The sequence below is a fragment of the uncultured Amaricoccus sp. genome, assembly GCF_937891315.1.
Classification (GTDB): domain Bacteria; phylum Pseudomonadota; class Alphaproteobacteria; order Rhodobacterales; family Rhodobacteraceae; genus Amaricoccus.
In genome coordinates this window covers 1-48,395 of the sequence record NZ_CALAGI010000046.1, presented here as the reverse complement: position 1 = coordinate 48,395, position 48,395 = coordinate 1, and the positions used below count along the sequence as shown (strand labels likewise).

50 protein-coding genes and 1 tRNA gene are annotated in these 48,395 nt (G+C 67.7%); 30 read left to right on the top strand and 21 right to left on the bottom strand.

The window, feature by feature from the left end:
• The 8 genes from Q0480_RS04025 to Q0480_RS03990 all read left to right on the top strand — a co-directional run.
• On the top strand, window positions 1–202 hold a 202-nt coding region (locus Q0480_RS04025; RefSeq protein ID WP_299130995.1), incomplete at its 5' end, for a hypothetical protein.
• A gap of 74 nt (window positions 203–276) precedes the next feature.
• Window positions 277–1,146, top strand: coding sequence for a carbohydrate ABC transporter permease (locus Q0480_RS04020; RefSeq protein ID WP_299130992.1), 870 nt, complete (start codon window positions 277–279; stop codon window positions 1,144–1,146).
• Window positions 1,147–1,156: 10 nt separating this feature from the next.
• The gene (locus Q0480_RS04015) at window positions 1,157–1,981 is read left to right on the top strand and encodes a carbohydrate ABC transporter permease (protein WP_299130989.1); all 825 of its coding nucleotides are present in this window, start codon (window positions 1,157–1,159) and stop codon (window positions 1,979–1,981) included.
• Between the two features lie 20 nt (window positions 1,982–2,001).
• Window positions 2,002–3,006, top strand: a complete 1,005-nt coding sequence (locus Q0480_RS04010; protein ID WP_299130987.1) for an ABC transporter ATP-binding protein — start codon at window positions 2,002–2,004, stop codon at window positions 3,004–3,006.
• A gap of 1 nt (window position 3,007) precedes the next feature.
• The gene (locus Q0480_RS04005) at window positions 3,008–3,778 is read left to right on the top strand and encodes an L-iditol 2-dehydrogenase (RefSeq protein ID WP_299130985.1); all 771 of its coding nucleotides are present in this window, start codon (window positions 3,008–3,010) and stop codon (window positions 3,776–3,778) included.
• A gap of 122 nt (window positions 3,779–3,900) precedes the next feature.
• A complete protein-coding gene (locus Q0480_RS04000; protein ID WP_299130983.1) occupies window positions 3,901–5,394 on the top strand; it encodes a mannitol dehydrogenase family protein in 1,494 nt (497 codons plus the stop codon).
• The gene (locus Q0480_RS03995) at window positions 5,391–6,062 is read left to right on the top strand and encodes an HAD family hydrolase (protein ID WP_299130981.1); all 672 of its coding nucleotides are present in this window, start codon (window positions 5,391–5,393) and stop codon (window positions 6,060–6,062) included. The genes Q0480_RS04000 and Q0480_RS03995 overlap by 4 nt, the downstream gene beginning before the upstream one ends.
• A gap of 3 nt (window positions 6,063–6,065) precedes the next feature.
• Window positions 6,066–7,658: an FGGY-family carbohydrate kinase gene (locus tag Q0480_RS03990; RefSeq protein WP_299130979.1), complete on the top strand. Its 1,593-nt coding sequence runs from the start codon at window positions 6,066–6,068 to the stop codon at window positions 7,656–7,658.
• A 92-nt stretch (window positions 7,659–7,750) separates the two neighbouring features.
• Here Q0480_RS03990 and Q0480_RS03985 read toward each other — a convergent pair whose 3' ends face one another.
• The 5 genes from Q0480_RS03985 to Q0480_RS03965 all read right to left on the bottom strand — a co-directional run bounded on the left by Q0480_RS03985 (window position 7,751) and on the right by Q0480_RS03965 (window position 13,034).
• Complete coding sequence (locus Q0480_RS03985) at window positions 7,751–8,266, bottom strand: CarD family transcriptional regulator (protein ID WP_299130977.1); 516 nt, start codon at window positions 8,264–8,266, stop codon at window positions 7,751–7,753.
• 311 nt (window positions 8,267–8,577) lie between these two features.
• A complete protein-coding gene (fdxA, locus tag Q0480_RS03980) occupies window positions 8,578–8,916 on the bottom strand; it encodes a ferredoxin FdxA (protein WP_299130975.1) in 339 nt (112 codons plus the stop codon).
• A 129-nt stretch (window positions 8,917–9,045) separates the two neighbouring features.
• Window positions 9,046–9,339 (bottom strand): RNA-binding S4 domain-containing protein, encoded by a 294-nt coding sequence (locus tag Q0480_RS03975; RefSeq protein ID WP_299130972.1) that lies wholly within the window; start codon window positions 9,337–9,339, stop codon window positions 9,046–9,048.
• 10 nt (window positions 9,340–9,349) lie between these two features.
• Window positions 9,350–12,388 carry a helicase-related protein gene (locus Q0480_RS03970; protein WP_299130970.1) on the bottom strand — a complete coding sequence of 1,013 codons (3,039 nt, stop codon included), beginning with the start codon at window positions 12,386–12,388 and terminating at the stop codon, window positions 9,350–9,352.
• A gap of 16 nt (window positions 12,389–12,404) precedes the next feature.
• Window positions 12,405–13,034: a hypothetical protein gene (locus Q0480_RS03965; RefSeq protein ID WP_299130968.1), complete on the bottom strand. Its 630-nt coding sequence runs from the start codon at window positions 13,032–13,034 to the stop codon at window positions 12,405–12,407.
• A 64-nt stretch (window positions 13,035–13,098) separates the two neighbouring features.
• On the opposite strand from Q0480_RS03965, the gene Q0480_RS03960 reads away from it, so the two are divergent.
• The 3 genes from Q0480_RS03960 (at window position 13,099) to Q0480_RS03950 (ending at window position 16,410) form a co-directional block, all read left to right on the top strand.
• Window positions 13,099–13,389, top strand: a complete 291-nt coding sequence (locus Q0480_RS03960; RefSeq protein ID WP_299130966.1) for an SCP2 sterol-binding domain-containing protein — start codon at window positions 13,099–13,101, stop codon at window positions 13,387–13,389.
• Window positions 13,386–14,348: an alpha/beta hydrolase gene (locus Q0480_RS03955; RefSeq protein WP_299130963.1), complete on the top strand. Its 963-nt coding sequence runs from the start codon at window positions 13,386–13,388 to the stop codon at window positions 14,346–14,348. Before Q0480_RS03960 ends, Q0480_RS03955 begins: the two co-directional genes overlap by 4 nt.
• Before the next feature lie 1,225 nt (window positions 14,349–15,573).
• On the top strand, window positions 15,574–16,410 hold the full coding sequence (locus Q0480_RS03950) for an EAL domain-containing protein (RefSeq protein ID WP_299130960.1): 837 nt from the start codon (window positions 15,574–15,576) through the stop codon (window positions 16,408–16,410).
• A gap of 5 nt (window positions 16,411–16,415) precedes the next feature.
• Here the strand turns inward: Q0480_RS03950 and Q0480_RS03945 are convergent, their stop codons facing one another.
• The gene (locus Q0480_RS03945) at window positions 16,416–18,944 is read right to left on the bottom strand and encodes an FtsX-like permease family protein (RefSeq protein ID WP_299130958.1); all 2,529 of its coding nucleotides are present in this window, start codon (window positions 18,942–18,944) and stop codon (window positions 16,416–16,418) included.
• Between the two features lie 11 nt (window positions 18,945–18,955).
• A complete protein-coding gene (locus Q0480_RS03940) occupies window positions 18,956–19,645 on the bottom strand; it encodes an ATP-binding cassette domain-containing protein (RefSeq protein WP_299130956.1) in 690 nt (229 codons plus the stop codon).
• Between the two features lie 22 nt (window positions 19,646–19,667).
• On the opposite strand from Q0480_RS03940, the gene Q0480_RS03935 reads away from it, so the two are divergent.
• Window positions 19,668–20,342, top strand: coding sequence for an arylesterase (locus Q0480_RS03935; protein ID WP_299130954.1), 675 nt, complete (start codon window positions 19,668–19,670; stop codon window positions 20,340–20,342).
• A 104-nt stretch (window positions 20,343–20,446) separates the two neighbouring features.
• Here the strand turns inward: Q0480_RS03935 and Q0480_RS03930 are convergent, their stop codons facing one another.
• Window positions 20,447–20,653: a DUF1127 domain-containing protein gene (locus Q0480_RS03930; RefSeq protein WP_299130952.1), complete on the bottom strand. Its 207-nt coding sequence runs from the start codon at window positions 20,651–20,653 to the stop codon at window positions 20,447–20,449.
• A 123-nt stretch (window positions 20,654–20,776) separates the two neighbouring features.
• On the opposite strand from Q0480_RS03930, the gene Q0480_RS03925 reads away from it, so the two are divergent.
• Entirely contained in the window at window positions 20,777–21,649 is an 873-nt protein-coding gene (locus Q0480_RS03925; RefSeq protein ID WP_299130950.1) for a LysR family transcriptional regulator, read from the top strand.
• A 199-nt stretch (window positions 21,650–21,848) separates the two neighbouring features.
• On the opposite strand, the gene Q0480_RS03920 is transcribed toward Q0480_RS03925, so the two are convergent.
• A complete protein-coding gene (locus tag Q0480_RS03920; protein ID WP_299130948.1) occupies window positions 21,849–22,808 on the bottom strand; it encodes an NADPH:quinone oxidoreductase family protein in 960 nt (319 codons plus the stop codon).
• Between the two features lie 177 nt (window positions 22,809–22,985).
• On the opposite strand from Q0480_RS03920, the gene Q0480_RS03915 reads away from it, so the two are divergent.
• The 4 genes from Q0480_RS03915 (at window position 22,986) to Q0480_RS03900 (ending at window position 27,513) form a co-directional block, all read left to right on the top strand.
• Window positions 22,986–23,996 carry a magnesium and cobalt transport protein CorA gene (locus Q0480_RS03915; protein ID WP_299130946.1) on the top strand — a complete coding sequence of 337 codons (1,011 nt, stop codon included), beginning with the start codon at window positions 22,986–22,988 and terminating at the stop codon, window positions 23,994–23,996.
• Window positions 23,997–24,182: 186 nt separating this feature from the next.
• On the top strand, window positions 24,183–26,003 hold the full coding sequence (gene typA, locus Q0480_RS03910) for a translational GTPase TypA (protein ID WP_299130944.1): 1,821 nt from the start codon (window positions 24,183–24,185) through the stop codon (window positions 26,001–26,003).
• A 234-nt stretch (window positions 26,004–26,237) separates the two neighbouring features.
• On the top strand, window positions 26,238–26,621 hold the full coding sequence (locus Q0480_RS03905; RefSeq protein ID WP_299130942.1) for a helix-turn-helix domain-containing protein: 384 nt from the start codon (window positions 26,238–26,240) through the stop codon (window positions 26,619–26,621).
• An 85-nt stretch (window positions 26,622–26,706) separates the two neighbouring features.
• Complete coding sequence (locus Q0480_RS03900) at window positions 26,707–27,513, top strand: inositol monophosphatase family protein (protein WP_299130940.1); 807 nt, start codon at window positions 26,707–26,709, stop codon at window positions 27,511–27,513.
• A 50-nt stretch (window positions 27,514–27,563) separates the two neighbouring features.
• Here the strand turns inward: Q0480_RS03900 and Q0480_RS03895 are convergent.
• The 4 genes from Q0480_RS03895 to Q0480_RS03880 all read right to left on the bottom strand — a co-directional run bounded on the left by Q0480_RS03895 (window position 27,564) and on the right by Q0480_RS03880 (window position 29,279).
• Window positions 27,564–27,640: transfer RNA gene (locus tag Q0480_RS03895), tRNA-Pro, on the bottom strand.
• Window positions 27,641–27,687: 47 nt separating this feature from the next.
• Entirely contained in the window at window positions 27,688–28,167 is a 480-nt protein-coding gene (locus Q0480_RS03890; protein ID WP_299130938.1) for a DUF192 domain-containing protein, read from the bottom strand.
• A complete protein-coding gene (locus Q0480_RS03885; RefSeq protein WP_366940817.1) occupies window positions 28,154–28,657 on the bottom strand; it encodes a cold shock domain-containing protein in 504 nt (167 codons plus the stop codon). Before Q0480_RS03885 ends, Q0480_RS03890 begins: the two co-directional genes overlap by 14 nt.
• 295 nt (window positions 28,658–28,952) lie before the next feature.
• The gene (locus tag Q0480_RS03880) at window positions 28,953–29,279 is read right to left on the bottom strand and encodes a hypothetical protein (RefSeq protein ID WP_299130934.1); all 327 of its coding nucleotides are present in this window, start codon (window positions 29,277–29,279) and stop codon (window positions 28,953–28,955) included.
• Between the two features lie 121 nt (window positions 29,280–29,400).
• Between Q0480_RS03880 and Q0480_RS03875 the strand changes: the two genes are divergently transcribed.
• The 3 genes from Q0480_RS03875 to Q0480_RS03865 all read left to right on the top strand — a co-directional run bounded on the left by Q0480_RS03875 (window position 29,401) and on the right by Q0480_RS03865 (window position 32,167).
• The gene (locus Q0480_RS03875) at window positions 29,401–30,339 is read left to right on the top strand and encodes a glutaminase (protein WP_299130932.1); all 939 of its coding nucleotides are present in this window, start codon (window positions 29,401–29,403) and stop codon (window positions 30,337–30,339) included.
• Between the two features lie 37 nt (window positions 30,340–30,376).
• Window positions 30,377–30,985, top strand: coding sequence for a TetR/AcrR family transcriptional regulator (locus Q0480_RS03870; protein ID WP_299130930.1), 609 nt, complete (start codon window positions 30,377–30,379; stop codon window positions 30,983–30,985).
• A gap of 69 nt (window positions 30,986–31,054) precedes the next feature.
• Window positions 31,055–32,167: an alkene reductase gene (locus Q0480_RS03865; protein ID WP_299130928.1), complete on the top strand. Its 1,113-nt coding sequence runs from the start codon at window positions 31,055–31,057 to the stop codon at window positions 32,165–32,167.
• 143 nt (window positions 32,168–32,310) lie between these two features.
• Here Q0480_RS03865 and Q0480_RS03860 read toward each other — a convergent pair whose 3' ends face one another.
• From Q0480_RS03860 to Q0480_RS03845, 4 genes are all read right to left on the bottom strand, one after another.
• Window positions 32,311–33,435 carry a calcium-binding protein gene (locus tag Q0480_RS03860; protein ID WP_299130926.1) on the bottom strand — a complete coding sequence of 375 codons (1,125 nt, stop codon included), beginning with the start codon at window positions 33,433–33,435 and terminating at the stop codon, window positions 32,311–32,313.
• 90 nt (window positions 33,436–33,525) lie between these two features.
• Window positions 33,526–34,137, bottom strand: coding sequence for a pyridoxamine 5'-phosphate oxidase (pdxH, locus tag Q0480_RS03855; RefSeq protein ID WP_299130924.1), 612 nt, complete (start codon window positions 34,135–34,137; stop codon window positions 33,526–33,528).
• A complete protein-coding gene (locus tag Q0480_RS03850; RefSeq protein ID WP_299130920.1) occupies window positions 34,137–34,745 on the bottom strand; it encodes a phospholipid-binding protein MlaC in 609 nt (202 codons plus the stop codon). The genes pdxH and Q0480_RS03850 overlap by 1 nt, the downstream gene beginning before the upstream one ends.
• Entirely contained in the window at window positions 34,735–35,448 is a 714-nt protein-coding gene (locus Q0480_RS03845; RefSeq protein WP_299130918.1) for a VacJ family lipoprotein, read from the bottom strand. The genes Q0480_RS03850 and Q0480_RS03845 overlap by 11 nt, the downstream gene beginning before the upstream one ends.
• Window positions 35,449–35,606: 158 nt before the next feature.
• On the opposite strand from Q0480_RS03845, the gene Q0480_RS03840 reads away from it, so the two are divergent.
• The 4 genes from Q0480_RS03840 (at window position 35,607) to Q0480_RS03825 (ending at window position 38,529) form a co-directional block, all read left to right on the top strand.
• Window positions 35,607–36,071, top strand: coding sequence for a RidA family protein (locus tag Q0480_RS03840; protein ID WP_299130916.1), 465 nt, complete (start codon window positions 35,607–35,609; stop codon window positions 36,069–36,071).
• Window positions 36,072–36,078: 7 nt separating this feature from the next.
• Entirely contained in the window at window positions 36,079–36,843 is a 765-nt protein-coding gene (locus Q0480_RS03835) for a glycerophosphodiester phosphodiesterase family protein (RefSeq protein ID WP_299130915.1), read from the top strand.
• 62 nt (window positions 36,844–36,905) lie between these two features.
• Window positions 36,906–38,099 (top strand): GNAT family N-acetyltransferase, encoded by a 1,194-nt coding sequence (locus Q0480_RS03830; RefSeq protein ID WP_299130998.1) that lies wholly within the window; start codon window positions 36,906–36,908, stop codon window positions 38,097–38,099.
• A 67-nt stretch (window positions 38,100–38,166) separates the two neighbouring features.
• Window positions 38,167–38,529, top strand: coding sequence for a 4a-hydroxytetrahydrobiopterin dehydratase (locus Q0480_RS03825; RefSeq protein WP_366940816.1), 363 nt, complete (start codon window positions 38,167–38,169; stop codon window positions 38,527–38,529).
• Window positions 38,530–38,556: 27 nt separating this feature from the next.
• Here the strand turns inward: Q0480_RS03825 and Q0480_RS03820 are convergent, their stop codons facing one another.
• A complete protein-coding gene (locus tag Q0480_RS03820; RefSeq protein ID WP_299130913.1) occupies window positions 38,557–39,045 on the bottom strand; it encodes a peroxiredoxin in 489 nt (162 codons plus the stop codon).
• A gap of 93 nt (window positions 39,046–39,138) precedes the next feature.
• Here Q0480_RS03820 and Q0480_RS03815 point away from each other — a divergent pair, with 93 nt between their 5' ends.
• From Q0480_RS03815 to recQ, 3 genes are read left to right on the top strand one after another with little or no spacing between them, the layout of a single operon-like run.
• A complete protein-coding gene (locus Q0480_RS03815) occupies window positions 39,139–39,312 on the top strand; it encodes a hypothetical protein (protein WP_299130911.1) in 174 nt (57 codons plus the stop codon).
• Window positions 39,312–39,875, top strand: coding sequence for a 16S rRNA (guanine(966)-N(2))-methyltransferase RsmD (gene rsmD / locus Q0480_RS03810; protein WP_299130909.1), 564 nt, complete (start codon window positions 39,312–39,314; stop codon window positions 39,873–39,875). The genes Q0480_RS03815 and rsmD overlap by 1 nt, the downstream gene beginning before the upstream one ends.
• Window positions 39,872–41,965, top strand: a complete 2,094-nt coding sequence (gene recQ, locus Q0480_RS03805) for a DNA helicase RecQ (RefSeq protein ID WP_299130907.1) — start codon at window positions 39,872–39,874, stop codon at window positions 41,963–41,965. Before rsmD ends, recQ begins: the two co-directional genes overlap by 4 nt.
• 14 nt (window positions 41,966–41,979) lie before the next feature.
• Here the strand turns inward: recQ and Q0480_RS03800 are convergent, their stop codons facing one another.
• Complete coding sequence (locus Q0480_RS03800; protein WP_299130905.1) at window positions 41,980–42,942, bottom strand: acetyl-CoA carboxylase carboxyltransferase subunit alpha; 963 nt, start codon at window positions 42,940–42,942, stop codon at window positions 41,980–41,982.
• Between the two features lie 206 nt (window positions 42,943–43,148).
• Here Q0480_RS03800 and Q0480_RS03795 point away from each other — a divergent pair, with 206 nt between their 5' ends.
• Window positions 43,149–44,054, top strand: coding sequence for a class I SAM-dependent methyltransferase (locus tag Q0480_RS03795; RefSeq protein WP_299130903.1), 906 nt, complete (start codon window positions 43,149–43,151; stop codon window positions 44,052–44,054).
• 404 nt (window positions 44,055–44,458) lie between these two features.
• Here the strand turns inward: Q0480_RS03795 and Q0480_RS03790 are convergent, their stop codons facing one another.
• Both Q0480_RS03790 and Q0480_RS03785 read right to left on the bottom strand, forming a co-directional pair.
• Window positions 44,459–45,433 carry a CoA ester lyase gene (locus Q0480_RS03790; protein ID WP_299130901.1) on the bottom strand — a complete coding sequence of 325 codons (975 nt, stop codon included), beginning with the start codon at window positions 45,431–45,433 and terminating at the stop codon, window positions 44,459–44,461.
• A 124-nt stretch (window positions 45,434–45,557) separates the two neighbouring features.
• Window positions 45,558–46,733, bottom strand: a complete 1,176-nt coding sequence (locus Q0480_RS03785; protein ID WP_299130899.1) for a MalY/PatB family protein — start codon at window positions 46,731–46,733, stop codon at window positions 45,558–45,560.
• A 143-nt stretch (window positions 46,734–46,876) separates the two neighbouring features.
• Between Q0480_RS03785 and acpS the strand changes: the two genes are divergently transcribed.
• Window positions 46,877–47,341 carry a holo-ACP synthase gene (acpS, locus tag Q0480_RS03780; RefSeq protein ID WP_299130897.1) on the top strand — a complete coding sequence of 155 codons (465 nt, stop codon included), beginning with the start codon at window positions 46,877–46,879 and terminating at the stop codon, window positions 47,339–47,341.
• A 96-nt stretch (window positions 47,342–47,437) separates the two neighbouring features.
• A partial coding sequence (locus Q0480_RS03775; RefSeq protein WP_299130895.1) for a hypothetical protein occupies window positions 47,438–48,395 on the top strand: 958 nt, incomplete at its 3' end.

The window sequence follows — 48,395 nt, the reverse complement described above, 5'->3', positions numbered from 1 at the left end:
CTTCGCGTGTCTACTTCGCGTCGACGGCGACGGCCTTTTCGAGCACCAAGAACCCGTGTTTTTTGAACACGTCCCGGGCCCGATCCGCGGCGAGGAACTCCGCGAATCGTTCCGCTTCGGCTCGCGCCGGTCGGCCGTCGATGACGCGCTCGCCCAGGCCCAGTCGGCGACCGAGCGCGAAATGCGCCGCGGCGGCTACTGAGGATCGTCTCTCCCCAGATCTGACCGCCCGGCTTTCCCCGGGCGGTCCCTTCCCGTCGCGCGAGGAGTCCAGCCATGGCCACCCGTCAGACCGCGACCATCGCCCGCTTCATGCGGCTGCCCGCGATCGTCCTGTTGTTCATCTGGATGATCGTGCCGCTGGCGATGACGGTCTATTTCTCGTTCCGCTACTACAACCTGCTCAACCCCGCCGCCGGCGGTTGGGCCGGATTCGAGAATTACACCTATTTCCTCACCGATCCGGCCTTCTTCCAGGCGATCCGGAACACGCTCGCCATCGTGCTCGGCGTGCTCGCCATCACCGTCGTCCTCGGCACCGGCGTCGCACTGCTGATCGACCAGCCGATCTTCGGCCAGGGCATCGTGCGCATCCTGGTGATCTCGCCTTTCTTCGTCATGCCCCCCGTGGCGGCGCTGATCTGGAAGAACATGATCCTGCATCCGGGCTATGGTGTCTTCGCCGACATCGCCAAGTTCTTCGGCGGAACGCCGGTCGACTGGTTCGCGACCTACCCGCTCCTCTCGATCATCGTCATCGTCGCCTGGCAATGGCTGCCCTTCGCCACGCTGATCTTCCTTACCTCGCTGCAATCGCTCGACAGCGAGCAGAAGGAGGCGGCCGAGATGGACGGCGCCGGCTTCCTCAGCCGCTTCTGGCACCTGACGCTGCCGCACATGGCCCGCGCCATCACCATCGTCATCCTGATCCAGACGATCTTCCTGCTCGGGGTCTACGCGGAGATCCTTGTCACGACCAACGGCGGCCCGGGCTATGCCTCGACCAACCTGCCGTTCCTGATCTACCGCGCCGCGCTCCTCAACCAGGACGTCGGCGGAGCGGCCGCGGGCGGCGTCGTCGCCGTCATCCTCGCCAATATCGTCGCGGTCTTCCTGATGCGCGCCGTCGGCAAGAACCTGGATTGAGGAGGCACCCATGGCCCGCGCCGTCCCCACCCGCACCCGTGTCGGCTATACCATCGCCGCCTGGGTCGTCGCTCTCGTGATCTTCTTTCCCATCCTCTACACGATCATCACCAGCCTCAAGACGGAGCCCGAGGCGATCGCCGGCTTCAACCTGATCCCGTCCTTCACGCTGGAGAGCTATTTCGCGGTCCAGAACCAGCAGAACTACCTGAAGCCGTTCATGAATTCGGTGATCCTCGCCGTCGGTTCCACCATTCTCGCCCTCGTCGTCGCGATCCCCTGCGCCTGGGCCATGGCCTTCTCGCCGACCAAGCGCACCAAGGACGTTCTGATGTGGATGCTCTCCACCAAGATGATGCCGGCGGCGGCGGTCCTCGTGCCGATCTATCTCATCTTCCTCCGCGCCGGGCTGATGGACAGCCGGATCGGGCTTACCCTTCTGCTGATGCTCATCAACCTGCCGATCGTCGTCTGGATGCTCTACACCTATTTCCGCGAGATCCCGGGCGAGATCCTCGAGGCGGCGCGGATGGATGGCGCCAGCCTCTGGGGCGAGATCTGGCACATCCTGACGCCGATGGCGGTGCCCGGCATCGCCTCCACCCTGCTCCTCAACATCATCCTCGCCTGGAACGAGGCCTTTTGGACGATCCGGCTGACCACGACGAACGCGGCACCGCTGACCGCTTTCATCGCCAGCTTCTCGTCGCCGCAAGGCCTGTTCTGGGCCAAGCTGTCGGCGGCCTCGGTCATGGCCATCGCACCGATCCTCATCATGGGCTGGTTCAGCCAGAAGCAACTCGTCCGCGGCCTGACCTTCGGCGCCGTGAAATAGGAACCCCGGAGGAAACGAAAATGGGCACCTTCCAGCTGCGCAACGTCCACAAGGCCTTCGGCGCGACCAACATCATCCCGAACCTCGACCTCGACATCGAGGACGGCGAGTTCGTGGTCTTCGTCGGCCCCTCGGGCTGCGGCAAGTCCACGCTGCTCCGCCTCATCGCCGGCCTCGAGGACACGACCTCCGGCAAGATCATGATCGATGGCCGGGATGTGACGAACGAGGCCCCGGCCAAGCGCAAGCTCGCCATGGTCTTCCAGTCCTATGCGCTCTATCCGCACATGACCGTCGGCAAGAACATCGCCTTCCCGCTCAAGATGGCGGGCGAGGACCAGGCCTCGATCGACAAGAAGGTGGCGAACGCCGCCCGCATCCTCAACCTGACCAACTATCTCGAGCGCCGCCCGGGCCAGCTCTCCGGCGGCCAGCGCCAGCGCGTGGCGATCGGCCGCGCCATCGTCCGCCAGCCCTCGGCGTTCCTCTTCGACGAGCCGCTTTCGAACCTCGACGCCGCCCTGCGCGGTACCATGCGGCTGGAAATCTCCGAACTGCACCAGCAGCTTGGCAAGACGATGATCTACGTCACCCATGATCAGGTCGAGGCGATGACCATGGCCGACAAGATCGTCGTGCTGCAGGCCGGCAACGTCGAACAGGTCGGCTCGCCGCTCGACCTCTACCGCGCGCCGAAGAACCGCTTCGTCGCCGGCTTCATCGGCAGTCCGACGATGAACTTCATCGAAGGTCCGGAGGCGGCGAAGCACGGCGCCCATGCGATCGGTGTCCGGCCGGAACATTTTCTCACCTCGACCACCCCGGTCGAAGGCGCCTGGAAGGGTCAGGTCGGCGTCGCCGAGCATCTCGGGGCGGACACCTTCATTCATGTCAACGCCGGCGATCTCGGCACCATCAATGTCCGTGCCTCCGGCGACGTTCCGGTCGGCCATGGCGATACCGTCTGGCTGACACCGAAGCCCGACCGGATCCATCGCTTTGGCCCCGACGGCCTGGCGCTCTGACATGCGGCTCTCAGGCAAGTCCGCGCTCATCACCGGCGCCGCCCGCGGGATCGGCGCCACCTTCGCCAAGGCCTACGCCGGCGAAGGTGCGCGGGTCGCGATCGGCGACATAGACATCGCCCGCGCCGAGGAAACCGCCGCGTCGATCGGCGATCTCGCCTATGCCGTGCGGCTCGACGTCACCGACCAGGGCTCGATCGACTCGGCGATCGCCGAGGTGGCGGAAAAGGCCGGCGGACTCGACATCCTCGTCAACAACGCGGCGGTCTTCGACGCCGCGCCGATCGTCGATATCACCCGCGACAGCTACGACCGGCTCTATCGGATCAACGTCGCCGGCACGCTGTTCACGCTTCAGGCGGCCGCGCGCCAGATGATCAAGCAGGGACGCGGCGGCCGGATCATCAACATGGCGAGCCAGGCGGGCCGCCGGGGAGAGGCCCTGGTCGCGGTCTATTGCTCGACCAAGGCGGCGGTGATCAGCCTGACCCAGTCCGCCGGCCTCGACCTCGTCAAGCACCGGATCAATGTCAATGCCATCGCGCCCGGCGTCGTCGATGGCGAGCATTGGGACGGCGTCGATGCGCTCTTTGCCAAGTACGAGAACCGGCCGCTCGGCGAGAAGCGGCGCCTCGTCGGGGAGAGCGTACCCTATGGCCGCATGGGCACCGCCGAGGACCTCGTCGGCATGGCGATCTTCCTCGCCAGCGCGGAGGCCGAATATGTCGTCGCCCAGACCTACAATGTCGATGGCGGTCAGTGGATGAGCTGATGGCACCGCGTCACGCCACCGCTCCGAAGATCCGGGGCGAGGGTCGCGCGACCGGCCTTCGCCCTTCGTTGCCCGCCGTCCTCCCCCGCCAAGGCCGGCGGTGCCATTCGAGGAGATAGCCGATGCCAAACCACATCCTCGCCACGCCGCTCAGCCTCGCCAATCTCGGCAAGCTGCCGGAGCGGGTCGCCCGACCGACCTATGCGCGGGCTGATCTGTCGCCGGGGATCCTGCATTTCGGCATCGGCAATTTTCACCGCGCGCATCTGCAGGTCTATCTCGACCGGCTGATGAACGAGGGCAAGGCACGGGACTTCGCCATCCTCGGCGCCGGCGTAACGCCCCATGACACCAAGATGCGCGACGCGCTCGCCGGTCAGGACTGGCTCTCGACGGTGGTCGAGCAGTCGGCGGCGGTCTCGGCCGCGCGGGTCACCGGGGTGATGACCGACTTCCTGCCGCCGATGAACGGCCCGGCGATCATCCGGGCCCTGTCCGATCCGGCGATCAGGATCGTCTCGCTGACCGTGACCGAAGGCGGCTATTTCGTGAACCCGGCGCTCGGCAAGTTCGATCCGGACTCGCCGGCCATCGTCGCCGATGCGCGGAACCCCGACGATCCGAAGACCGTCTTCGGCCTGATCCTCGCCGGGTTGAAGGCGCGCAAGGCGGCCGGTGTCGCTCCGTTCACAGTCATGTCCTGCGACAATGTTCCGCACAACGGCAAGGTCTGCCGCGCCGCGGTGGCCGGCCTCGCCGAGGCGCAGGACAAGGGTTTCGCCGCCTGGGTCCACGACAGCGTCGCCTTCCCGAACGCGATGGTAGACCGGATCGCCCCCGCGACTTCGGACCGCGAACGCGCGATCACCCGCGACCAGTTCGGCATCGATGACGCCTGGCCGGTGTTCTGCGAGGACTTCCTGCAATGGGTGGTCGAGGACGATTTCTCCGCCGGCCGCCCCGCGTTCGAGGACGTCGGCGCCGAGTTCGTCAAGGACGTGACGCCCTGGGAGTTGATGAAGATCCGCATCCTGAATGGCGGCCACGCGATCATCGCCTATCCCTCCGGCCTCATGGACATCCATTTCGTCCAGGAGGGCATGGAGAACCCTCTCGTCCGCGCCTTCCTGCGAAAGGTCGAGCGCGAGGAGGTCATTCCGATCGTGCCGCCCGTCCCCGGCACCGACCTCGACGGCTATTTCCAGAAGGTCGAGGAACGCTGCCTCAATCCCAAGATCGGCGACACCATCCGCCGCCTCTGCCTCGACGGCTCCAACCGGCAGCCGAAATTCATCATTCCCTCGATCGCCGACCGGCTGGACCGCGGCCTCGATGTCACCGGCCTCGCGCTCGAAAGCGCGCTCTGGTGCCGTTATTGCTACGGCGTCACCGATTCCGGCGCGGTGATCGAGCCGAACGATCCGAACTGGGACCGGCTGACCGCGGCGGCGGGAATCGCGCGCGAGGATCCCGCCCACTGGCTCGGAATGCGCGATATCTATGGCACCACCGCCGACTCCGGCGCCTTTCGCGATCGTTTCGCCACCAGCCTGCGGGCGCTTTGGGCGGACGGAACAGAGGCGACGCTCCGACGGTATCTCGACGGCGGAATGTGAAACCGCCGCCCGACCTCGTCATCTTCGACTGCGACGGGGTGCTGGTCGATAGCGAACCCGTGTCCATGCGGATCCTGCTCGAAACCATCCGGAGCGCGGGGCTGAGCCTCGAGCCCGCTGTCGGATACGAGCTTTTCCTCGGCCGCAGCCTTGCGAGCGTCGGCCGGACGCTGAGCGAGGATTTCGGTATCACGCTCGACGCGGTGGCCCTCGCCGAGATGCGCCAGCGGCTCTACGCCGCCTTTCGCGAAGAACTTCGCCCGATGTCCGGAGTAGCCGACACGCTGGCGGCGCTTCGCGTTCCCTTCTGCGTCGCCTCGTCGTCGCAGCCGGAACGCGTCGAACTCAGCCTGCGGCTGACCGGGCTCTGGCGCTGGTTCGAGGGGCGGGCCTTCAGCGCCTCGATGGTCGCCCTGGGCAAGCCCGCGCCCGACCTTTTCCTGTTCGCCGCCGAGCGCATGGGCTACGATCCGATGGCCTGCCTTGTCGTCGAGGACAGCCCGGCCGGAGTAAGCGCGGCCCGCGCCGCCGGCATGCGGGCGGTGGGCTTCACCGGCGGTGGTCATGCCGGGCGCGCCGAGCTGGAAACACGCCTCGCGACGCTTGAACCGGACCGGCTGGTGAGCGACATGCGCGACCTGGTAGGTCTCGTGCACGGCAAGGACTGAGGCATGGCGAAATTCCTCGCAGCCGTCGATGTCGGCACCGGCAGCGCGCGAGCCGGGATTTTCGACTCCTCCGGGCGGATGCTGGCGCGGGCCGAGCGGCCGATCACACTGCGCATGGCGCGCGCCGACCATGCCGAGCAGGACAGCGCCGATATCTGGCGGGCCTGCGGCGGCGCGACCCGCGCGGCGCTCGAAGCGTCCGGCGTCGCGCCCGGGGATGTCGCCGGAATCTCGTTCGACGCCACCTGCTCGATCGTGGTGCGCGACGCCTCCGGCGCGCCGGTAGGGGTGTCGCTCGACGGGCCGGAACGCTGGGACACCATCGTCTGGCTCGACCACCGGGCGCAGGCCGAAGCGGCGGAATGTACCGCGAGCGGGCACAGGGTCATCGACTATGTGGGTGGCGTCATGTCGCCCGAAATGGCGATTCCGAAGCTGATGTGGCTGAAGCGCCGACTGCCGGCGGCCTGGAGCCGCGCCGGGATGATCTTCGACCTGACCGATTTCCTGACCTGGAAGGCGACGGGCAGCTTCGAGCGTTCACAATGCACGCTCACCAGCAAATGGACCTATCTCGCGCATGAACCGGTCGGCTGGCGGCATGACTTCCTGGCGGCGATGGGGCTCGACGATCTCATGGCCCGCGCCGCGCTGCCCGAAGTCGCGCGGCCGATCGGCGACGATCTCGGTCCGCTGACGGTGGAGGCGGCGGCCGAACTCGGGCTGACAACGGCGACCCGGGTCGCTTCGGGGCTGATCGACGCCCATGCCGGCGCGCTCGGCGTGCTCGGCCATCTCGCGGGTGGCGGCCCGGAGGTGGAGCGTCACATGGCGCTGATCGCCGGCACCTCATCCTGCGTCATGGCCTTCTCGCACGCGCCCCGGATGACGTCGAGCACCTGGGGGCCGTATCTCGGCGTCGCGCTGCCGGATCTCTGGATGAACGAGGGTGGACAGTCGGTTTCCGGCGCGCTGCTCGACCACATCTGCAAGATCTGGGGTGGCGGCGCCGACCCGACCCCGGCACTGCATGGGCGCGTCTGCGCGCGGATCGCCGAACTGCGCGAGAGCGAAGGGCGGGATCTGGCCGGACGGCTGCATGTGGTACCGGACTTCCACGGCAACCGATCGCCGCTGGCCGACCCATCGGCGCTCGGGGTGATCTCCGGCCTGTCGATGGATGCCTCGTTCGACGGGCTCTGTCGGCTCTACTGGCGGACCTCGGTCGCGGTGGCACTGGGGTTGCGGCATATCCTCGAGCGGATGAACGAGAGCGGCTACGTGATCGATACGCTGAACATCGCGGGCGGTCATACACGCAATCCGGTGCTGATGGAGCTCTATGCCGACGTCACCGGCTGCCGCGTGATGGTGCCATCGGCGCCGGACGCGGTGCTGCTCGGCACGGCGATGGCCGCGGCGGTCGGCGCGGGCGTGCATCCCGATCTGGTCGCCGCCGGTCGGGCGATGCATCAGGGCGGCGCCCTTCGCTCGCCGAACCCGGACGCCGCCGCGCGCTTCGAACGCGATTGGCGCGTGTTCCGCGCCATGCACCGCCACCGCGCGGAGATCGACGCCATTCTGGCGGAGCGGTAGGAAGCCACGCCGTACCCGGACGGCCCCCCCCCCCGCGAAATAAAAAGGGGCGCCTCCCCGCGGGAAGCGCCCCCGAAACCGGAGCGAAGGAATCAGGCGGCGACGCGACCGCCGAGAACCTCGTCCACATGCTCCTGAGCCTTGCCTTCCTCGATCCCGTTCACCGCCGCGACTTCGCGGGTCAGGCGCTCGAGAGCGGCCTCGTAAAGCTGCCGTTCCGAATAGGACTGCTCGCGCTGGTCGTCGGAGCGATGCAGGTCGCGCACCACCTCGGCAATGGAGATGAGGTCACCCGAATTGATCTTCTGCTCGTATTCCTGCGCGCGGCGCGACCACATGGCCCGCTTCACCCGCGCCCGGCCCTTGAGCGTGTCCATCGCCTTGCCGACGATGTCCGACGAGCTGAGCGGCCGCATGCCAACCGAACTCGCCTTCGAGGTCGGAACGCGCAACGTCATCTTGTCCTTTTCAAAGGATATAACGAACATTTCCAGGCGCAGACCCGCGACCTCCTGCTCATCGATCGAAACGATCCGGCCAACGCCATGGGCTGGATAAACGACAAAATCGTTCGGACGGAAGTCCGTCGCCTTCTTGGTCTTGCTCATGTTGCGCGTCTTATCCTTACTGACTGAGGCCGGAGACCGGCCACTTTACCGCGGCGACAAGAAACCCCGGCCGGTGCTTTCGCAACCCGCAGAGGGTATCCCGTTCAAGCAGTTTTACTTCGAGGCCAATTTTGGATTTTCGGCCTTCATCCCTGACCTTCTTGGACCTAAGCCCATAGCAGAAAAACCGCGCCCATGGAAGACAAACGAACACAATCGCCCGGCTTCTGGCGCCAGAAAACGTTTCGGACGATCTCCCGCGGCGATTTCAGTGGCCGCTCACGCCAGAGATGGGGAGGAACGAATCGGTTTCAACCACCCTCGCCCGCCGTCTCCGAAAAGTACTTCTCGAGCTTGCCGGCCTCGCCGTCGCGCTCCTCCGCTTCCGGCAGCGGATCGCGCCGCGTCGCCAGCACCGGCCAGAGCTCGGCGTATTTGCGATTGAACTCGACCCATTTCTCGAGATTCGGCTCGGTATCGGGGCGAATCGCGTCGGCCGGACATTCTGGCTCGCAGACGCCGCAGTCGATGCATTCGTCCGGATGGATGACGAGCATGTTTTCGCCCTCGTAGAAGCAGTCCACGGGGCACACCTCGACGCAATCGGTATATTTGCAGGCAATGCAGTTGTCGGTCACCACATAGGTCATGGCGCAACAGCCTCGATCTTACAGGTTCTCCGCAAAGCCTGTCACACTCCGCGATGGTTATTTAACAGGCTGCCGGTCGGGATCAAGAGGCGGTCCCCCGATGCCCGTCGGGATCGGCCACCGTGGCGGTCAGGCGTCGCGGGTGGCCGCGGTGTCCTCGAGTTCGAAATAGAGCAGCCGCGCCTCCGGGGCCGGCCCGCGCCGCTCGCCGAGCGCCAGGACGCGGATCACCCGCACCCGCCCGCCATGGAAGAAGCTGAGCCCGTCGCCCGCCTTGATCGTCGTCGCGGGCTTGGTCACCCGGGCCGAATTGACCCGAATCGCACCATCCGTGATCAGGGCGGCCGCGATGGTGCGCGACTTGCAGAAGCGCGCCTGCCAGAGCCACTTGTCGAGACGGATCGATGATCCGGGGTCGCTCATCGTCCGTGCGTCAACTCCGCAGCTTCAGCGCCATCAGCGCCGCGAACGGGTTGTCGGGATCGATCGGTTTCTCGGGACGTGGCGGGCGCGCCTGATGCGCCGGCGCCTCGGCGGGTGCCTCGCGCGGACGATCGCCGCCCTTGCCATTGCCACCCTTGTTGCCCTTCGGCCGCTGTCCATCCTGCCGCGGCTGGCCCTCGTTCTGACGACCCTTGCCCTTGGCCTGCCGCGGCTTTTCCGGCCGGCCGACCGTCTCGCGCGGCTTGCCGTCGCCACGGGGCCGGTCGTGGCGGACGCGCGGGGCGCGGACGAAGCGATAGAAGGTCTCGAGTTCCACCGGACCAGCGTCGAGCGCCGCGGCGGCCTCGCCCTCGGGAGCGATCCCCTCGGCCGGGTCCGTCGAGATCGCCGATTCGGAGGCGATCTCCGCTGGCGGATCCAGCGGGATCTCGGTCGGCGGCGCGATCGGCGCCTCGGCGGGGGTATCCGGTTCCTCCGCGGGCGCGTCGTTCGGTGCCTCGGTCGGCGTATCATCGGGAACGCCCGGCGGAACCCCCTCCGGCGGAGCCTCCACCGGCGTGGGCGGGGCCTCGTCCGGCGTCTCCCCGGAGACCTCGACCTGACCGGCGACCGGCGTGGAGACCGGCGTGGAGACGGGCGCCGCGCGCCGCTTCGGCCGGGTTTCCTCGGTCGCCTGATATCCCATCCCGCGCATCAGCGTTGCGAACTGGTCAGGACCGAGCCCGGTGATCGACAGCATGTCCGGCGTCGCCTCGAAGCCCGCGCGGGCGTCGAGATTGCGGATCATGTCGGCCAACCGTTCCAGCATGTCGATGCGGATCGCCCGCTCCCCGGCCAGCCGGTAGCCGGCGCGGGCGTAATATCCAGCCGGCGCGCCGGGCGTGGCGGGCACGGTGACGAGACCCGGCGGCGGAGCCTCGGGAAAGACGTCGAGCCCCTCCTTCAGCGACCAGAGAACCAGCCGCAGCCGCGTCGGCGCCGGCTTCAGCATCAGCGGCTGAAAGACCGTGTACTGGCCGAAACGAACACCATGTTTGCGCAAACCGGCCCGCTGGTCCTGATCGAGCGCCTTCACGTCGTCGGCGATTTCGGATCGCGGCAGCACGCCGAGGCTCTCGACCAGACGGAAGGCGATACCGCGGGCCATGCCGGCCAGCGTCTGGTCGTCGCCGAGCGCGACCAGCGGCTGGAACAGCGCGGCGATCCGGCGATCGATCCAGTGGCCGAGCCGGCGGCGCACCTTTTCGGCGACATCGGGGCCGGCGTCCTCGTCGACGAAGGGCTGGACGGCGGGCGACAGCGCGGTGTCGCCCGCGACCAGCTTGCCGACCGCGTGCTCGCCCCACATCAGGCCGCCCTGCTCGGTGACGTCGATCTCGGTATCGGGCGCGTTGTAGAATTTGTCGGCCCGCAGCGACAACGCCGGCGCCAGCGCGGCGATGCCGGCCGCCCGCAAGGTGCGCGCCTGATCCGCGTCCGCGGATGGATCGAGCTGGAACCGAAATCCCTCCAGCCTGCCGATGAACTGATCGTCGATCGTGACTTCGCCGTTTTCGGTCACCGTGGCCACTAGGCCCTCCCTATCCTTCAACCGCCGCATCAGCACGCTGGTGCGGCGATCGACAAAGCGCTGGGTCAGCCGCGCGTGCAGCGCGTCGGACAGCCGATCTTCTACCGCGCGCGTCTCGTCTCGCCAATGGTCCGCGTCATGCACCCATGCCGAGCGTTGGGCCACATAGGTCCAGGTACGGATATAGGCCAGTCGCTTCGACAACGCATCTATATCGCCATCGTTCCTGTCGATCCGCTTGATCTGCGCGGCGAGCCAGTCCGTCGGAATGCCGCCCTTGTCCTGCAGAAAGCCGTAGAGCCGGGCGCAGAGGCTCGCATGCTCGGCGGGCGAGACCTTGCGGAAATCCGGCACCTGGCAGATGTCCCAGAGCAGGCGCACGTCCGGCGCGGCGCGCACCCGGTCGCGCATGTCCGGCGTCTCGCCCAGCGCGCGGAGCGTGGCGAGGTCGTCCGCCTCGCGGGCGCGCTGCAGGTCGGCATGGCCCGAGGGCGCCTCCAGGCTGGCGATCAGGGCGGGGATGGTGCCGAACTCCAGTCGCGCGTTGCGCCATTGCAGCCGGCGGAGCGGCTCGAAACGATGGTTCTCGATCGCGTCGGCGACGTCCGGGTCGAGCGGCCCGGACTCGCCGGTGACGCCGAAAGTGCCGTCCGCGGTGTAGCGGCCAGCCCGGCCGGCGATCTGGGCAAGCTCGCTCGGCGCGAGATGCCGGTGGCGGCGGCCGTCGAACTTGACGAGACCGGAGAAGGCCACGTGGCCGATGTCGAGATTGAGCCCCATGCCGATCGCGTCGGTGGCGACGAGATGATCGACATCACCGTTCTGATAGAGTGCCACCTGCGCGTTCCGGGTGCGTGGCGACAGCGCGCCCATCACCACGGCCGCCCCGCCCTTCTGCCTGCGAATGAGTTCGGCGATCGCATAGACGTCATCGACCGAGAAGCCGACGATGGCGCTGCGGGCCGGCATCCGGCTGAGCTTGCGCGGGCCGATGTATTTCAGCGTGGAGAACCGCTCGCGCCGCAGGAACTGCGCGCCGGGGATCAGGCTCGCGATCCGGCCACGCATGGTATCGGAGCCGAGCAGCAGCGTCTCGTAGCGGCCGCGCGCGTTCAGCAGGCGATCGGTGAAGACATGGCCGCGATCGGGGTCGCCGCAGAGCTGGATCTCGTCCACCGCCAGGAAGTCCGCGCCGATATCGACCGGCATCGCCTCGACGGTGCAGACCCAGTAGGCGGCCCGCGTCGGCACGATCCGCTCCTCGCCGGTAACGAGCGCGACGACCGAGGGGCCGCGCAGGCTGACGATCCGGTCATAGACCTCGCGCGCCAGCAGCCTGAGCGGCAGGCCGATCACGCCGGTGCGGAAAGAGAGCATCCGCTCGATCGCATAGTGCGTCTTGCCGGTGTTGGTCGGCCCCAAAACGGCCGTCACCCGCGGCTGAGCGTCGAACGACATCGTCAGGTCTCGGCGCTCAGAGTTCCGCCGCCCCGGTCGCCCGCTCCAGCCGCTTGACGGACTCGTTGATGTTCGGGCGATGGGGATTGATCTTCTGCGCCGCGGTCAGCGCCTTCAGCGCCAGTTCCGGCTGGTTCAGTTCATCGAGCATGAAGCCGAGGCCGGCCAGCGCGCCGAAATGCCGGGGGTTCAGCGCCAGCACATGCTCGACATCGGCGATCGCCAGGGAATATTCGTCCATCAGGAAATAGCCGGTGGCGCGCGCGTTCCAGCCTTCGGCGAAGTCGGGCGCATGATCGACGAGGGCCGAGAGATGCTCGACCGCCAGCGGATAGTCCTCGGCCTGGAGCGCCTCGTTGCCGCGGCGGAGCAGCAGGTCCATCGAATCGGAACCAGAGCGCGACCAGATACGGTTGATCTCGCCCTCGACACGTTCCCAGTCCTCGCGATCGGGGTCGGCCAGCTCGGAGAGCAGGGTGTCGAGCTTCTCGGCGTCGCTCGGCGCGGGCGCCGTCTCCTCGCCGAGCAGCGCGCCGGGCAGCGTCCCGAGGGTTTCGAGGCCCTGCGCGCCGGCGGGCGCCGCCAGTCCGAGGCCGAGCATCACGAGCGCGATACCAGCCGAATGTTGCTTTCTTCCGTCGCCCATGCGGCTTAGATATCACTTCCAGCCAGAAAATCGAGGGCGAAGCGCCCGTTTCCCGGAGACATCCATGAGCGACGTGGTGGCGGCCGCCGTCAAGGCCTTGACCGAGAAGTTGAACGGCGCCTGCCTCGACGGCTCGGCGAAGATGGTGATCGCGGGCGAGGGCGCGATCCGCATCGACGAATCCGGGGTCACGTCCGACGATGGCGAGGCTGATTGCGTGCTGACCGCCGACGCCGAGACGTTCCGGGGCATGCTGGAGGGCGAGGTGAACCCGACGACCGCCTTCATAACCGGCCGGCTGCGCATCGAGGGTGACATGGCGCTGGCGATGAAGCTGGGCAGCCTGCTGGCATGACGGAACCGGCGCCGTTCTTCGCCGAGGTCGCGGACGCGCCGGACGGCGCTTGCGTGGCCTGGCTGACGGCGCCCGACGGTGTACGGCTCCGCGCCGCCACCTGGGCGGGCGGCGCGCGGGGGACGGCGATCCTCTTTCCCGGCCGCACGGAATATATCGAGAAATACGGCCAGGTGATCGGCCGGCTGGTCGAACGCGGCCTCTCGGTCGCGGTGGTCGACTGGCGCGGACAGGGCCTGTCCGACCGGCTCGCCGCCAATCCGATGCTCGGCCATGTCGAGGATTTCCGCGACTATCAGCGCGACGTCGCCGCCCTGCTCGGCTGGGAGGCGGTCGCCACCCTGCCCCGGCCGTTCCACCTCGTCTGTCATTCGATGGGCGGCTGCGTCGGCCTGCGGTCGATGCTGGAGCGGGCGGATTTCGCATCCGCGATCTTCTCCGCGCCGATGTGGCACCTGCGGATGCGGATGGCGACGCGGGAGATCACCGCGCGCGCCACGAAATTCGCCCTGATGATGGGCCTCGGCGCGCGGCTGATGCCGGGGGCGAGCGCGCGCCCGACGCCGCTGGTCAACGGGTTCGAGGGCAATGCCCTCACCTCCGACCCCGAGCAGTTCGCCCGGAGCGTCCGCCAGATCACCGCCCATCCCGACCTGTCGCTCGGCGGCCCGAGCATGCAATGGACCCGCGCGGCGCTGGAAGAAATGGCCCGGCTCTATATCGCACCGGTCCCGCGCCTGCCGGTCCTCGCCCTGGTCGGCTCGGAGGAAACGGTGGTCTCGACCAGCGTGATCCGCCGTCAGGTCGCGGCCATGGCCGACGGCGCCTTCACCACCCTCGCCGGCGCCCGCCACGAGCTTTTCATGGAGAGCCCGACCGTCCAGACCGAGCTCTGGACGCGCATCGACGGCTTCCTCACCGAGGTCGAGTCGTCAGCGCCGAAGCGCGCCGCGAATTGACGGGAGAGTCGGGGTGGCGGTCGAATGCCCGTTTCATTCTAAAATAGGGCACCACAATCTATTTTAATAATGGTTTAATACTGAGTTTCATTGCAGGTACCAAGATACATGTGCCATATGCCGGCCGATACAGGTACAATAAATGACAGCCTCGGTGGCGAATATACAACATTCACATTATAGTAATTGTTAAGATTACGAACAAACAGACTCTGATTCCAACTAATTCTATTTGTCATGATAACAACATCACTCGGAGATACGGACGCTTCTTGGCTTATAATAGCGAGGCTACCATCGTAAATATTACCTGGATCGCCTATGCCGTAAACAAACTCCAGCCTCTCAAACTCCGGCAATGCTTCAGGTACGCCATTGCCAATCTGAAAATTTGTTATATCGCAAACAACCCAATTTGCGGCAAATTCAGCTGTGGCAGCTATTGGGAAGAATGTACAGAAACATACTGCTGATGCAACTCCGATCAATCCACTCTTTCTAACCATCCCCCTAACCATCCCCGAATCTCCGCCCGATATTATCTGCAGAGCAGTTATTGCTTTCTAGCGACATTCGAACCCATCTGGGCCTTCGTAATTATTAAGCGTGAGCCATGTTCCATCCCCAAGGCAAACCATCTTTTGCGCATTATTGTTTATGCATATCTCTGATCCCACTGAGTACGCGCCTCCTCCCCAATAACAAACGGCTGCTTGACTTAACAGTATTTGACGTGACAGGTAAGTAGATTCGTCTTCTTTTAATTGATACAATAAAAGCATTAAATAAGCTTCCAAAAAAATGCCCCCAGATTCTGTTCAATTGTGTTGTGGTTTGACACTCGCTTGCAAGGCGACCTTGGCCACTACGAATCTCGCTCCTTCAGGCGACGACGCCGAACGCAAGATATTCCAGTTTATCCTCCTTTGGCGATTCTTTTCAACATGGAAGAAGGCCGCATAAAGGAAAGCTGTGCACGTGCAGAACTCAGGACTTAGGCGTCCCTTCTCTGACCCTGCACTATCAATAGCTTGCGCAGTGCAAGAATCAGGTACGGTCCAATGTTTGCTCCTGCCCGATAGCGCCGAATCCCACCACGGCACCCGCGCTCTCCCCGATTGGAACAATCTTCGAACAGTTTTAGGCGCTTTACGAACATTTAAAGAACATCGCGTTAGGTAAACGGCATCGACCCCACGCCCGAAACCCCGCGAGGAGCCCGCCGATGGAAAAGCTGATCCAGTTCCCGAATATGCTGAGCTCCATCGGGGACGGCGCCGGGCGCCTGGAGGCGCGGGCGCGGGTGCGGTTCAATGTCGCGCAGGCGCTCGTGCAGGGGCGGGTCGCCTTCCATTATCAGCCGGTGGTGCGCGCCGCGAATACGCGCTTTCCCGCCTTCTACGAGATGCTTGCCCGCGTCCGGATGCCGAACGGCCAGTTGCTCGCCGCCGGGTCGTTCCTGCCGATGGTCGCGGATGGCGAGATCGGCCGCGCCATCGACCGGCTGGCGCTCGCCACCGCGCTGCGCGAGCTGGCGCGCGATCCCGGGCTGCGGCTCTCGGTCAATATCTCGCCGCTGTCGATGGGCGACGAGGAATGGCTGGCGCTGCTCGCCGCCGCCGCGCGGGGCGGCAGCGGCGTGCTCGGCCGGCTGATCATCGAGATCACCGAGGACGCGGCGATCGGCCATGCCGACCAGACCATCGATTTCATGAACCATGTCCGCCGGACCGGCTGCGCCTTCGCGCTCGACGATTTCGGCGCCGGCGCCACCGGCTTCCGGCATTTCCGCGATTTCCGCTTCGACTTGGTCAAGATCGACGGCGCCTTCACCCAGGGCGTGCAGCGTTCACCCGACTCGCAGGTGCTGGTCGAATGCCTGATGACCGCCGCGCGGCATTTCGAGATGGTGACGGTGGCCGAGCGGGTCGAGGCGCCGGCCGATGCCGACTGGCTGCGCGCGCGCGGCGTCGACTGCTTCCAGGGCTATCTCTTCGGCCGCCCCGCCGCCCGGCCCGAGATGCCGGCCGAGGGCGACAAGGACTCCCGCGCCGCCGGCTGAGCCCCCTACTCCCGCGCGCGCAAGACCTGCGCCGGGCGCGTGGCGAGGGGGCGGAGCGCGAAGGCGAGGCCGGCCAGAAGGCTCGCCAGCGCGCCGCCCGCGACGATGCCGAGCGCCGAGCCGGCGGCGAAACGGTAGCTCGCCTCCATGATCTCGGTCGTCACCCACCAGCCGGCGATCCCGCCCGCGACGATGGCGACCACCCCCGCCGCCGCGCCGATCAGCGCCGAGCGCAGGGCGAAGCTCGCGAGGATCCGCGCCCGGCTGGCGCCAAGCGTCTTCAGGACCGCCGCCTCGTAGACCCGCTGCCGTTCGCCCGCCGCCGCCGCGCCGATCAGCACGACAAGCCCGGTCAGCAGTGTCGCCGAAGCGCCCCAGCGGGTGGCAGCCGAGACCCCGCGCAGCGCATCCGCCACCTGCTCGATCGCCGCGCGCACCCCGATCGCGGTGATGTTCGGATCGGCGCTCGCCAGCGCGCGCAGCAGCGGCGCCTCGGCGGCCGGCTCGGCATGGACCGTCGCGATATGGGTATGCGGCGCCCCGGCCAGCGCGCCCGGGTTCACGATCATCAGGAAATTGATGCCCATGTTCCTGAACTCGACCTCGCGAAAGCTGGCGATGGTCGCGGTCAGGTCGCGGCCGAGGATATTGATGGTGATCCGGTCGCCGAGCTTCAGGCCGAGCTCCCGCCCCTCCTCCGCCGCGAAGCTCATCAGCGGCGGGCCGTCGTAGTCCTCCGGCCACCAAGCGCCCTCGGTGATCCGCGTCCCCCGGGGCGGTGTCGCGGCGTAGGACACGCCCCGGTCGCCGCTCAGCGCCCAATGCCCGCCCGCCACCTCGCGCGCGGGGCGGTCGTTGATCCGGGTGATGACGCCGCGGAGCATCGGCGCGGTCTCGACATCGGTCACGCCGCCTTGGGCCTTGGCCATGTCGAGAAAGCCCGGCAGCTGATCGTTCTGGATATCGACGAAGAAATAGGCCGGCGCCCGCTCCGGCAGCTCGGCGGTGACGAGGTCGCGCAGGTTGGTGTCGATCTGGCCGATCGCCGCCAGCACCGCGAGCCCGAGGCCGAGCGACATGACGACCGAGGCCGTCTCGCCCGACGGCCCGCCAAGCGCGCCGAGCGCCCAGCGCAGCGCCGGCCGGCCGCGCGGCAAACCGCCCCGCGCCAACCGCCGGCACAGCGCCGAGAGCCCGAGCGCGGCGAGAAACAAAAGAAAGAGCGCGCCGATCACCCCGGCCGAGGCGCCGAGCGCGAGCTTCGTCGCGCCCGACAGCCGCGTCGCGATCCCGACCAGCGCCGCGACGAGAAGGCCGATCAAGCCGAGAAACACCGGCCGGGGCCAGCGGCGACGCGTCGCGGCGAGGTCGCGAAACAGCTCCGCCGCGCGAATGTCCCGCGCGCGGGCCAGCGGCCAGAGCGTGAAGATCAGCGCCGTCAGCCCGCCATAAAGCGCCGCCTCGGCTAGCGGCCGCTCATAGAGCCCGAAGGCGGCCGGCACCGGCAGCCGCGCCTCGATCAGCGGCGCGGCCAGGAGGGGCGCGGCGGCGCCGACGACGAGGCCGAGGGCGACACCCAGCGCCGAGACGAGGCCGATCTGGATCAGATAGATAGCGAAGATCATGTTGCCCGAGGCGCCGAGCGTCTTCAACGTGGCGATCGTCTCGGTCTTGGCGTTGAGATGCGCGCGCACCGCCGCCGCCACGCCGACCCCGCCGACCGCGAGCCCGGCGAGGCCGATCAGCACGAGGAACGAGCCGAGCCGCCCGACGAACCGGTCGATCCCCGGCGCTCCGTTCCTCCGGTCCCGCCATTGCAGGCCGCTGTCGGCGAATTTCTCCATCGCCTCGGTCCGCAGCGCCGGCAGGTCCGTCCCGGGCGGCAGCCGCAGCCGATAGGCCGAATTGAAGAGTGAGCCCTCGGACAGAAGGCCGCTCGCCGCGAGGTCGGTCTGTTTCACGATCACCCGAGGTCCAAGCCCGAAGCCGGCCGAGGCGCCGTCGGGCTCCACCGCCAGCCGGCCCGCGACCCGGAAACGCTGGGTGCCGAGCCGCAGCGCATCGCCCGGCGAGACCCCGAGCCGGTCGAGAAGGATCCCCTGCGCCACCAGCCCGGGCAGCCCGTCCTTCATCGCCAGCGCCTCGGCCAGCGCCCCGCCATCCTCCAGCTTGACCTCGCCATAGAGCGGATAGGCGCCGTCCACCGCCTTCACCTGCACCAGTGCCCGCTCCGGCTCGGCGGCGTCGGTGGTGACCATCGAGCGAAAATCCACGATCTCCGAGCTGGCCAGCGCGTGTTCGGCCATCCAGGCGCGTTCGGCGTCGCTGGCGAAGCGGTAGGTGAATTCCATCTCGGCGTCGCCGCCGAGGATCACCGCCGCCTCGCGCCGGAGACCGCCCTCGATGGCGAAGCGCACCATGCCGACCGCCGCGATCGCCGCCACCCCCAGTGCCAGGCAGGCGAGCAGCACATAGAAGCCCGCGAGCCCACCCCGAAGCTCGCGCAGCGCCAGGCGCGCGGCGGTCAGGATCATCGTGGGACCTTTCACTCGGCGGCCTCGGCCAGCGGATCGAGCGCCCCGTCGCGCAGCCGCAGCACCCGGTCGCAACGCGCGGCCAGTTCAGGCGCGTGGGTGACGAGGATCAGCGTCGCGCCATGCCGGTCGCGCAGGTCGAAGAGCAGGCGGATGATCGCCTCGCCGGTCGCACCGTCGAGATTTCCGGTCGGCTCGTCGGCGAGCAGGATGCGCGGCCGCGTCACCGTGGCGCGGGCCAATGCCACGCGCTGCTGCTCACCGCCCGAGAGCTGCGCGGGATAGTGATCCCGCCGCGGGCCGAGCCCGACCGCCTCCAGTGCCTCGGCCGCCCGCGCGAAGGCGTCGCGGTCGCCGGCCAGCTCCAGCGGCGTGGCGACATTTTCGACCGCCGTCATGGTCGGAATGAGGTGGAAGGACTGGAAGACCACGCCCATGTTCTCGCGCCGGAACCGCGCGAGGCGGTCCTCGCCCATCGCCGTGAGGTTCTCGCCCAGCACCTCGATCCGGCCGCCAGTCGCAGTTTCGAGCCCGCCCATCAGCATCAGAAGCGAAGACTTTCCCGAGCCAGAGGGTCCGACGAGGCCCAGCGTCTCGCCCGCCCGCGCCTCGAGGCCGATGCCGCGCAGAATGTTGACCGGCCCGGCGTTGCCCGTGAGGGTAAGAGATACATCCTGGAGCACGATGACCGGAGACGACATGAGACGAACCTTGCGAGCCAGGATGACCGTTTTCGCATATGGGGCGACGCGCCCCCTGCGCAACCTCGCCATCGTCGCGCTCACGCTCCTTGCGACCCCGGCGCTGGCCGAGGTGAAGATCCTCGCCTTCGGCGATTCGCTGACCGCGGGCTACGGCCTGCCGACCGAGCAGGGGTTCGTGCCCCGGCTTCAAGCCTGGCTCGCGGCGCATGGGGCACCGGATGTCACGGTGATCAACGCCGGCGTTTCGGGCGACACCACCGCCGGCGGGCTCGCCCGTATCGACTGGGCGCTCGGCGACGATCCCGACGCGGTGATCCTCGAACTGGGCGCGAACGATCTGTTGCGCGGGCTCGACCCCGCCGCCGCGCGGACCAATCTCGACGGGATCCTGAATGCGATCGGCAAGCGCGACCTGCCGGTGCTGCTGACCGGGGTGCCGGTGCCGCCGAACTATGGCGAAGCGTATCGGGTGGCGTTCAAGGCGATCTATCCCGACCTCGCCGAGGAGCACGGAGCGATCCTCTACCGTTCCTTCCTCGCCGGCATGGGCAAGGGCCGGAGCATGTTCGAGGTGATGCGGCTGATGCAGGGCGACGGGCTGCATCCGAACGCCGCGGGCGTCGATGCCATCGTCGAGGGTATCGGCCCGGCCGTCCTGGACCTGCTGGCCGAGGTCCGGAAGAAAGCGGGCTGATCGGGTCCAGGCCGGTGGGGCCTCCAAGCTGGCACGGCCTGAACCGGGTGGCGCCGGGTCAAGCCGTGAGCGGTATCCCAATCGGTCCGAATCCGATCTCGCATCTACCAGCGCACCGGAGTGCGCAGCTCCCGGGCCACATCGGCGCGGGTCATCCCCATGTCGCGCAGCATGCGGTCGTCGAGCGCCTCGAGCGCCAGCCGCCGGCGGTAGGCGGCGTCGGCCGCCGCCAGCTTGTCGAGGATGCCGCGCACCGACAGGCGCGGCCAGTAGATCCGGGCAAGGCGCTGCTCAGTCCAACGGGCGATCATCGTCGTTCTCCATCACGTTTGGTTTTGTTTGACGGCGACATCATCACCGTGCTTGATTTAATACCCGAGTCGGGCGCATTAAGATAACGAATAAACGTTGGCGCGCTCATCACAGGATTTGATATGGCCCGCAATCTCGACCTGACTGCGTTGCGTTCCTTCGTCGCCGTCTCGGACACAGGCGGCGTCACCCGCGCGGCGGCGCAGCTGAACCTCACTCAGTCCGCGGTCTCGATGCAGCTGAAGCGGCTGGAGGAGTCGCTCGGCCAGCCGCTGCTCGACCGGTCGGCCCGCGCCATCTCCTTGACCGCGCAGGGTGAGCAACTGCTCGGCTTTGCCCGCCGGATGCTCGATCTCAACGATCAGGCCTGGGGGCTGATGACCAATCAGGCCTTCGAGGGCGAGCTGACCATCGGCGTCCCGCACGACATCATGTATCCGCACATCCCCCGCGTCCTGCAGCGGTTCGCGCAGGAATATCCCCGGGTTCGGGTGATGCTGCAGTCCGATCTGACCACGCATCTCAAGGCCCGCTTCGCCCGTTCCGAGATCGACCTCATCCTCACCACCGAGGCGGAGGTCGAGCAGGGCGGCGAGATGCTGGCGCGCGAGCCGCTGGTCTGGGTCGGCGCCGAGGGGGGCCAGGCCTGGAAGGCGCGGCCGATCCGCTTCGGCTCCACCTCGCGCTGCGTCTTCCGCCGGCCGGCGATCGACGCGCTGGAAAAGGCCGGCCTGCCCTGGGCGATGTCGGTCGATTCGATGTCCTGCTCGGCGGTCGAGGTCAGTGTCATCGCCGACCTGGCGATCTTCGTGCAGCTGGAAGGCTCGATCCCCGCCCGTTGCGAGGAAATCCGCCATGGCGGCGCGCTGCCGCCGCTGCCGGACTATCTCATCAACATGTACGTCGGCGAAGGTCCCCGCGCCGCCCTCGCCCACCGCCTCGCCCCGCTGATGCGCCAGGCCTACGCCTGCGCCCTGCGCGTCGCGGCGGAGTAGCAAGGTTCGAGAGCCCGTTCGAAAACCCGGATGGGTCGGTCCGGCGGATCCTTTCGCGCCTGGGTCGCGTCTATCGCCTCCGGGCCTCCGGCCCTCCAGCGATCGGCCCGGCCGAAGCGGTGCCTCGGCTTTGTCGGGCCTGCGCCTCGCGTGCCTTCGACGCGCTTGGTCGGAAAGTCGACGAGATGGGCCGTTGGTATCAGGCGATCCGCACCACGACCTTGCCGGTCGCCGCGCGGGTTCGCAGCAGGTCGAGCGCGGCGTTCGCCTCCTCGAGCGGCAGGACATGGCTCACGCGCGGCCGCAGTCGCCCGCGCGCGTACCATGCGAACAACGCGCCGAGGCTGTCGGCCAGCAGCTTGGGATGGCGCGAGACATAGCCGCCCCAATAGAGGCCGAGCACCGTCATGTCCTTCACCATCACGATATTCGCCGGGATCGCCGGCACCGCGCCGCTGGCGAAGCCGAGCGGCAGGATCCGCGCCTCGCGGTTGCAGGCGCGGAACGCCGCGTCGAACTGATCGCCGCCAACCGGATCATAGAGCACGTCCGCCCCGCCCAACGCCTTGACGCCGGCGCGGATGTCCTCGTCGGCATCGATCACATGATCGGCGCCCGCCTCGCGGGCGACGGCGAGCTTCTCGGCCCCGCGCGCGACCGCGATCACCGTCGCGCCCATGAGCTTGCCGAGCTCGACCGCCGTCAGTCCGACCCCGCCCGAGGCGCCGAGCACCACCAGCCGCTCGCCCGGCCGCAGATGCGCGCGATGGGCGAGCGCGACGTGGCTGGTGCCGTAGGCGACGAGAAACCCGGCGACATGCTCGTCCGGCATCGCCGCGGGCACCGGCACGCAGCGCGCGGCCGGCACCGCGAGAAACTCGGCGAAGCCGCCGTGTCCGACGAAGCTCGCCACCCGCTGGCCGACCGCCACCCCGTCCGCCCCCGGCCCGAGAGCGGCGACGGTGCCGCAGATCTCCATGCCGGGGGTCAGCGGCACCGGCGGCTTTTCCTGATACTTGCCCGCGACCATCAGCGTATCGGCGAAATTGACGCCGCAGGCATGCACGCGCAGAAGCGCCTCCCCCGGCCCGGGCGTCGGCTCCGGAACGTCCGACAGGGTCAGGGGCTCGCCCAGCGCATAGGCCCGCATGGCGCGCATTCGTCTCTCCCCGTCTCGGTGGCGTCTGGCGGGACTATGCCAAGGGTCGCGCCGCCTGTCAGCGGCCTCCGGCCTCACCAGTGCGCGAGGGCGCCGCTTTCCCTTGCGGAATGCGTTTTCCCGGCATTCCCGACGCGCTACTATCCAATCGGATCTTACATTTCCGCCGGAGACGCAATGGAACAGCCGAGGGATTTCATCGAGCCGGTCGCCGACACGACCGGCATCGTCGCCGCCGGGGTCTACCGCGAGGGCAGGCGCCTCCACGACATAGCCATCGAGGGCGCCAGCGCCTGGGCCGACCGCGAGGGGCATGTCGTCTGGATCGGGCTGCTGGAGCCGAGCCGCGAACTCCTGCTGCGCGTTCAGCGCGAATTCCACCTGCATGACCTCGCCATCGAGGACGCGGAGCATCCGCATCAGCGCCCGAAGGTCGAGCAGTACGGCGAAGCCCTCTTCATCGTCGCGCGGACCGCGCAACTGGACGAGATGCGCGTGCGGTTCGGCGAGACCCATCTGTTTCTGGGCAAGGGCTATATCGTCAGCGTGCGCCACGGCGCCTCGACCTCCTACACGCCGGTTCGCAAGCACTGGGAATCCTGCCCGGCCGCGCTGGCCAAGGGCGAGGACTTCATCCTCTATGCGATCCTCGACTTCATCGTGGACAACTACATGCCCGTGCTCGAAGCCATCGAGGAGGAAGTCGAGTCCATCGAGGACAGTGTGCTGGTCAAGCCCATGGCGCCGGGTGACATCGAGCGGCTCTATATCCTGCGCCGCGACCTCTTGCGGCTGCGCAACGCGGCGGGGCCGCTGGTCGATGTCTGCCGCCGGCTGACCAGTACCGAACTGCCGCTGATCCGCCCGGCCATGCACGCGCATTTTCGCGATGTGACCGACAACATCCGCACCATTCAGGAGCGGATCGACAATCTGCGCGAGGTGCTGGCCTTCGCCTTCGAGGCCAGCCTGCTCATGGGCCAGAGCCAGGAGACCATGGTGGCCAAGAAGCTCGCGTCCTGGGCCGCCATGCTCGCGGTGCCCACGGCGGTGGCCGGCATCTATGGAATGAATTTCGAGTACATGCCCTGGCTCACGGACCAGTACTCCTTCTTCACGATCATGCTGGCGATGCTCTTCATCTGTTGCGTGATGTACTGGCGGTTCCGCAAGAACGGCTGGGTCTGATCGGCGCGGGAACTCTGTCCCCACACCGCGCGCCGACACGTTCCGAATGATCTATACTGTTCAACGTGTCAGGCGTGCGCTCAATTTCAGCCCGCCGGGGCGCGAGTCCATTCGGCGTTGCCTTTCGCCGCGCCGCGCCGTAAGGGCACCGCCGAGAGCGGGACGGCCCGCCGAGGAACCCGCGCCATGGATCTGAGAAATATCGCCATCATCGCCCATGTGGACCATGGCAAGACCACGCTGGTCGACCAGTTGCTCAAGCAGTCCGGGACGTTCCGCGACAATCAGGCGACAGTCGAGCGCGCGATGGATTCGAACGATCTCGAACGCGAGCGTGGCATTACCATCCTCGCCAAGGCGACCTCGGTCGAGTGGCAGGGACATCGGATCAATATCGTCGACACGCCCGGCCACGCCGATTTCGGCGGCGAGGTCGAGCGCATCCTCTCGATGGTGGACAGCGTCGTGCTGCTGGTCGACGCGGCCGAAGGGCCAATGCCGCAGACGAAATTCGTGCTGACCAAGGCGCTCCGCCTCGGCCTCCGGCCGATCGTCGTCCTGAACAAGGTCGACAAGCCCGACGCCGAACCCGACCGGGCTCTGAACGAGGTATTCGACCTCTTCGTTACGCTCGATGCCAATGAGGAGCAGCTCGACTTCCCGGTGCTCTATGCCTCGGGTCGCGCCGGCTGGGCGGACGCGGAGCTCGACGGCCCGCGCAAGGACCTGACCGCGCTCTACCAGCTTGTGCTCGACCATGTGCCCGCGCCGGCGCAGCTCGCCCGCGCCGGCGAACCCTTCTCGATGCTCGCCACCACGCTGGCCGCGGACCCGTTTCTCGGACGCCTGCTGACCGGCCGGATCGAGAGCGGCGCCGTCAAGACCGGCCAGATGGTCAGGGCGCTCAGCCGCGATGGCAAGGAAATCGAGCGATTCCGCGTCTCGAAGGTACTCGCCTTCCGCGGCCTCTCGCGTCAGACGATCGACGAGGCCGAGGCCGGCGACATCGTCAGCCTCGCAGGGATGTCCAAGGCGACGGTGGCCGACACGATCGCGGATCTCTCCGTCACCGAAGCGATCCCGGCCCAACCGATCGACCCGCCGACGATCAGCGTCACCTTCGGCATCAACGACTCGCCCCTCGCTGGCCGCGACGGCGACAAGGTGCAGAGCCGGGTGATCCGCGAGCGGCTGCTGCGCGAGGCCGAGACCAACGTTGCGATCAAGGTCGCCGACACCCCGGGCGGCGAAGCCTTCGAGGTCTCCGGCCGGGGCGAGCTGCAGATGGGCGTCCTGATCGAGAACATGCGCCGCGAAGGCTTCGAGCTTTCGATCTCCCGCCCCCGCGTGCTGTTCCGCGAGGAGAGCGGCCAGCGGCTGGAGCCGCTCGAGGAGGTGACGATCGACGTCGACGAGGAATTCTCCGGCGTCGTGGTCGACAAGCTCAACCAGCGGAAGGGCGAGCTCGCCGAGATGCGCACTGGCGCCGGCGGCAAGACGCGGATCGTCGCCCATGTGCCGAGCCGCGGCCTGATCGGCTACCATGGCGAGTTCCTGACCGACACGCGCGGCACCGGCGTCCTCAACCGCGTCTTCCACGACTGGACGCCCTACCGCGGTCCGATCCCGGGCCGGCGGACCGGCGTTCTGATCTCGATGGAGGATGGCGTTTCGGTCGCCTATGCGATCTTCAATCTCGAGGACCGCGGCAAGTTCTTCATCGGCGCGGGCGAGCAGGTTTATGGCGGCATGATCCTCGGCGAGCACAGCCGTGACAACGACCTCGAGGTAAATCCGCTCAAGGGCAAGAAGCTCACCAACGTCCGGGCCTCCGGCACGGACGAGGCGGTGCGCCTTACCACGCCGGTGCGCATGACGCTGGAACAGGCGATCGCCTATATCGAGGACGACGAACTGGTGGAGGTGACCCCTCGCAACATTCGGCTGCGCAAGCGCCATCTCGACCCGCATGAGCGCAAGCGCCAGTCGCGTCAGGCCGCCTCCTGAGACAAAGCAAGGAATTCGCATTTTGCGAATTCCTTTGCAAATCACTGATAGGTTGTATTCGCGCTTTCGCAATCGCCCTCTCATTCTCCCTCTGATTGTGGCAGGATCCGCGTCGCTCGGCGAAAAATACCCCTGATTGAGTGTTTCCGGCGCGCACATCCTGCGTTAGAAGAGTTGGCACGGTTCGTGCTTTAGTTGTTCTAGCAACACTGTAAGCTGGGAGAGATGAGTAAGATGAAGCATCCCGTGGACGTTCATGTCGGTCGGCGCGTTCGGCATCGCCGGTGGATGGTTGGCATGACGCAGCAGCAACTTGGCGATATCGTCGGCATCAAGTTCCAGCAGATCCAGAAGTACGAGACCGGGATGAACCGGATCAGCGCGTCGCGTCTCTGGGACATCGCCCAGGCGCTCGACGTTTCGATCAGCTTCTTCTTCGAAGGGTTCGGCGCGGACGAGACCGCCGCCGAGGCGCCGATGGTTCAGGGCGACATCCAGCGCGGCGACCTGCTCGCCGACAAGGAAGCACTGGAACTCGTGCGGTCCTACTATTCGATCCCCGAAGCGCAGCGGCGTCGCCTGTTCGACCTCGCCCGCGTCCTCAGCGAGGTCGCCTGATCTCGATGTCTTACGCCGGGGCTTGACGGGCCCGGCGGGATGATCGACACCGCCGGGACAGAGTTGTCAGCCGGCGGAGTCGAGCATGCAGCTTTCTCCGGAAGCAGTGGAGGCCTTGTGGCTGACAGCCGAGGCGCTGGCCGACGTGGCCGCCGCGCGCTCGCTGCCGCTTTTCCGAACGCCAGGCCTGCGCGCGGCCAACAAGGCCGCGCTGGGCTTTGATCCCGTGACCCAGGCCGACCGCGACGCCGAGGCGGCGATGCGGACCTATCTCCGGTTCAACCGTCCGGCGGACGGCGTCCTCGGCGAGGAGTTCGGCCCGACTCCGGGAACATCCGGCTTGACCTGGGTGCTCGATCCGATCGACGGCACCCGCGCCTTCATCAGCGGCGCGACCACCTGGGGGACGCTGATCGCGGTCGATGCCGGCCTTGGTCCGGTGCTCGGCCTGATCGACCAACCCTATGTGGGCGAGCGTTTCATGGGCGGCCTCGGCCGCGCGACCATGATCCGCGCCGGCGAGGAGCGACCGCTCCGCGTCCGCGCCTGCGCCGGCCTGGCCGACGCGGTGCTCTATTCCACCTTCCCCGAGGTCGGCACCGCGGCGGAGCGCGCGGGCTTCGAGGCGGTCCGCGACCGCGTCCAACTCACCCGCTACGGCACCGATTGCTACGGCTATGCGCTGATCGCGCTCGGCCAGGTGGATCTTGTGATCGAGGCGGGGCTCAAGGCCTATGACATCCAGGGGCCGCAAGGCGTGATCGAAGCCGCCGGCGGCCTCGTCACCGACTGGCGTGGCCGGCCCGCCCATCTCGGCGGCCGCGTCCTCGCCGCCGGCGACGCCCGCGTCCACGCCGCCGCGCTGGAGCTTCTGTCGCAAGTGGCGGACTGATCGGACATCCGGACTGGTCGGACGCGTCGTCCGCTGGAAGCGGCGGGAAATGGTCGGGGCGATAGGATTCGAACCTACGACCTACGGTACCCAAAACCGTCGCGCTACCAGGCTGCGCCACGCCCCGACGGCGCATGCTCTAGCCGCTGCCCAACTCCAAGGGAAGGGAATTCGCTACTTGGCGCAGGGCCAGGCGGCGGCGGCCTGATCGAGCGCGGGATGCCGCAACTCGGCGCCGAGCTCGATCCCGAGGGCCTTCACCGTGCCCGCGTTCACTTCCAGCACATAGCGGATATCGTCGCCGCCCGGAATCGGCGTCCGGTCGCGCGGCCTAGCATTCTCATGCACGCGGGTGAGCCGTCCCGCCTGATCGAAGAACAGCATGTCGAGCGGGATCAGCGTGTTTTCCATCCAGAAGGCCACCGGCTGCGGCGCCTCATAGACGAAGAGCATACCGCCGTATTTCGGCAGCGACTCACGGAACATCAGCCCCTTCTCCCGCTCCGGCTCGGTGTCCATCACCTCGACCCGGAAGCGCGCGGTGGTGTCGGCGTCGCGCAAATCGACCACGCCGGCCGCGCAAGTCTCGGCCCGGGCCAGGGTCGGCGCCAGCGACGCCGCGAGGAGCAGCGCCCAGAGTTCAGGACACCGCATTGTCGGCCAGCCGTTGCCGTGCCACGTAGTCCCAGCTACGCACTTCGTAGACCATCGGCCCGCGAGGTCCGGCGGTGACACGCACCGCGAGCACGTCCCCGGCGACGACTTCGCCATAGCCGTACTGGCGCAACGTCTCCATGTGCAGGAAGACGTCCTCGGTCCGGCCATAGATATTCACGAAGCCGAAGCCCTTGACCCGATCGAACCATTTCACCCGCGCCGGGTTCAATGGTCCGGCCGCCACGCCTTCGGGCGGCGGCGGCACCACGAGTGATTCGCCCGCCGGATGCGCGACCGGGACAATATCGACAACCTCGATCGCCTGCCGGCCGCGATCCGTGACCTGGACTTGCAGCACGATCTCGGCGCCCTCGGCCACCGAAGTAAATCCGAACACCCTCAGCACGTTCCCGTGAAGAAGAATGTCACCCGCGCCGTCGTCAGCCACAACGAAGCCGTAGCCTTTTGTGGTGTCGAACCATTTCACGTGACCGCGAACAAGCATTTTACGAACTTTTGATTGCTAACATCGGTACCATCGGCACCGGGCTACGCCACAGACAAACTGACCGCCGCAAGAGATCGGGGACACACGCGCTCACTATACCCTTAGCCGTTCTCTTGGTTAACGCAACGCATAAAACAGCAAGCAGTCCGCTCTTTGGACCAAGTTCTACTTCTGATTGCCAGTTGCATGGCGAACTACCCTCTTTTCGCGTAGCATTTTAGCACTCGGTGGGCGAATACCCGTTTTCCACCTGCTCGGCCCCATGGCGGGCTCTTCAGTGAATCCGGCTCATCAGGCCGAGCGAGGCGCAGGCGAGAGCCAGTCCGAGGATCTCGCGCGCCGCCAGTTTCTCGCCGAACAGCGTCACCCCCATGATCGCGAGGAAGATGATGACCAGCATCGAATAGGCGACCCCGATCCCGGCGAGCGACATGTACTTCATCGCATAGACCCATCCGACCGCGCTCGACCCATAGACGACGGCCCCCGCCGCGAACTGCCAGGTGGCGAGCGGCGTCGGCCTCGCCGAAGCGAGCTTCAGGAGATAGTCTCCGATCAGCGTCAGCACCACGATCGCGAGGACGAACAGGGTCGGCTTCATGAGGGCTCCCGTGACAAAGAAACGATCCTTATCACCGCCGACGCCCGGCGCCACCCGTTCCTGATCGCAAAAGCCGCGAAAAATGCCGGGACGCTCTCCCGCCAACTTCGAAGGACATCCGATGCCCCCGAAACCCGACCTCAAATCCATCGTCGCGGGCATCCACGCGGACCTCGCACCCCGGTTCGGCGAAGGCAAGGTCGCCGACTACATCCCGCAACTCGCCCGCGTCGATCCCCGCCGCTTCGGCCTCGCGGTCGTCACGCTCGAAGGCGAGACCTTCCTCGCCGGCGACGCCGAACTGCCTTTCTCGATCCAGAGCATCTCCAAGGCGCTGATGCTGACCCTCGCCCTCGGCCGCCACGGCGAGACGATCTGGAGACGTGTCGGGCGCGAACCCTCCGGCTCGGCCTTCAACTCCATCGTCCAGCTCGAGGCGGAGTCGGGCATTCCGCGCAATCCCTTCATCAACGCCGGCGCCATCGTCGTCACCGACACGCTGCTCGCCGGTCACACCCCGCGCGAAGCGATCGCCGAGATCGTGCGCTTCGTGCGCTTCCTCGCCGACGAGGAGGGCATCGTCACCGACAAGGCCGTTGCCCGGTCCGAGGAGGCGACCGGCGACCGCAACCGTGCGCTCGCGCATTTCATGCATTCCTTCGGCACGCTGAAACATCCCGTGGACCATGTGCTCGGCGTCTATTTCCATCATTGCGCGCTGGCCATGAGTTGCCGGCAACTGGCCAAGGCGGGGCTGTTTCTCGCCAACAACGGCCGCAATCCGGTAACCGGGCATTCGGTGATCAGTTCGGCCCGGGCGCGGCGGATCAACGCGCTGATGCTGACCTGCGGTCACTACGACGGCTCGGGGGACTTTGCCTATCGCGTCGGCCTGCCGGGCAAGAGCGGGGTCGGCGGCGGCATTCTCGCGATCGCGCCGGGTCATGCCTCGATCGCCGTCTGGTCGCCGGGCCTCGATGCGACCGGCAATTCGCTCCTCGGCTCGATCGCCCTCGAAATGCTCGCCAACCGCGCCGGCTGGTCGGTCTTCGGTCATTGACACTTGATTTCCGGAACGGCTGGTCCAGATATAGGCCATGACCGCGCCACAGCCAGAACATTCCGGACCCGGCCGCCCGCGCGGCTTTGATCTCGACGCCGCGATCGAGGCCGGCGTCGCGATGTTCCGCGCCAAGGGCTTCGAGGCGACCTCGCTCGATGCGCTGACCGAGGCGATGGGGATCAGCCGCTCCAGCTTCTACGCGGCGTTCGGCTCGAAGCATGGCGTGCTGGTCGCGGCGCTCGAACGCTATTCCGACGCGCGGATCGCCGCGCTCGAAGGTATCGCCGGCGGCCCCGACCCGATCCCCGGGATGATGCGCGCCCTTTCGGGCGCCGACGCGGGCGCGCATGGCTGCCTGATGGTGAATTGCATCGCCGAGCTCTGCCCACGCGACGCCAAGGTCGCGGCGTTGAGCGCGCGCCATCTCGAGCGTATCGAGGCGATCTTCGCCCGCGCGCTCGGGCGTGACGGGTTCGGGCATGACGGATTCGGGACCGACGCGCAGGACACCGTCGCGCCGCGCGCCCGCGCGCTGATCGCGCTGGCACTTGGCGTGCTCACCCTGCGCAAGGCGGGCCAGCCGCCGCCGGGGATCGACGCCGTGCTCGACCTCGCCACCCCGCTGATCGCAACCCCGAACTGACCCATCCCGAAACGCGCGGAGGCGCGCCCATTTATGGACCGCCCGGTCCCGAACCAGGAGACTGCCCCAATGTCCGGACCAACTCCCGAGCCGAAGCTTTTCACCCCGCTCCAGGCCGGCGCGATCCGCCTCGCCAACCGCGTCGTCATGGCGCCGCTCACCCGCAACCGGGCGCGGCCGGCGGACGACGCGCCGGTCGCGATCCATGTCGACTATTATCGCCAGCGGGCCGGCGCCGGCCTGATCATTTCCGAGGGCACCCAGATCAGTCCCGAGGGCAAGGGCTATGCCTGGACGCCGGGCATTCACAGCCCCGCCCAGGTCGCCGGCTGGAAGGCGGTGACCGACGCGGTCCATGCCGAGGGTGGCCATATCGTCGCCCAGATCTGGCATGTCGGCCGCGTCTCGCACACCAGCCTGCAACCGAACGGCCAGCCGCCCGTCGGCCCCTCGGCGCTGACCGCCAACAGCCGCACCTTCGACGGCGCGGGATTCGTCCCGACCTCCGCGCCGCGCGCGCTGGAACTGGCCGACATCGCGCGCATTCTCGAGGATTATCGCCACGCGGCTGCGAACGCCGACGCCGCCGGCTTCGACGGTGTCGAGATCCACGGCGCCAACGGCTATCTCATCGACCAGTTCATGCGCCCGAGCGCCAATCACCGGACCGATGGCTACGGCGGGTCGATCGAAAACCGCACCCGCTTTCTGGAAGAGGTGGTCGAGGCGGTGACCGGCGTGCTCGGCGGCGCCCGGGTCGGCCTGCGGCTCAGCCCCTTCTCGCCGGCGAACGCGGTGGTGGTGGACGAGACCGCGCAGGAGACATTCGCCCGCGCCATCGACCGGATCAATCCCTACGGCCTCGCCTTCCTGCACATGGTCGAGGGCGCCACCGGCGGCAGCCGCGAACTGCCCGCCGGCGCGTCGATCGACGCGCTCCGCGCCCGGTTCGACGGGGTCTATATCGCCAACAACGGCTATGACCGACGCATGGCGATCGAAGCGGTGGAGAGCGGCCGGGCCGACGCCGTCGCCTTCGGCAAGGCCTATATCGCAAACCCCGACCTCGCCGAACGCCTGCGCCGCGACGCGCCGCTCACCACCCCGGACAGCGCCACCTTCTATGGCGGCGGCGTCAAGGGCTATACCGACTATCCAGCGTTGGCCGAACAGGTCGCCTAGCCGGAACCCTGCTCCGCTTGCACCGTGTTGGCCGCGGCACCTTCCGCGGTCAACGCGACCGTTTCTCTGGATGGTCGCTGGGCAGTCCATCGGTAGTCGTTTTCAGACCGTCCCGACGTCACCGGAGGGGCATCCCGTCCGGTTCATGGCCCCAGGAAAAAATCGTCGGCGGTATAGGCATGGGCGCGCACCGCGCCATCCTTGATCAACAATTCAAACTCGAAGGAGGAATCGTCATCGATATTGGCGCGAACGAGAGTATTTCGGCCGTAGTCGATGCACGAGACTTGACCCTTTCCGGTTCCGCCGAACGTGAATGCCCCGAAGTCATCGACGAAGTGATCTTCAGGCGGGGAATCGGCCGTGGGGGCGTTCGGCATCCAGATCAAGTCCCCGGCCGCGGCGCCCGCTCCCTCGAACGCGACCGCCCCATCTCCGGCGACGATTGCGTCCCGTGCGCCTTTGACCGACTCGTCGGCGACGCCGAAAACGAAGGTGTCGCGGCCTTTTCCGCCGATAAGCTTGTCTTTTCCCGCGCCGCCCGAGACGTTGTCCGCGCCGTCCTGGCCGCGGACGACATCATTTCCGTCGTCGCCCTGGATGCCGTCGTTGCCTTTTCCTCCCAGGAGCAGATCCCTGCCCGCACCCCCAAGCAAAGTGTCGTCGCCACGAAATCCTTCCAGGACGTTGCCGAATTCATTGCCGTTTATGAAATTGTCATGGCTGTTTCCCCCGCCATAGACTGTCTTCCTGGTCGCAGGCAGGCCCCATTGCTCCATCCCGAGATACAATACTTCTACGCCGGCTTTCTCGGACAGCTTGTAGTTCAGATCGGTAACGATAGAATCGCTTACGTCCCAATCTTCGCCAAACTGTTGCTCCCCAGCCGAGGTTCCAAAATCTTTCACCACATCGTCATAGCTGTCCACGACGTAGACCTGAAGGCCCTCGCCACCAAACATCCGGTCGGCGCCGGTGCCGCCATTGACGAACTCAAAACCGGCGGCGGCGTCGCCGCTGTTCAACCGATCCGACCCGTCCTCTCCGTAGAGATTGTCCGAGGAGCTTCCGCCGAACAGGCTGTCGTTGCCCGATCCGCCATAGACGTCTCCGCCGTAGGTCTGGATATAATCCGCGCCACCGCCTCCATAGATCAGGTTGAATTCACCCCCGGTACCGGTCAGCCCCGCGGGATCGCTGGTGACCCCGGGAGACAGGAAATCCAGCAGGATCCGATCGGCGGCGTCGGTTCCGGTGAAGCGTGCCATTCCTTTTGCCCTTGCTGTGGTAAGACAGGATCAAGAAATAGCTTGGGGCAGGCCGCGGCGACATCCACCATTTGGTGGATGTGTCGACACCTACGGGTTGAGCCGCGCGACATCCCAGGCCGCGCCCGGCCCCGGCCGGGTCCAGCGGAAGCGGTCGTGCAGACGATGCGCGCCATCGGCCCAGAACTCGATCTCGACCGGTGCGATCCGATAGCCGCCCCAGAACGGCGGGCGCTCCGGGTTGATGCCCTTCAGCGCGGCGACCTTCGCCACCTCCGCCATCAGGGCGGCGCGCGACGACAGGGGTTGCGACTGGCGCGAGGCCCAGGCGCCGAGCCGGCTCTGCAGGCTCCGAGAGGCATAGTAGGCGTCCGCCTGGGGACCTTCTTCCCGCGTGACCGGGCCCCGCGCCCGGATCTGCCGGCGCAGGCTCTTCCAGTGCAGCACGAAGGCCGCCTTGCCCGCCGCCTCGATCTCGCCGGCCTTCGCGCTGCCGTAGTTGGTGTAGAAGACGAAGCCCTCGGGCTCGATATCCTTCAGCAGCACCATCCGCGCATTGGGCAAGCCGCCCGCGTCGACCGTGGCCAACGCCATCGCATTGGCATCGTTCGGCTCGACCTTCTCGGCCTCGCCGAGCCAGCGCCGCGCGATGGCGAAGGGATCGGCGCCCGCGAAGATCCCGCCGCGCTCGACCTCGGCCATCAGCTCGACTTGCTCATCTGCGCGATCAGCCTGTCGAGGTCGCCGCCCTGCGCATCGAGCATCGCCCCGACCTCGGCGCGCTCGTTCGCCAGCATCGAGACGCCTTCGATGATGAGGTTGACGACCTTGGGCGCGCCGCTCCGCGCACTGATCTGCCAGTCGACCGCGATGTTCGCCTGCCCCGGCCGCTTCACCACCGAACTGACGAGAACGCCGGACTTGCCGCCATCCTTGGCGCCTGAAACCTCGATCGAGGCGTTCTTGTACTGGCTGAAGGTATTGCCGTATTTGCGCGAGAAATAGCTCTGGAACGCGGCGACGAAGGCCTGTTTCTGCGCCGGGCTCGCCGTGCGCCAGGGCTGGCCGAGGATGCTCGCCGCGACCGGACCCATGTCGGCGTAGCGGCCGATGATCTGCTGGAAGGTCGCGATCTGGCCGCTCTGCGCCTGTCCGGAATTGACCATCTTCTGCAGCTCGGCCGACAGCGCCGTGACCAATTGCCGCGCGCCGCCGACCGCGTCGGCCCAGGCCGTCCGGCCCAGAAACCCCACGAGCATCAGCGCCGCGCCGCCCGCCAGCAGGTCACGCCGCGCGATCTCAATAGTCATCGTAGACATCCTCCAGTTTCGTCACGTCGGTGCCGCCCGCCAGCCGCGCCTGCTTGGCCTGCAGGTAGCTGATCCGCAAGGCCGTATAGCTGTCCGCCGAATTCTGGACGATCTCGGTCAATACGGGATCGATCTCGTAGCGGTCGTTCACGATATCGAGCGTCGCCACGCCGAGCAGCGCGTTCGTCGCCGCCACCGGCGCAAGATAAAAGACGGGGTCCGCGACGATATCGAGCGCCCAGCTGGTCCAGTCCCTTTCGGTTCCGGGCCCGGCCAATGGCAGCTCGACATAGCCGCCGTCGGGAACCCCCCAGGCATAGAACGTCTCGTCAAACCCGGTGTCCCGGTAGGGCAGGCCCATATCCGTCGCCGGATCGATCAACCCGCCGAGCCCGAACAGGGTATTGACAAGGAACCGCGTCCCCGCCTCGGCCGCCCGCATGCCGTTGCCCTGCAATCCATACTGGATCACCTCGCCGGGCAGGCCCCAGTTGTCGTTGAGATTGGTGATCCCGTGGCGAACCGGCGCCGGCACCGTCGCGCCATATGCGCGCGCCACCGGCCCGTAGACCGCCTTGTCGATCGCCATGTTGGTCTCGTGCACCGGGCGGTTCTGCGCGACATGGGGATCATAGCCGAGGTCGTTCGGACCCGCCCCCCCCGCGCAGGCGGAGAGCAGCAGCGCCGCCGATATACCACCCATGGTCCTTGTGCTTCCCACTACCCACTCCCCTTGCCCTTCGTCCCCAATATCGCCCGGCGGCGCCGGGCTTCAAGCGGCCCGGCGCCGAAACTTCCCGTTCCCTCCGTCCCGCGCTTTGGCTAGCTTGCCGCCAATCCCACCGGAACAGGAGCCTTCCCATGCCTTCGGCCATCGACACCCGCCTCGCGGAGCTCGGCATCACCCTGCCCGAGGCGCCCGCCCCGGCGGCGAACTACGTGCCCTTCGTCCGGACCGGCGACCTCGTTTTCATCTCGGGCCAGATCAGCCGCGACGACAAGGGTTTTATCCTCGGCAAGCTCGGCCAGGACCTCGGGCCGGAGGAGGGCTACCGTGCCGCGCGAACCTGCGCGCTCGCGCTGATCGCCCAGCTTCGGGCGGCCTGCGGCGGCGATCTCGACCGGCTGGTCCGCGTGGTGAAGCTGACCGGCTTCGTCAATGCGACCCTCGATTTCACCGACCATCCGAAGGTCATCAACGGCGCCTCCGACCTGTTCGCCGAGGTGTTCGGCGACAAGGGCCGCCATGCCCGCGCGGCCGTCGGTTCGGTCTCGCTGCCGCTCGGCGTGGCGGTCGAGATCGAGGGCATCTTCGAGATCGCCTGAGGTTCCGGTGCCTGAACTCGCCCGCGCCTTTCTCCGCGCGCCGCTCGCCCATCGCGGCCTGCACGACCGGGCGCGCGGCGTGATCGAGAACAGCCGCGCCGCCGCGCGCGCGGCGATCGCGGCGGGCTACGGCATCGAATGCGACATCCAGCGCGCGGCCTGCGGCGAGGCGATGGTGTTCCACGACGACGATCTCGGCCGGCTGACCGGCCGGGCGGGCCGCGTCTCCGGCCATTCCGCCGCCCGGCTGCGCGACTTCGGCCTGACCGGCGGCGGCGAGACCATCCCGACGCTGGCCGAGTTCCTCGCCCTCGTCGCCGGACGCGCGCCGCTGCTGATCGAGGTCAAGGATCAGGACGGCGCGCTTGGCCCGCGGGTCGGCCCGCTCGAGGCCCGGGTCGCCGAACTCCTCGCCGGCTACGACGGCCCGGCCGCGCTCATGTCCTTCAACCCCCATTCCGTCGCCGCGCTCGCGGCCGCGGCGCCGGACCGCCCGCGCGGCCTCACCTCCTGCGCCTTCGCGGACGACGAATGGCCGCTCGCCCCCGCCACGCGCGCGCGCCTCGCCGCCCTCGCCGATTTCGAGACGACCGGCGCGAGCTTCGTCTCGCACGACCGCGCCGATCTGGCGAACCCGGCCGTCACCGCGTTGAAGGGGCGGGGCGTTCCGATCCTGACCTGGACCGTGCGCACGCCGCGCCAGGAGGCCGCCGCCCGCGAGGTCGCGGACAATATCACCTTCGAGGGCTACGCTCCCGCGATCGCGAGTTGACGCGCGACCGCCCGCCGCCATTTGATGCACCGCGGCGAAGTGCGACGGCGGTGGACGCGGCGATGGACGGCGGCGACGATATCGAGATCTCGGTCCTCGGCGGGCTCGGCGACATTTCCGCCGCCGAGTGGGACGCCTGCGCCGCCCCGGAGACGGCCGACGGCGGTCCGCCGCGCGACCCTTTCACCACGCACCGCTTCCTCTCGGCGCTGGAAATTTCCCACTCGGTCGGCGGCCGCTCCGGCTGGGAACCCTGCCATCTCGTCGCGCGCCAAGGCGGCCCGGTGATCGCCACCATGCCGCTCTATGCCAAGACCAACAGCCAGGGCGAATACATCTTCGACCACAACTGGGCCCATGCCTACGAATCCGCCGGCGGCCGCTACTATCCCAAACTGCAGTCGGCCGCGCCCTTCACGCCCGCCACCGGCCGCCGCTTGCTGACCCTTCCCGGCCACGAGGCCGCGGGGCGCGCCGCGCTCGTCGAAGGCGCGATCCGCCTCGCCCGCCGGAACCGGCTCTCCTCGCTGCATGTCACCTTCTGCACCGCCGAGGAAGCCGACTGGGGCGGGGCCGCCGGCCTGATGACCCGGGTCAGCCAGCAGTTCCATTGGGAAAACCGCGGCTATGGCGATTTCGACGCTTTCCTCGCCGACCTGTCCTCGCGCAAGCGCAAGGCGATCCGCAAGGAGCGCGAACGCGCGCAAGACTTCGGCGGCGAGATCGTCGCGCTGACCGGGGATGCCCTGCTGCCCGAGCATTGGGATGCCTTCTGGCGCTTCTACCAGGATACGGGCGCGCGCAAATGGGGCTCGCCCTATCTCACCCGCGCCTTCTTCGCCCGGGCGCAGGAGACGCTGCGCGACGATATCCTGCTGCTCCTCGCCCGGCGCGACGGGCGCTGGGTCGCCGGGGCGCTCAATTTCCTCGGTCGCGATACGCTCTATGGCCGCTACTGGGGCTGCGTCGAGGACCATCCCTTCCTGCATTTCGAGCTCTGCTACTATCGGGCGATCGACGCGGCCATCGCCCGCGGCCTCGCCCGGGTCGAGGCCGGCGCGCAAGGCGAGCACAAGCTGGCCCGCGGCTATCTGCCGACCGCGACCCATTCGCTGCACTGGATCGCCGATCCCGGTTTCGCCCGGGCCGTGGCGCAATATCTCCAGGCCGAGGCCGCCGCGATCGACCGCGAGATCGAGATCCTGACCGCCTACGGCCCCTTCAAGCGGGGCGAAACGCCCGCGGAGCAGGACTGACGCGGTGATTGCAGGCCGCCGCCGCTTGGGGCAGGATCGGGTCGGTACATTGCTCGGAGGCCCAAAGATGCCCGAGACACTCGGCCCGACCGAACGCGCGCACGACCTGCCGGCCCTCGGCGAATCCGGCTGGGGCGCGGTGCCGGAGCGCGATGCGATCCGCAAGATCTGGAAGTTCCGCAACTTTTCCGAGGCCTGGGGCTTCATGTCGCGCGCCGCGCTCGCCGCGGAGAAGCTGGACCATCACCCCGAATGGACCAATGTCTACAATGTCGTGGACGTGACCCTCACCACCCATTCCAGCGGCGGGCTGACCGCGCTCGACGTGACGCTCGCCCGGCGGATGGACGCGCTGGCGGGACCGGCCGAGATCCAGCGCGATCACTCCGAGCCAGTCGAATGCCTCTGCCAGCCGCACGCCAGGGCGTGACGTGACGGCGCCGAAAGGCCCCCGGCTTCAGAGCGCCGCGAGCAGGGTTTCCCCCGCGCTGATCTCGCAGGCGCCGGGGGCCGCCTCGACGTTCAGCACCTTCACCACGCCCTGATCGACCAGCATCGCATAGCGCTTGGAGCGGCCGATCAGCCCACGGTCGGCGTTCGAAAAATCCATGCCCAGCGCCCGGGTCAGCTCGCCCGCCGGGTCGGCGAGCATGCGGATCCCCGCGCCGCTCGCCCCGGTGCTGGCGTCCCAAGCCCGCAGCACGAAGGGATCGTTGACCGCGAGGCAGAAGATCTCATCCACCCCGCGGGCCCGGATCGCATCCGCGACGCGGATGAAGCTCGGCACGTGCTGGGTGGAGCAGACGCCGGTAAAGGCGCCGGGCACCGCGAACAGCACCACCCTGCGCCCCGAGAACAGCGCCTCGGTCGGGACCGTCTCCGGCTCGCCCTCGCGCAGCTGGATCAGAATCGCCTCCGGTATCCTGTCGCCGACCGCTATCACCATGTCTCTCGCCTCCTTCTGTTGCAGTTGGACTTCGCAGGCATATAGACGGACCCGGGACCGAGCCCAAGACGGCGAACGAACGGGAGACGGGAAATGGACGCGAAAAACACCCGACCCGGCGTGGTCGACACCTGGTCCGGATGCCAGGCCTTCCGGCAATTCCGCGACGGCGGGTTGCGCGCCATGGATACCCGCGCCGCGGGCAAGCGCCGGATCGCCCACGACACGCCCGGTGGTCCCGCCGCCGACCTCACGGTGCTCGCCTGATGCGGATCATCGCCGGGCGGCATCGGGGGATCCGTCTCGCGGAGCTCGGCGCCGGCGACGTCGCCGCGCATCTGCGCCCGACCTCCGACCGGGTCCGCGAGAGCCTGTTCAACCTCCTCGCCCATGGCGCCTACGGTGATCCTCTCGACGGCGCCCGGGTGCTCGATCTTTTCGCCGGCACCGGCGCCCTCGGCCTCGAAGCCCTGTCGCGCGGCGCGGCCGAGGCCACCTTCGTCGAAAATGGCCGGACGTCGCTTGCGATCCTGCGCGCGAACCTCGCCCACCTGCGCCTCGGCGAAGCGGCCCGCGTCCTCGCGCGCGACGCCACCGCGCTCGGGCCGAACCCGGGCGCGCCGGCCGACCTCGTCTTCCTCGACCCGCCCTATGCGAAGGGTCTCGGCGAAAGGGCGCTCGCCGCCGCGATGGCGGGCGGCTGGCTCGCCCCCTCGGCGCTGATCGTCTGGGAAGAAAGCGCGTCGATCTCGCCCCCCGCCGCCTTGACCCTGCTCGACGGCCGCCGCTATGGAGACACGATGATCCGCATCCTCCGCGCCACCCTGTGACCGCCGCCCAAGCCGTGCCCGCGGCCACCGACCCCGCGCGGTGCCTGCTCGGCCAGATCTTCGGCTTTCCCGATTTCCGCCCCGGCCAGGAGGAGATCGTCGCCGCGATCGAGACCGGCGAGGACGTGCTGGCGATCATGCCCACCGGCGGCGGCAAGTCGCTCTGTTTCCAATTGCCCGCGCTGACCCGGCCCGGGGTGACGCTTGTCATATCGCCGCTCATCGCACTGATGCGCGACCAGGTGCGCGCGTTGCGCGCCGCCGGGGTCAACGCCGGCGCGCTCACCTCCGGCAACAGCGCCGAGGAGACCGAGGAGATCTTCGCCGCCCTCGACGACGGCGCGCTGAAGCTGCTCTACATGGCGCCCGAACGGCTCGCCGCGCCGGCGACCGCCGGGCTGCTGCGCCGAATCGGCGTCTCGCTCCTCGCCGTCGACGAGGCGCACTGCGTCAGCCAGTGGGGCCACGACTTCCGCCCCGACTATCTGCGCATCGGTGCCCTGCGCGCGGCGCTCGGCGGGGTGCAGACCGTCGCGCTGACCGCGACCGCCGACGCGGAGACCCGGGCCGAGATCGTCGCGCGCCTGTTCGGCGGGGCGTCGCCCCGGACCTTCCTGCGTGGCTTCGACCGGCCGAACCTGTCGCTCGCCTTCCGCCCCAAGGATAATCCGCGCCGCCAGATCCTCGAATTCGTCGCCGCCCGCCGCGGCCTCTCCGGCATCGTCTATTGCGCCAGCCGCGCCCGCACCGAAAGCCTCGCCGCCGCGCTGACCGAAGCCGGGCATCTGGCACTCGCCTACCACGCCGGTCAGGACGACGAGGAGCGGCGTCGGGGCGAGGCGCGGTTCCAGCGGGTCGACGGACTCGTGGTCTGTGCGACGATCGCCTTCGGCATGGGGATCGACAAGCCGGACATCCGCTTCGTCGCCCATGCCGACCTGCCGAAATCGATCGAGGGCTACTATCAGGAGATCGGCCGCGCCGGCCGCGACGGGGCGCCGGCCGACACGCTGACCCTCTATGGCGCCGAGGACATCCGCCTGCGCCGCGGCCAGATCGACGAGGGCAACGCGCCGATGGAGCGCAAGGAGGCGGACCACAAGCGGCTGAACGCCCTGCTCGGCCTCGCCGAGGCGAAACGCTGCCGCCGCCAGACCCTGCTCGGCTATTTCGGCGAGACACTGGCCGAGCCTTGCGGCAATTGCGACCTCTGCCGCGACCGGCCCGCGCTGTTCGACGCGACCGAGGCGGCGCGCAAGGCCTTCTCCGCCATCCTGCGCACCGGCGAGAGCTTCGGCGCCGAGCATCTGATCGCCATCCTGCGGGGCGAGCGCGGCGAGAAGGTGCTCGCCCGCGGCCATGACCAGCTGCCGACCTTCGGCGTCGGCAAGGATCTCACCCGGTCGCAGTGGCAGACGATCTTCCGCCAGATGATGGGGCTCGACCTCATCCGCCCCGATCCCGCCCGACACGGCGCGCTGCGCCTGACGCAATCCGCCCGCCCGGTGCTGCGCGGCGACGAGACGCTGGAGCTGCGTGCCGACACCGTGCATCGCGCCGGCGCCACGCCCGAGCGCCGCGCGCTCGCCCAGGTCGCCGAGGAGGACGAAGGGCTGCTTTCGGCGCTGAAGGCCAGGCGCCGCGCGCTCGCCGAGGCGCAGGGCGTTCCGGCCTATGTGATCTTTCCAGACCGCACGTTGATCGAGATGGCGACGTCGCGGCCGGCGACGCTCGACGCGTTGCGCGGCGTGACCGGGGTCGGGGCGGTCAAGCTGGAGCGGTTCGGCGCGGAATTCCTCGCCGTCCTTACCGGCGCGGCTCCGCAGCCGGTGCATCCCGCCCGCCGCCGGCTGGCCGGCCAGGCCGGCGGTCCGCTCTATGACCGGCTGAGCGCGGCGCAGACAGCGCTTTCCCGCGGAGCCGATGGTCTCGCGAAGCCGATCTCCTGCGACGCCGCGACGCTGGCGAGGATCGCCGCCGCGCGCCCCGCCGACCTCGCGGCGCTCGGCCGCGTCGCCGGCATGGACGCCGCGCGCCTCGAGCGTTTCGGCCCGACCTTCCTCGACGCCCTGCGCGAGGCGGAGGAGTAGAACGGCGCGTCCGGCTAAGCGACCAGCGCCTTCGTTCCCATGTCGAGATATTTCCGCCGGCGCGCCTTGCGCAGTTCGGCCGGTTTCTTGCCCTCGAGATCGGCGAGCAGATCGGCGAGCACCGCGCCGACGCGGGCCACGGCCTCGCCCTTGTTGCGCTGGGCCCCGCCGCGCGGCTCGGGAACCACCCGGTCGACCACGCCGAGCGCCAGCAGATCCTGCGCGGTCAGGCGGAGGGCCTCGGCCGCTTCCTTCATCTTCTCGGCGTCCTTCCACAGGATCGAGGCGCATCCCTCGGGCGAGATCACCGAATAGATCGAATGCTCCAGCATCGCCAGCCGGTCGGCGGTGGCGAAGGCGACGGCCCCGCCGGAACCGCCCTCGCCGATGATGGCGCTGACCAGCGGCACGCCGAGTTGCAGGCATTTCTCGGTGGAGCGGGCGATCGCCTCGGCCTGGCCGCGCTCCTCCGCGCCTTTGCCGGGATAGGCGCCGGGCGTATCGACCAGCGTGACGACAGGCAGGCCGAGCCGGTCGGCGAGATCCATCAGCCGGATCGCCTTGCGATAGCCCTCGGGTCGGGCCATGCCGAAGTTGCGCTCGATCCGGCTCTTGGTGTCATTGCCCTTCTCGAGCCCGAGCACCACCACCGCCCGGTCGTTGAACCGCGCGAGCCCGCCCATCACCGCGAGATCGTCGGCGAAGTTGCGATCCCCGGCCAGCGGCGTCCATTCGCTGAACAGCCCCTCGATATAGTCCTTGCAATGCGGCCGGTCCGGATGCCGCGCCACCTGGCATTTGCGCCAGGGATCAAGGTTGCGATAGAGTTCGTCGAGCAGCGCGGAGGCCTTCACATCGAGCGCCGCCGCCTCGTCCTCGACCTTCATCTCGGTATTCTTGCGCGCCAGCGCCCGCAGTTCCTCGGCCTTGCCCTCTATCTCGGACAGGCCCTTTTCGAATTCGAGATAGTTCTGCATCCGCTCGGTCCCTCGGCTGGCGCGGTATATCGTCCGCGACGCCCGGGATTGCAACAGCGGATCGGCCCGCGAACCGGACCGGGCAATCGGCGGGATGCGCGCCGTGTTTACCAATTGTTAACGCGCGGCTCCGCTCCGGGCGCTACCTGAGGTAGACGTACCCCGGTCTCACCACCGAAGAAGGCACTGCGATGGAGGCGGTTCATATGCTGCGGATTCCGGGCGACTGGCGTCGGCCGGATTTAGGCGAGAGCTACGCGCTCGCCTGGCACGAGGATCTCGGGTATGGCGAGCTCCTGCCGCGGCCGGAACGCGCCGAGATGGCGCGGTTCCACGAGTCGCGCGAGCAATTGTGCGGCGTCGCGCGAACCGACCGCGACCCATGGCGCTGGCGCCTGCTGCGGTTCTGCTTCCGGCTGCTCGACCGCGGCGCGCCGGGGGGGGTCGACTATTTCACACGACTTCTGCCGAAGCGCGGCGGCCTCGTGCTCGATATCGGCTCGCGCGGCGGCCGGCTGCTCGCGGCATTCGCCGCCCGGGGCATCTGGGCGATCGGGGTCGAGCCGGACGCGGCGGCGCGCGCCGTCGCCGCCCGGCGCGGCGTGACCGAACTCGAAGGCACGGCCGAGGATATCCCGGGCATCATCCTCGACGGCTCGGTCCGGCTCATCAACCTCACCCACGTGCTGGAGCATTGCGTCGAACCCGCCGCCGCGCTCGTCGCCTTGCGCGACAAGCTCTGCGTCGGCGGCGCGCTGGTGATCGAGGTGCCGAACAACCAATGCGTCGGCGCGCGGCAGCAGGAGGCCTGCTGGCGCTTTCTCGACGTGCCGCGCCATCTGAACTTCTTCACCACCTCGAGCCTGACGCGCATGGTGGAGGAGGCGGGCATGGTGGTGGAGCGGATCGACTATCGCGGCTACGGCCGGCAGGTCACGCCCGAATGGCTGGCGATCCAGCGCCGCATCTACCATACCTTCGTCGAGATGGGCGCCACCGACATCCGCGACCGCAACGGCTTTCTCGACGCCGTGGCGCTCCTGCTGCGCACCGCCTTCGCCGCGCCGGGGCGGAAGTACGATTCCGTACGGGTGGTGGCGCGCAGGAGCTAGAGCAATAGCCAACCGGACGGAATCGTCTGGTGGTCAGGATATTGCGTCAAATCAAGACTCTGGACTGGACGGACCGGCTCTGCCGGATCGGACTCCGCTCTGGGTCACGATCTGGGCGGGGCCTGGCGCCACGGCCTCCCTGAATGGGAGCACCGGGCGCCCCCGCCGCGATGCCCCTTCGACGGCGGTCAATGGCAGGCGCGGGTCATCGCATTCGTGGCCCGTCCGCGACAGACCTCCGCGAGACCAACGCGCGGGCGCGGGGGCTGCCGATTTCTCCGGGAGGACTGAAACATGACGGGTGGCCCGGCTCGACCGTCGAAGACGGGCATGCCCCCGTGGGGCACGCCCGTCAGGATCCCGCCGACGGTCGGGCTTCCGGCCCGCGCGCCGACCGGCCCTTGTCAGGCTCCGATCATCTCCGCCTGCTTCACGATCACCTCGGCTTGCTTGATTGAGGCGAGGTCAATCAGGCGGCCCTTGTAGGTGGTCGCACCCTGGCCGGTCTTGGCCGCCGCCTCCATCGCCGCGAGGATCTCGCGCGCCTCGGTCACCGCCTTGGCCGACGGGGTGAACACCGAATTGGCAAGCTCGACCTGCTTTGGATGGATCGCCCATTTGCCGACCATGCCAAGCGTCGCCACCCGGCGCGCCTGGGCGATGTAGCCGTCATCGTCGGAGAAATCCCCGAACGGCCCCTCGACCGGCAGCAGGCCGTTGACCCGGCAGGCGGCGACGATCGCGGAGACCACGGAATGCCAGGCATCGCCGAAAGCCGCCGTCCGCGGACCCTCGGCATCCTTCGGCGGCAGGACGTAATAGCCTTCCTGCGTGCCGCCGATACCGGTGGTCTGCATGCCCATCGACGCGGCGAAATCGGCGGCGCCGAGGCTGAGCGCCTGCAGCCGCGGGCTGGCGCCGGCGATGTCATTGACGTTCGCGAAGCCCATCGCGGTCTCGATGATCGCCTCGAAGGCGAGCTTCTTCTTGCGCTTGGTGGCGAGCTCGATCGAGGAGACCAGCGCATCGACGGCGTAGATGTCCGAGGCGTTGCCGGCCTTCGGGATCATGATCATGTCGAGCCGCTCACCGGCCTGTTCCATCAGATCCACCACGTCGCGATACCAGTATTCGGTATCGAGGCCGTTGATCCGCACCGACAGGAACTTGTTGCCCCAGTCGACTTCGTTGATCGCCTTGATGACGGCGGCGCGGGCGCTGGCCTTGTCGGCCGGCGAGACGCTGTCCTCGAGATCGACGTTGATCACGTCCGCCGCCGACGAGGCCATCTTTGCGAAGAGCTCGGGGCGCGAGCCCGGGCCGAACAACTGGCAGCGGTTGGGGCGGGCGGGCGGGCTCGGTGGGATCTTGAAGCTCATGCGGCGCTTCCTCTCGCGATGATGGATCGCCGCCCTGATTGGACGGGTTTTCCGGGCCTGTCAAACGACAAGCGCCCGATCCTGGGGCAAAGTCGCGGTGGCTCCGGGCGCGAAACCGGAGCGGCTACCGCGGGTCGGCGAAGGCCGCGCGCAAACGGGCGACCGCTTCGGCTACCCGGGCGCGAGGCGTCGCGAGATTGAACCGCAGAAAGCTCTCGCCGCCCGAACCGAACGTATGACCGTGGCTCGCGGCGATGCGCGCGTCGCGCTCGACCCGCCGGGTGAATTCCTCGCCGCTCATGCCGGTGCCGGCGAAATCGACCCAGGCGAGATAGGTCGCTTGCAGCTTCATCGAGGCAAGGCCCGGGATCGCCGCCACACCTTCGTCGAAGAGCGCGGCGTTGCCGGCGAGATACTCGGTCAGCGCCGCGACCCAGGCGTCGCCGGCCTCGTAGGCGGCCGTCGCCGTCAGCACGCCGAACCGGTTCGGCGACACGCCGGCGGCGGCCTGGGTCGCGACGAAGCGCCCGCGCAAGGCGGCGTCGGCGATGATGACATTGCCGGTCATCATGCCCGCGAGATTGAAGGTCTTGCTGGTCGCGGTCAGCATGATCACCCGGTCTGCGAAATCCGGCGCCGCGAGCGGCATCACCATGTGCCGATTGCCCGGCAACACCAGATCATGGTGGATCTCGTCCGAGACCAGCAAAAGATCATGCGCCCGGCAGAAATCGGCGAGCGCGGCGAGCTCCGCCGGCTCCCACACCCGGCCGCCGGGATTGTGCGGTGAGCAGAGGATCACCATCCGCTCGCGCCCGGTCAGCGCGGCGGCGAGGGCGCCGAGATCCATCTCGTAACGTCCGTCCCGCTGGACGAGGCGGCTCTCGACCACCTCGCGGCCATTGGCGCGGATGATCCGGGCGAAGGCGTGATAGACCGGGGTGAAGAGGATGATCCCGTCGCCCGGCGCGGTGAAGGCCTGCAGACACATGGCGGTGCCGGCGACAAGCCCCTCCGAGGTAGAAATCGCCGCCGGATCGACCTCCCAGCCATGCCGCCGCGCCATCCAGCCGGCGATCGCGGCCTTGTAGGCGCGGTCGTCACCGAAATAGCCGAAGACGCCATGCTCGACCGCCGCGCGCAGCGCCTCGGTCACCGCGCGCGGTGGGCGAAAATCCATGTCGGCGACCCACATCGGCAGGCCGTCGTCTTCCGGCGACACGCCGTAGATCGTCTCCATCATGTCCCATTTCGCACAATGGGTGCCGCGGCGGTCGATAAGCTCGTCGAAATCGTACATGGAGGTCCCCGGGTTTCGGCACCCATCCTGCCCAGCCCGCCAGGGGCGTGCAACCCCGGGACGCGACCCTTCAAGTCCAGTGGACTCCGCCGCCGCCGCCGCGGCATGGTCGCGCCAACACCCGCGATCCATGGAGCAAGACAGTGATCCTCGGCATCGGCTCCGATCTCGCCAATATCGAGCGGATCGAGAAGACAATCGCCCGGTTCGGCGACCGGTTCCTCAACCGTGTCTATACCGAGACCGAGAAGGCGCTGGCCGAACGGCGCGCCAACCGCGCCGAGACCTATGCCAAGCGCTGGGCGGCGAAGGAAGCCTGCTCCAAGGCGCTTGGCACCGGGTTGCGGATGGGGGTCGCCTGGAAGGACATGGGCGTCGTCAACCTGCCGGGCGGCCAGCCGACGCTGCGGCTGACCGGCTGGGCGGCGGAGCGGCTGGCCGACATGACGCCGCCCGGCCACCGCGCCGTCGCGCATGTCACCCTGACCGACGATCACCCCTGGGCCCAGGCCTTCGTGGTGATCGAGGCGCTGCCGCTGCTCGACATGCTTGAAATCGACCTGCCCGACGACGCGGAGATCGAACTCGCCCACCGCCCGCGCGTCTGAGCAATCCGTTGGAAACTCACGCCCGCGATCGGGTAGCGTGCTAGGCTCCAAGCCCCGGCCTGTTCGGCCGAAAACCGATGCCAGCGCGAGAGTGGAATGTCGCGAGATCTCGCAAGTTTCGAACCCCTTTGGCCAGCGGAACGCCGACTTGCCGAGGAAATTCCTTCGGGCGCGTTAGTCAGCCTGGGCGAAGACCTCCCCCCCGCGGACGCCCCCGATGGGGTGCGGGTCAGGGCAAGCTTTCTGCGCTATCTCGCGCTCGGAGGATGCTCCGGATGCCGCCCGTCGGCGAAGGGCGTGCGGATACGGGGAGCGTATATTCAATCCGACGGAAAAACCGATGGATCGACGCAAGGCCTCGATCTCGAGGGCTGCGACCTGCCGCACGACCTCTGGTTCGTGCGATGCCGGTTTACCGAACAGATTCTGGCCCGATCCGCAAGGGGGCAGACCATTGCGCTGAATGGGTCGCACCTGCCACTCGGATTTTCAGCGGAGCGGCTCAGACTGGAAGGAAGCCTCCTCCTGCGCAACGCGCATGTGGCCGGAATAGTGCGCATCAACGCAGTGAAAATTGCGGCTGGCGTCGATTTCGATGGAAGCTACTTCCACGCGGGAGGATTGCCGGATGAAGAGCCCTTCACGGCGATCGTAGCGGAGGACGCCGAGATCGCTGGAAATTTGTCCATGCGGTCCGTTGACGTATATGGAACCGTCCGAATGTCTGGTTCAGATATCACCGGTGACGTCTATTTGTTTGAAACAACTATCACAGCGCCACGTGATGCTGTTAAGGTCGCCGGGACGAAAGTCGGTGGCTCAATCTTAGTGTATGATTCTAGGTTATTTGGAGAGTTTTCCGCAGAAATGGCGCGTGTTGGTGGATTGGTTGGATTTGATGATACAAAAATCTTTGCTCAAATAGATCAATTTGGCCATCCAACCAACGCCATTGGGGCAGATGGCATGGACGTTCGTGGCGATTTTTCATTTCGGAATGCAGAGATAAACGGAAAATCTCGCCTGTACAATGTACGTATTGGGGCCAGTCTGG

Bases quoted from the DNA above. Each gene is read 5' to 3' on its own strand.
- Q0480_RS03930 (WP_299130952.1), bottom strand. From the start codon at position 20,653: ATGATCGCCCGTTGGACTGAGCAGCGCCTTGCCCGGATCTACTGGCCG.
- pdxH (WP_299130924.1), bottom strand. From the start codon at position 34,137: ATGGCCGAGGTCGAGCGCGGCGGGATCTTCGCGGGCGCCGATCCCTTC.
- Q0480_RS03840 (WP_299130916.1), top strand. From the start codon at position 35,607: ATGCCTTCGGCCATCGACACCCGCCTCGCGGAGCTCGGCATCACCCTG.
- Q0480_RS03940 (WP_299130956.1), bottom strand. From the start codon at position 19,645: ATGTCGTCTCCGGTCATCGTGCTCCAGGATGTATCTCTTACCCTCACG.
- Q0480_RS04005 (WP_299130985.1), top strand. From the start codon at position 3,008: ATGCGGCTCTCAGGCAAGTCCGCGCTCATCACCGGCGCCGCCCGCGGG.
- Q0480_RS03870 (WP_299130930.1), top strand. From the start codon at position 30,377: ATGACCGCGCCACAGCCAGAACATTCCGGACCCGGCCGCCCGCGCGGC.
- Q0480_RS03960 (WP_299130966.1), top strand. From the start codon at position 13,099: ATGAGCGACGTGGTGGCGGCCGCCGTCAAGGCCTTGACCGAGAAGTTG.
- Q0480_RS03830 (WP_299130998.1), top strand. From the start codon at position 36,906: ATGGACGGCGGCGACGATATCGAGATCTCGGTCCTCGGCGGGCTCGGC.
- Q0480_RS03785 (WP_299130899.1), bottom strand. From the start codon at position 46,733: ATGTACGATTTCGACGAGCTTATCGACCGCCGCGGCACCCATTGTGCG.
- Q0480_RS03825 (WP_366940816.1), top strand. From the start codon at position 38,167: ATGCCCGAGACACTCGGCCCGACCGAACGCGCGCACGACCTGCCGGCC.
- Q0480_RS03925 (WP_299130950.1), top strand. From the start codon at position 20,777: ATGGCCCGCAATCTCGACCTGACTGCGTTGCGTTCCTTCGTCGCCGTC.
- rsmD (WP_299130909.1), top strand. From the start codon at position 39,312: ATGCGGATCATCGCCGGGCGGCATCGGGGGATCCGTCTCGCGGAGCTC.
- Q0480_RS03935 (WP_299130954.1), top strand. From the start codon at position 19,668: ATGACCGTTTTCGCATATGGGGCGACGCGCCCCCTGCGCAACCTCGCC.
- Q0480_RS03965 (WP_299130968.1), bottom strand. From the start codon at position 13,034: ATGGGCGACGGAAGAAAGCAACATTCGGCTGGTATCGCGCTCGTGATG.
- Q0480_RS03865 (WP_299130928.1), top strand. From the start codon at position 31,055: ATGTCCGGACCAACTCCCGAGCCGAAGCTTTTCACCCCGCTCCAGGCC.
- Q0480_RS04000 (WP_299130983.1), top strand. From the start codon at position 3,901: ATGCCAAACCACATCCTCGCCACGCCGCTCAGCCTCGCCAATCTCGGC.
- Q0480_RS03815 (WP_299130911.1), top strand. From the start codon at position 39,139: ATGGACGCGAAAAACACCCGACCCGGCGTGGTCGACACCTGGTCCGGA.
- Q0480_RS03985 (WP_299130977.1), bottom strand. From the start codon at position 8,266: ATGAGCAAGACCAAGAAGGCGACGGACTTCCGTCCGAACGATTTTGTC.
- Q0480_RS03875 (WP_299130932.1), top strand. From the start codon at position 29,401: ATGCCCCCGAAACCCGACCTCAAATCCATCGTCGCGGGCATCCACGCG.
- Q0480_RS04020 (WP_299130992.1), top strand. From the start codon at position 277: ATGGCCACCCGTCAGACCGCGACCATCGCCCGCTTCATGCGGCTGCCC.
- Q0480_RS03820 (WP_299130913.1), bottom strand. From the start codon at position 39,045: ATGGTGATAGCGGTCGGCGACAGGATACCGGAGGCGATTCTGATCCAG.
- Q0480_RS03880 (WP_299130934.1), bottom strand. From the start codon at position 29,279: ATGAAGCCGACCCTGTTCGTCCTCGCGATCGTGGTGCTGACGCTGATC.
- Q0480_RS03915 (WP_299130946.1), top strand. From the start codon at position 22,986: ATGGAACAGCCGAGGGATTTCATCGAGCCGGTCGCCGACACGACCGGC.
- typA (WP_299130944.1), top strand. From the start codon at position 24,183: ATGGATCTGAGAAATATCGCCATCATCGCCCATGTGGACCATGGCAAG.
- Q0480_RS03900 (WP_299130940.1), top strand. From the start codon at position 26,707: ATGCAGCTTTCTCCGGAAGCAGTGGAGGCCTTGTGGCTGACAGCCGAG.
- Q0480_RS03795 (WP_299130903.1), top strand. From the start codon at position 43,149: ATGCTGCGGATTCCGGGCGACTGGCGTCGGCCGGATTTAGGCGAGAGC.
- Q0480_RS03890 (WP_299130938.1), bottom strand. From the start codon at position 28,167: ATGCGGTGTCCTGAACTCTGGGCGCTGCTCCTCGCGGCGTCGCTGGCG.
- Q0480_RS03850 (WP_299130920.1), bottom strand. From the start codon at position 34,745: ATGACTATTGAGATCGCGCGGCGTGACCTGCTGGCGGGCGGCGCGGCG.
- Q0480_RS03975 (WP_299130972.1), bottom strand. From the start codon at position 9,339: ATGAGCGACCCCGGATCATCGATCCGTCTCGACAAGTGGCTCTGGCAG.
- Q0480_RS03970 (WP_299130970.1), bottom strand. From the start codon at position 12,388: ATGTCGTTCGACGCTCAGCCGCGGGTGACGGCCGTTTTGGGGCCGACC.
- Q0480_RS03950 (WP_299130960.1), top strand. From the start codon at position 15,574: ATGGAAAAGCTGATCCAGTTCCCGAATATGCTGAGCTCCATCGGGGAC.
- Q0480_RS03920 (WP_299130948.1), bottom strand. From the start codon at position 22,808: ATGCGCGCCATGCGGGCCTATGCGCTGGGCGAGCCCCTGACCCTGTCG.
- Q0480_RS03945 (WP_299130958.1), bottom strand. From the start codon at position 18,944: ATGATCCTGACCGCCGCGCGCCTGGCGCTGCGCGAGCTTCGGGGTGGG.
- Q0480_RS03845 (WP_299130918.1), bottom strand. From the start codon at position 35,448: ATGGGTGGTATATCGGCGGCGCTGCTGCTCTCCGCCTGCGCGGGGGGG.
- Q0480_RS03955 (WP_299130963.1), top strand. From the start codon at position 13,386: ATGACGGAACCGGCGCCGTTCTTCGCCGAGGTCGCGGACGCGCCGGAC.
- Q0480_RS03905 (WP_299130942.1), top strand. From the start codon at position 26,238: ATGAAGCATCCCGTGGACGTTCATGTCGGTCGGCGCGTTCGGCATCGC.
- Q0480_RS03990 (WP_299130979.1), top strand. From the start codon at position 6,066: ATGGCGAAATTCCTCGCAGCCGTCGATGTCGGCACCGGCAGCGCGCGA.
- Q0480_RS04010 (WP_299130987.1), top strand. From the start codon at position 2,002: ATGGGCACCTTCCAGCTGCGCAACGTCCACAAGGCCTTCGGCGCGACC.
- fdxA (WP_299130975.1), bottom strand. From the start codon at position 8,916: ATGACCTATGTGGTGACCGACAACTGCATTGCCTGCAAATATACCGAT.
- Q0480_RS03790 (WP_299130901.1), bottom strand. From the start codon at position 45,433: ATGAGCTTCAAGATCCCACCGAGCCCGCCCGCCCGCCCCAACCGCTGC.
- Q0480_RS03860 (WP_299130926.1), bottom strand. From the start codon at position 33,435: ATGGCACGCTTCACCGGAACCGACGCCGCCGATCGGATCCTGCTGGAT.
- Q0480_RS03800 (WP_299130905.1), bottom strand. From the start codon at position 42,942: ATGCAGAACTATCTCGAATTCGAAAAGGGCCTGTCCGAGATAGAGGGC.
- Q0480_RS04015 (WP_299130989.1), top strand. From the start codon at position 1,157: ATGGCCCGCGCCGTCCCCACCCGCACCCGTGTCGGCTATACCATCGCC.